Raw genomic sequence first — 56898 nt, 5'->3', positions numbered from 1 at the left:
GCCACATCGCGTCGGCGGACGGAGCATCGCCTGAGAAGAGGCCGTCCGCGGCCTCTCGCCTCGTGCCACCCGACGAGTCCTCGGACTCCGTGGCCTTCGCTGGTATCTCGCTCACGCGAACCGTCCCCTCCAGCTCACCGCGTCCGGCACCGGTCGCCGGGGGCGGCTGCCCGCAGTATCCAGCACTACGGCGCCGCACAACACGGTGTTCACGATCACAGCACGGTCCCGATGCTTTTCGGTCCGCGCCGTGAGAACACTTCCAGTCTTCTAACCAGCGGACACGTCGTCGAACCCCCCTCTTCGGCAACCTCCCGGACCGGTCACCGGTCACTCGACGGAAACGGCGGGCGCGTACACCGTGAACGGGCGTGCGAGGACTCATCTCGGCACCGCGAGTTCGAACCATACGGTCTTCCCGGCGACCCCCGGCCGGGTGCCCCAGCGGCGCGACGCGGACGCCAGCAGCTGCAGTCCGCGTCCGCTCTCGTCCTCGGGCCGGGCGGCACGCTCGTGCGGCGGGTCGGGGAGCGGGTCGGAGACCTCGACCAGGAGGACGCCGGTGTGGTCCGCGGGACGGGTCAGGCGTACGCCGATGGGGCCTGCGGCGTGCCGCAGCGCATTGGTCACCAGCTCGCTGACCAGCAGCGCGGCGAGATCGCCGACGCTGTCGAGGCCCCACAGGCGCAGTTGGTCACGGACGGCGGAGCGGGCGCCGCGCACGGTCCCGGGGTCGGCGGAGAAGGTCCACGCGGCGTAGTCGCCGTCGGTGTCGATCACGCGGATCACGTCCCGGCCGAAGGATTCCACCCATGTCCTGTTTCATGGGGTCATTGGGCACATACCCGATATCCCGGACGGATTACCGCACTCGGCAGCGCACGGTGGCACGCCCGGTGCGGGACGGCGCTCGACAGGCGCCCGGAGGGCGCTCTTAGGGTGCCCACATTCCGTCACCCTTGCCTCCGTGCGCCGGAGTCGCGCCTCACGCGTGCTCCCCCCGGACCGAGGACGAGAACGTCCCGGACGGCCGGCACATCGTGGTCGAGCCAGTCGACGTCCCAGATCCGGTCGGGGGTGAGCCAGCGCAGCTCGTCGTGGTCCTCGAGCGGCCGGGGGGCGGGGGATCCGGGGCGCAGACGCGCGGTCCACACCCGCATCACGTACGGCGTCCGCAGCGGCCACTCCCCCGGTACGCGCTCCACGGCCTCGGCGTCGACGCCGAGTTCCTCGCGCATGGAGCAGATCAGCGACGACGCCCAGCGGCTCGCGGCGGGCGAGCATGTCAGCGGACCGTCCGCCGACGAGTACCGCCGCCGGGTCGGCGGCCCGGCCGACTTCCCCGGCCGTACAGTCATCAGCCCCCGCAGCGCCGCACGACTCCTCGCCGGCACAGACCCTCTCGTGCACCACGGGGAGGGCATGACCTGCGTCTGGCGCCCTGAAACGGCCGCCTGCCGGACCGCACGCCTCGCCCAGGGCATGCCCGAGCCGGCTGGCCCGGACGAGAGCGAGTGCCGTTCCAGCTGCACCAATCTGGCGTTCACCGACCGGGACATCGCCCACCGGAAGCAGGCCCTCCGCGGCTGGGAGGCGGCAGTGTCCGACCCGCTGGCGCCCCAGCCTGTGCGTGACAGGGCAGCCGCACAGGCCGAACGCATCACCTCGCTCATCCGCCGTCACGAGCAGAAGCGCACCGAAGGAGCTCCGGCATGACCACCCGCCGCCCCCGCGACCTCAACGCCGAACGCTCCGCGCTCCGAGCCGCAGCCGACCGCCTTCTGGAAGGCACTCCCCTGCACTCGGAGACCGGCCGTCTCACCGTCACCGAGCCGCTTCGTGAGTCCGGCCTGCGCCGAGACGTCGTCCACGGCCACCACAGGGACCTTGTCGAGGGGTTCCAGGCGCGGGTGAGGGCGCAACACCGCACCCCGGCTGCCGCCCAATCGCTGGCCGACGAGAGTGCGCATCTGAAACAGAGGTTGGCCGACACCACGTCAGCGCTGGCCAGGGAACGTGAGGTCACTACGGCCCTTCGTCTCTTGGTCGCCGAACTGGATCAAGAGCTGCACGCCATGCGCGAGGGATCTGGCCCCACACGCCTCACGGTTCCGCCGACCCGGCGACGCCCAGGCTGACGACCTCGGGCTCGCCGTATGGGCTTCGCCGTGCGGCCGTTCAGCCGTTCAGCCGGGCGGACGGACGCCCAGTACGACTGCCGTCCCCGCCGCGGTGCGGTCCTCGTGCATGACGATCCGCAGCCCTGGGGTGACATGCACCCACTGAACAGGGTTGAGCGGAACGAGCCGCACCGTGGCTCGGCCACCAGGCTCGAGGGCGGGCTGCTCTTCCACCCACATGCCTGCGATGTTCCATGCCGGCTGCCCTGTCGGCGTCCGGTTCCCGATGTCCCACATAGGCCTCAGAACGCCCGCGCCGTCGATGGGCGTCGTGCGCCGTGCCTCCGAGGCCGGGCGGAGTTCGAGGTCCGCGCGGACAACCCCGTTGCGGACCTCGGCGCAACGCCAGTGGCACCATGCCGCACTGCGGGGAAGCCACAGTTGCTCCGCCGCCTCGGCGAGCGCCTCCCAGAAGGCCAGCGGTAGTGCTGAGGCATCGCCCAGTTCCTCCAGCAGGCCAAGTGCCACCTCCCACTCATCGTGAGCGAGGTAGTCCCAGACATCGTTCACCGTGAGGTCGTTCTCGGTCGCGGCTGATTCCGGAGCCAGCAGGGATGCCTCGTGCAGCAGTTCGCGCACGTCCAGGGAATCGCCGTCAGACCCCCCGTCGGCTCTGCGTATCTGTCTCACTGCAGGCTGCCGGCGGCCTTCAGGTCGTCGAACAGGAACTGATCGACGGGGGGAACCGACTCCCGGTCCGCGTAGGAGAACCACGCCATCTCTTCGATCTCGCTGCTAGGAGTCAGCTCTCCCTGATACCCGGCCGTGTAGCAGGCCATCCGCACGATCGTGCCCCCCGGGAGTCCTGGGGAACCGGCTTCGTACGTGCCCGCGTGGACAGCCGAATCCGGGTCGAGCCGAACCGTGAGTTCCTCCTCGATCTCCCGTAGCAAGGTCTCAAGGTCGCTCTCCGCCCCCTCCCGCTTGCCGCCGGGGACGTAGAAGACGTCTTTCCCCTTCGGACGCGCGCACAGGATGCGGCCGTTCTCGATCAGCACCCAGGCCACCGTGTCGATCAGCACTGGCAATGTCCCGTTTCCGTTCGTCCGAGTTCCGGTCCGACGGGACACTACCCGGAGCCGCCCCAGCACCTCGTCAAGGCCCGACAGCAGACACCCGACAACCGACTTGCCTAATGCACGCCGGGCAGCTCCCAGCGCCCGGCCAGTTCGGCGGGTGCGCTGCGGCGGGCGGCGAGCAGCCGTCCCTCGTGCCACAGGGCCGCGCCGACCACCACGATCCGTCTCGTCATGCGCCGGAGCCTACGGGAGGGGGCGGGACGGGCCGGGTCAGTCCGCGGCCGTTCCGTTCTGGCCGATCCGCTCGACCCAGTAGAGCTGCTTGTGTCCGCGCCCGTCGAGGCTGTCCGCGATCTTCTCGGCCTCGGCACGGGTCGCGTACCGGCCCACCCGGTAGCGGTTGCCGTTGTCGTCCTGGCGCACGACGAGCCAGGGAAGAGTCACCGTGCCGTCGTTCATCGCTCCCCTCCGCTTCCCGTCCGCGGCCGGTGCCGCGCCCCGCCCGATAACGAAACCCCAGTCCGCATATGCCCGAGCCTACGCCTTACCTTCACTGAGCGAATACGGCTTTTCACAAAGAGGCACGCAACCAGCCAGAACCCAGGGGGCGCGCGGTGGCGGATGCGCCGTGCGGGGAGGCTGACACGTCCGGTCAGCGGCATACCGCCGGATACGCCGCGCTCCGGGGACGACCTGGGAGAACGGCCAAATCGCTACGGCGTCGGGGGCTCGGGCGCGATGAGCGGCGCGCCGGAGCGGGGGCGGGGCGGGGCGTGGAACGGCGCGCGAAGGCGCGCGAGGATCATCCGGAGAGGGTCTCGGCGGGGGGCACGGGGGTTCCCCGGGGCGGGATGCGGACCCCGCCCCGGTCCGCCTACTTCACCGGCAGGTGATACGCGGCCCGGTACCGGTCCGCCGGGATGACCACGTCCGCCGTCTCCACGGGCTGTCCCGAGGCGAAGTAGGTGCGCTGGATGACCAGGACGACGTGTCCGGGAACGCCGCCCAGCAGCACCAGCTCCTCGGCGAGTCCGGGGCGGGCGCCCACCTCCTCCGTCACGTTGTCCACGACCACGTCGATGGCGCGCATGCGCTCGACGACCCCCATGCCGCCCAGCGGCCCCTCCTCGGGGAGCATCACGGGGGTGCGGCCGGTGAGGGTGAGCGGCTCCCAGGAGGTGGAGAGCATCATCGGCTCGCCGGCCTCCCGGAAGAGATACCGGGTACGCATCACGCGGCCGCCGGGCTCGATGCCGAGCCGCTCGGCGATGGCACCGCCCGCCTCGGCCTGCTCACTGCTCGACTCCCAGGTGCCCCGGACACCGGCGTCGGCCTGCTCCTGACGGAACGGTGTGGCCCCGCGCTCCGGACGGAACCCGGAACGGGCGACCCGCCGGGGCACCGGCCGCTCACGCACATACGTCCCCGAACCGGAACGGCCCTCGACCAGCCCCTCGGCCATGAGCACCTTGCGCGCCTCCAGCGCGACCGTGTCCGAGACGCCGTACTCCTCGCGGATTCTCGCCTGCGAGGGGAGCCGCGTATGCGGCGGCAACCGGCCGTCGACGATCTTCTTGCGGAGATCACCCGCGACGCGCAGGTACGCCGGCTGCTCACCGAATGTCACGGGCCGCTCCCATCAGGTTGTACAGACAGCAACAGCGTGGCAACCGTAGGTTGTGCCAGGCAAGCAAAGGCCAAAGATTCACTCGATGTGATGACAATGGCGCGGTGAGGGCTTTACCCAGGCACTTTCTCCCCGCTATGGCGATCCTCACACCTTGAGCTCACCGCTTCCGGTGTCGCGCTCGGGCTGCTCCTCGTATGCCGGCGGTGTGGTGGCCAGCCCCAGAGCTTCGCGTGCGGTCACGGACTCGAGGGGGTCGATCAGCTCCCATCCCTCCGCCTCGTGCTGGTAGTAGGCGCCCACGTCGGCGGCGTCGGCCGCCTTCCCCCACTCCACGCGGGCCCTGTCCAGCCGGCCGACCAGGTCCGCCAGCTCCCGCTCCGCGCCGGCCGGCCACGTGTGCGCCCGCAACAGCCTCACCTGTTCGGTGAGGGCCTGCTCGACCCGTCCCGCCCATTCCCTGTCGTCCGTCAGATCCTCGTCGGGGTACTCCATGCCGGGTGCGTCGCCCAGAACGGGGTTGAGCTCTCCCACGGCCTCCAGATAGGCCAGCTGATGCGCGTCGAGCGTGGTCGCGTCCCGGCGCAGCGACCCGGTGAGGGTGCCGCGGGCGTCCTCCCCGAAGAAGATGCAGGTGATCTCACGGTCGCCCACGTTCCAGCTCTGCCGGGACGGGAGCAGGTAGTAGACGTCCACCTCGGCGGGCAGCGCCCAGGTGTCCATCACGTAGGTGTCCTGGAGGTCGTAGCACCGCTCCTCGGCGGTGTCGGTGAGGCCGTCCTCGCCCGGATAGCGGCCGTCGGGGAGCATGACGACGGCGAAGACCTCGCCGTTGTGCGGCCGCGCGCAGGGCATCCGGTCCACGTCGACGGTCCAGCCCTCCAGCCCGCCGGGCGAGTCGAAGCAGTCGCCCTTGTCCAGCGTGAGGACGCCGCCGGCACGCGTCGCTTCCTTGACGTCCTCCCAGAAGCCGGCCACGGCACCGGTGGCGAGGGCCACCGCCCACAGCGCCAGCCCGAGCGACGACAGCACGGTTCCGGCGATCGCCATCCCCCGCCCCCGCTCTCCGCGCCGCTTGATCTGCCACAGCGCGACCAGCCCCAGCACCAGTCCGACGGCCGGCACCAGGCACAGCACGCCGAACACGAGCGCGGTCACCGCGAGACCGTTGACCGCGGCCGGGGGCCGGGGGCCGTACGGCCCGTAGAGCCCGTACGGCGCGCACCCGGGCTGTCCGCCGTAGGTGAACTGCGGCGGCGCGTAAGGCCCTTGGCCCGGGGCGGCGGGGTGCTGCCCCGGCGGGACCGGGGGTTCCTGCGAAGGGCCGTGGGGCGGCGGAGGTATGGACACCGCCGCATCGTACGGGCGGGTCAGGACATCCCAGGACCCCGGCATCGCCGTACCCATCGCCGCCGACCACCGCGAATCGGGTCCGACGCACCTCACACGCACAGCGTGCCGTTAGCATGTGCGGACCTATGACGACGACCAGATCATCCGATCTTCACCCTTAAGACCAGGCAGTGGACACCAGACCGAGTCGAATACCGGCGCGCATACGCCGGCCGCGAGCCATGCTGTGGGCGGCGGCGGGCGTGGCGACCCTCGGCTTCCTCATCGCGCTGGAAGGGGCCGCACGCCGCTACGGCGTGCCGGGACCGGTCACCCACCAGGCACGCGAGCTGTTCCTCGCCCCCGACTCGGGGCCGCTGCTGTACGCCGGTCTGGCGCTGTCGATGGTGGTGCTCACCTGGCGGCAGCGGCTCGTCGCGGCGGGCGCCGCGGTCGGCGTCGACGTCGTCTTCCTGCTGGTGCGGTGGGCGGCCGGCGCGGAACAGAACTTCGGCAACGGCGCGTTGTGGGTGGTCCTCGGTATCGCGGTCGTCGCCGTCACCCGCCGTACCGGGGCGGAGCGCCTGCTGCTGCTCAAGGGCACCGGCCTCGGTCTGCTCCTGGTGGCCGGTCACAAGACGGGCGACACCTGGCTGCTCATCACATCGAAGACCCGTCCGACCGTGCTCGACCCCTATGTGGCGACCGCCGACCACGCGCTGGGCGACCCGTCGTGGCTGGCCGGCCGGATCGTCGAGGCGACGGAACCGGTCGGGCCGCTCGTCCTGCACCTGGTCTACGGCCAGCTCCCGCTGGCGGCGGCGCTCGTCGGCCTCTACCAGCTGCGCCACGTGGCGGTCGAACGCCGCTTCCCGGCCCACCACCTGGTACGCACCTTCCTGGTGATCGGCCTGCTCGGACCGGCCTGCTACCTGCTCTTCCCGGTCGTGGGCCCGGTCTACGCCTACGGCGCCGACGGCGGAGCCTGGGCGGCGGCCGCGGTGTGGCCGGACACCCTGCCGACCATCGGCGTCCCGCTCCCGATCCCGTTCGACGGGATCACCCCGCGCAACTGCATGCCCAGCCTCCACACGGCGTGGGCCACCACGCTCTTCATCCACTCCCGCAAGGGCTCACGGGCGATGCGCTGCGCGGGCACGTTCTGGCTGGTCGCCACCCTCTCGGCGACGCTCGGCTTCGGCTACCACTACGGCGTCGACCTCCTCGCCGGAGTGGTGTTCGCCCTCACGGTCGAGGCGGGGACGCGCGCGTTCGCCCGCGGCTGGGACCGCCCGGCGGGCCTGCTGGTCGCCTACGGTACGACGGTCTTCACCGCGCTGCTCCTGTCGTACCGCTGGCTGCCGACGGACATGGCCGCCCGCCCCTGGCTCTTCGGCCCGCTGCTCCTCCTGTCGACGGCCTCGGTAATCCACACCTACCTGCGCACCACGGCCCGGTGGGAACCGACCGCCGTACCACCGCCACGACGAAAGCCACAGCCGGAACCCGCCTGACCCCCCTGCCCCCTGGCCGCAGCAGCCGAAGACGCTTCGATGCCCCTTCAGGGGTTACGCGACTCCCGGCGTCGGCGTCGATCCGACATCCACCTGGATCTCACGGATCGTCGCCCCCAGGATGCCCCGCGACAGCAGCCCTTCACAGAGCGGTCCGGAGGAGTCGGCACCCAGCGGCGGCAGAAGGCGCAGGGCCGCCCGCTCACGGTCACTCAACTGCCCCAGCTGCCACCGGATCTCCTCCGCGACAGCGTCCGGCTGCTGCTGCTCCCTCTTCGCCAGCGAGACCGCCTTCGTCGCGTACGCGGCCGCGCCCAGCGCGTGAGCACCCATGTGCGCGACCGCCGCGGCCTGAGCGACCGACCTCGCCGCTGCGGCTCCCGCGGGCGTGGTGGCGGCCTTCGCCGCCTTCACCGCCACCATGCGCTTGCCGATCTCGTCGGCGGCGCTGCTTTCCCCATGGCTGTACCGTCGCGTGCGCTCCACCGCGTCCCGGATCTCCCGCACCGCGCCGGCATCGGCATCGAACAGCGGAAGCACCCGCTCCGCACAACCCGCCGCCCAACGCGCAAGCACCCGCCGGTCCGCATCACTGAGCGTCTGAATCGATGCCATGCCCACACCCTGTCACACCAGAACCACCACGCGACCGGCGTTTCCAGAGCGGTAAGACCGGGGGAAGGCGGTACCGCATTCGAGAAGCGCTACATCCGCACTACTGCGCACTCGGCCGGCGCCCTGCTCGCACAAATCCCAGCACGGGCACCCCCACCCATCTCAGCACGATCCCGGCACGGGAAAGACCAAGGGCCCGGCCCCGAAGAGCCGGACCCTCTCTGACCTGCATGTTTGCCAGATCAGCGACGTGGTGACATGTCAGCCGCTACACATTGAAGCGGAACTCCACCACGTCGCCGTCCTGCATCACGTAGTCCTTGCCCTCCATGCGGGCCTTGCCCTTGGCGCGGGCCTCCGCCACCGAGCCCGTTTCGACCAGGTCGGTGAAGGAGATGACCTCCGCCTTGATGAAGCCCTTCTGGAAGTCCGTGTGGATGACGCCGGCGGCCTCGGGGGCGGTGGCGCCCTTCTTGATGGTCCAGGCGCGGGATTCCTTGGGGCCGGCCGTGAGGTAGGTCTGCAGGCCGAGGGTACGGAAGCCGACGTGGGCGAGGGTGGCGAGGCCGGGCTCCTCGGCGCCGACCGACTCCAGGAGTTCCATCGCGTCCTCCTCGTCCAGCTCGGCGAGGTCCGCCTCCAGCTTGGCGTTGAGGAAGATCGCCTCGGCGGGGGCGACCAGGGCACGCTGCTCGTTCTTGAAGTCCTCGTCGGTCAGCTCGTCCTCGTCGACGTTGAAGACGTAGAGGAACGGCTTCGTCGTCAGGAGGTGCAGGTCGTGGAGGGGCTCCGCGCGTTCGGTGTTCTGGACGATGCCCTGGGAGAAGAGGGTGTCGCCCTTCTCGAGGATCTCCTTGGCCTCCTCGACCGCCTTGACCTTCGGCGCGGTGTCCTTCTTGATCCGCGACTCCTTCTGCAGGCGCGGGAGGACCTTCTCGATGGTCTGGAGGTCGGCGAGGATCAGCTCGGTGTTGATCGTCTCGATGTCGTCCTTGGGCGAGACCTTGCCGTCGACGTGGACGACGTTCTCGTCCTGGAAGGCGCGGATGACCTGGCAGATCGCGTCGGACTCGCGGATGTTCGCGAGGAACTTGTTGCCGAGGCCCTCGCCCTCCGACGCGCCGCGCACGATGCCGGCGATGTCGACGAAGTCGACGGTGGCCGGGAGGATCCGCTGGGAGCCGAAGATCTCCGCCAGCTTGGTCAGGCGGGGGTCGGGGACGCCGACCACGCCGACGTTCGGCTCGATCGTGGCGAACGGGTAGTTGGCCGCCAGCACGTCGTTCTTGGTCAGGGCGTTGAACAGGGTCGACTTGCCGACATTCGGCAGACCGACGATTCCGATCGTGAGCGACACGTTGCGACTTCCCGTACATGAGGATGGGGGACGAGGACCGATCCACCAGTCTACGGCGTGCCCGCTCGCGCCCCCGCGATGTGCCGGACGTCCGGCCCGGTACCGATCACCGGCGTGTCTGACGGGCCGTTCGGCACATAAAACGACCTAGGTTGGTCCAGTGGAGCAACACAGGACGCGACCCACGCAGCACGGACGGTACGGACCTCGCGGTGAGGGGCCGCCGCTGCCTCCTCAGGCGAGGCGGGCGGAGGACGGCGGGGCCGCGCACCCGGTGCGCCCGTCACGCCCGGCACGCCCCGCGCGGGTGCCTCGGCGCCGGCCCGCTCCCCCGCGCGCGGCCGCCCGGCGGCTGCCCAATCCGCGGCTCACCGGGCTGGGGTCGGGCCTGTTCTGCGGGCTGGTGATGCTCGTCCTCGGTCTGCTGACCGGGACGCTGTTCGGCTCGTCCCCGACCGTGTACGGCGTGCTGTTCCTGCCGGTGTGCGCGCTGACCGCGCTGTGGGCGAGGGACGGGGACCTGCTGATCGCGCCCGTCGTCGTGCCGATCGCCTTCGCCGTGGGGCTGGTCCCGGTCGCCGACCTCGGCAGCGGGACCCTCGAGGGGCTGATGGGGATGGTGACGGGCCTCGCCACCCAGGCCGGGTGGCTCTACGGCGGGACGCTGGCCGCGGGGGTGATCGTGCTGGTCCGCAGGGTGCGCCGGGTGCGTATGGTCAACCGGCGCACCGCGCGGAGCCGTCCCCGTCCCTGACGGCGCTCAGGCGCCGCTGGCCGCGCGCATCGCCGCGCCGACGATGCCGGCGTTGTTCTGCAACTGGGCCGGGACGATCTCGGCCTTGATGCCGTGGATCTGGTCCAGGAACTTGTGGGACTTGCGGCTGACACCGCCGCCGATGATGAACAGCTCGGGCGAGAACAGCATCTCCACATGGGCCAGGTACTTCCGCACCCGGTGCGCCCACTCCTCCCACGACAGGTCGTGGTCCTCCTTGGCCTTGCTGGATGCCCGCTTCTCGGCCTCGTGGCCGTGCAGCTCCAGATGGCCGAGTTCGCTGTTGGGGACGAGGACGCCGTCCACGAAGAGGGCGCTGCCGATACCGGTGCCGAAGGTCAGCAGGATCACCGTGCCCCGGTGGTGGCGTCCGGCGCCGAAGTACATCTCGGCGACGCCCGCCGCGTCCGCGTCGTTCACCACCGTCACCGGCAGGCCGCCCAGCCGGTCGCCGAGCAGCACGCGCGCGTCGGTGTCGACCCAGCTCTTGTCGACGTTGGCCGCCGTACGGATCGTGGAGCCGTCGGTGACGACGCCCGGGAAGGTGACCCCGACCGGTCCGGTCCAGCCGAAGTGGTCGACGACCTCCTTCACGCCGTCGGCCACCGCGTCCGGCGTCGAGGGGTGCGGGGTGAGCACCTTGCAGCGCTCCTGCGCCAGGTCCCCCTTGTCCAGGTCGACCGGGGCACCCTTGATCCCGGAACCGCCGATGTCCACACCGAAGATCTGCATGGCCCTACGTTACGACGTACGACGGACGGTCACGCGAGGCAGCCCGCGTGACCGTCACCGCCGCTCCACCGTCACTTCGCGGAATCCGTACCGGAGCCGCCGCGCTCGGCGACCAGGGTCGCCGCCTCCTCGCGCAGGTCGCGGCGGAGCTCCTTGGGCAGCGAGAACGTGATGGTCTCCTCGGCCGCCTTGACGATCTCGACATCCTCGAAACCGCGCCCCGACAGCCATTCGAGCACCTGCTCGACCAGGATGTCCGGCACGGAGGCGCCCGAGGTGACGCCGACCGTGCCGACGCCCTCGAGCCAGCTCTCCTCGATCTCGTCGGCGAAGTCGACCAGGTACGCCGCGCGGGAGCCGGCCAGCTTGGCGACCTCGACCAGCCGCTTGGAGTTGGAGGAGTTGCGGGAGCCGACCACGATCACCAGCTCCGCCTCGGCGCCCATCTGCTTGACCGCGAGCTGGCGGTTCTGCGTGGCGTAGCAGATGTCGTCGCTGGGCGGGGAGATCAGCTGGGGGAACTTCTCCTTGAGGGCGTCGACGGTCTCCATGGTCTCGTCGACGGAGAGGGTGGTCTGGGAGAGCCAGACCACCTTCGACGGGTCGCGGACCTCGACCTTGGCCACGTCGCCGGGGCCGTCGACGAGCTGGATGTGGTCGGGGGCCTCGCCGGAGGTGCCGATGACCTCCTCGTGGCCCTCGTGGCCGATCAGGAGGATGTCGTAGTCGTCGTCGGCGAAGCGGACGGCTTCCTTGTGGACCTTGGTGACGAGCGGGCAGGTGGCGTCGATGGTGGCGAGCTTCCCGCGCGCGGCCTCCTCGTGGACGACGGGGGCGACGCCGTGCGCGGAGAACATCACGATGTTGCCCGGGGGCACCTCCTCCGTCCGTTCGACGAAGATCGCGCCCTTCCTCTCCAGGGTCTGCACGACGTACTTGTTGTGCACGATCTCGTGCCGGACGTAGACGGGGGCCCCGTACTGCTCCAGGGCCTTCTCGACGGCGATCACGGCGCGGTCCACACCCGCGCAGTAGCCACGGGGGGCGGCGAGCAGGACACGGCGGCCAGGCGAAGCGGTCATGCGTCCCATCGTAAGGCCGCCACCGGAGGCCCGGTCACGGTGCGTTGTCAGTGGGGCGCACTACTCTCACGGACATGGCTCTCAACACGTCCGCGGAAGCGCCGCTGCCCGTCGGTGAGGTGTCACGGCTGATCGGCGGCTGGATCGACCGGCTCGGCGCGGTATGGGTCGAGGGGCAGATCACCCAGCTGTCCCGGCGGCCGGGCGCCGGGGTGGTGTTCCTGACGCTGCGCGACCCGTCGTACGACATCTCCGTGGGCGTGACCTGCTACCGGCAGGTGTTCGACGCCGTCGCGGACGTGGTGAGCGAGGGCGCGCGGGTGGTGGTGCACTGCAAGCCGGAGTGGTACGCGCCGCGCGGGCAGCTGTCGCTGAGGGCCGCCGAGATCAAGCCGGTGGGGGTCGGGGAGCTGCTGGCGCGGCTCGAGCAGCTGAAGAAGTCGCTCGCGCGGGAGGGTCTGTTCGCGCCGGAGCGCAAGAAGCCGCTGCCGTTCCTGCCGCAGCTGATCGGGCTGGTGTGCGGACGGGCGTCGGCGGCGGAGCGGGATGTGCTGGAGAACGCGCGGCACCGGTGGCCGGCCGTGCGCTTCGAGGTGCGCAATGTGCCCGTGCAGGGGGTGCACGCGGTACCGCAGGTCGTGCAGGCCGTGAAGGAGCTCGACGCGATCGACGACGTGGACGTGATCATCGTCGCGCGCGGCGGGGGCAGCGTGGAGGATCTGCTGCCGTTCTCCGACGAGCAGCTGGTGCGGGCGGTGGCGGCGTGCCGTACGCCGGTCGTCTCGGCGATCGGGCACGAGCCGGACAATCCGCTCCTCGACCATGTCGCCGACCTGCGCGCCTCCACGCCGACCGACGCCGCCAAGAAGGTGGTGCCGGACGTGGGCGAGGAGTACGAGCGGGTACGGATGCTGCGCGACCGTGCCCGGCGCTGTGTCCAGGGGCTGCTGGACCGGGAGGAGCGGGGGCTGGCGCACGCGCTGGCCCGGCCCTCGATACAGGACCCGCACCGAATGCTGGACACCCGCGCGGAGGAGGTGACGGCGCTGCTGGAGCGGGGCCGGCGCACCCTGCGGCACCAGCTGGACCGGGCCGACTCCGAGCTGACGCACACCCATGCGCGGGTGGTGGCCCTCTCCCCCGCCGCGACGCTGAAGCGGGGGTACGCGGTGCTGCAGCGGGCGGACGGGCACGCGGTGCGCGGGCCGGCCGAGGTGGAGGCCGGTGAGGCGTTGCGGGCGCGGGTGTCCGAGGGCGAGTTCACTGTCCGAGTCGATGTTTAGGGTGGGCGGATGACCAGCAAGACGGAGCAGACGGCGGCGGCCGGGGCGCTCGGGTACGAGCAGGCGCGGGACGAGCTGATCGAGGTCGTACGGCGGCTGGAGGCGGGCGGGACGACGCTGGAGGAGTCCCTCGCGCTCTGGGAGCGGGGCGAGGAGCTGGCCAGGGTGTGCCGTCGCTGGCTGGACGGGGCGCGGGCGCGGCTGGACGCGGCGCTCGCGGAGGAGGAAGAGGAAGGAGACGGCGAGGCACTGTGAAGCGGATCACCAGGGTCCAGATTTAGTTGAGAGTTGAACTTCATAGGCGTACGGTCGGACCTGCCAACCGGTCCGTGGCTCCTACACGGACAGACGGGCCGACGTATCCCCAAGAAGGTTCTGCATGTCTCTCGCCCTTGACCCCGCCGCCCAGGACCTGCTGTTCCGTGAGGCGCGCACCGCCAACACGTTCACCGACGAACCGGTGACCGAGGAGCAGGTGCGGGCGATCTACGACCTGGTCAAGTACGGCCCCACCGCCATGAACCAGTCGCCGCTGCGCGTCACGCTGGTCCGCTCCGCCGAGGCCCGTGAGCGCCTCGTCCCGCACATGGCCGAGGGCAACCGGACCAAGACGGCCACCGCCCCGCTGGTCGCGATCCTCTCCGCGGACAACGAGTTCCACGAGGAACTGCCGCACCTCTTCCCGCACTTCCCGCAGGCCAAGGACGCCGTCTTCGGCGAGCGCCCGGTCCGGGAGAGCTCCGCGGCGATGAACGCCGGCCTCCAGGCCGCCTACTTCATCGTCGGGGTGCGCGCCGCCGGTCTGGCCGCCGGCCCGATGTCCGGCTTCGACCACGAGGGCGTCCGCAAGGAGTTCCTCGACGACGACCACACCCCGCTGATGATCGTCAACATCGGCCGCCCCGGTCCGGACGCGTGGTACCCGCGCTCTCCGCGACTGGAGTACGAGCAGGTCGTGACGTCCGTCTGAGCCCGAACGGACACGCAGGAAACGGGGCCCCGCCGGATCGGCGGGGCCCCGTTTCGTTCACTCCGTGCGGAGCGCCTCCGCCATCGCCGTCAGCTCGCCGGGCGATGCCGTGCCGGTGACCACGGTGGTCGCGCCGTCGGTGCCCTCCAGCACCAACGCGTCGTAGTGGTCGCCCTCGTAGCGCGTCCAGGTCTGCCCGTCGATCCGCTGCGTGGAGTCGGTCTTCTCGGCGCCCTGTGTCTTGTCCTCGATGAACGCCGACCGCTTGCCGGTGGACTGCTCGACCGCCACGTACTCCCCCTCCGGGGTGCTGTAGCCGAGGTGCCAGGCCTCGGACTCGGCGCCCTTGTAGCGGACGGAGGTGGGTTTCCACGCCTCGGGCAGGCCCTCGGGCGCGGCCACGGGGTAGGAGGCGGCCCGGCGGGCCGTGAGCAGGTCGACCCGGTAGTCGACCCGCTTGATGTCGGGTTCGCCGTCCTCGTGCGGGATGAACAGCCAGATCACTCCCGCGGCGAGCACGATCAGGACCATGGAAAAGATCATGTCCCGGGCGGTCTTCTGCATGCTGTTCGTTCCTGCCACGCCTCCTATCGTCGCAGGCCGCCGGGGCGCTCATCCGTGGGGGGCCCTGCTCATATTGTCGGACTGGCGATAGAGTCGTGCCCCGACCCTCATCCGGCCGTCGTCGTACAGAAAGGTGCGCTCCGATGACCGAACACCATCACCTGCCGTCCGAGCTCGATGTCCCCTCCGAGGCCCCCGACCGCAACCTCGCCCTGGAACTGGTACGGGTGACCGAGGCCGCGGCCATGGCCGCCGGGCGCTGGGTGGGACGCGGGGACAAGAACGGCGCGGACGGCGCCGCGGTGCGCGCCATGCGCACCCTCGTCTCCACCGTCTCGATGAACGGCGTCGTCGTCATCGGCGAGGGTGAGAAGGACGAGGCCCCGATGCTCTTCAACGGGGAGCGCGTGGGGGACGGGACCGGGCCCGAGTGCGACATCGCGGTCGACCCGATCGACGGTACGACGCTGACGGCCAAGGGCATGACGAACGCGATCGCGGTGCTGGCGGCCGCGGAGCGCGGGTCGATGTTCGACCCGTCGGCCGTCTTCTACATGGACAAGCTGGTCACCGGGCCGGAGGCGGCCGACTTCGTCGACATCAACGCGCCGGTGAATGTGAACATCCGGCGGGTCGCGAAGGCGAAGCGGGTCACCCCGGAGGATGTCACCGTGGTGATCCTGGACCGGCCCCGGCACGAGGGGATCATCAAGGAGATCCGGGAGACCGGGGCGCGGATCAAGCTGATCTCCGACGGCGATGTGGCGGGCTCGATCCTCGCGCTGCGCGAGGGGACGGGCATCGATCTGCTGCTCGGTATCGGCGGGACGCCGGAGGGCATCATCTCGGCGTGCGCGGTGAAGTGCCTGGGCGGGACGATCCAGGGGAAGCTGTGGCCGAAGGACGAGGAGGAGCGGCAGCGCGCGCTGGATGCGGGGCATGATCTGGACCGGGTGCTGACCACCGACGACCTTGTCGCGGGGGAGAACGTGTTCTTCGTGGCTACGGGGATCACGGACGGGGAGCTGTTGCGGGGGGTCCGGTACCGGCCGGAGACGGCCACGACCGATTCCATCGTGATGCGGTCGAAGTCGGGGACGGTGCGGAGGATTGATTCCGAGCATCGGCTGTCCAAGCTGCGGGCTTATAGCGCGGTTGATTTCGATCGCGCGAAGTGAAGCGCCCTGGAGTTGGCTGAGCTGCCCGGTGTGACAGGTGTCCCCTGTGCGGAGGGGGCGCCTCGGGGGCGGGTGCGGGTGCGTTGTGGCTTGTCGCGCAGTTCCCCGCGCCCCTGAAGTTGGCTGAGCTGCCCGGCATGACCAGGCACCCCCGGTGTAGAGAGCGCCCGCGCGGCGGAGCCGCAGATGTCACAGTCCCGCGCCCCTGGGTTGGCTGAGCTGCCCGGCATGACCAGGCACCCCCGGGTGCAGGGAGCGCCCGCGCGGCGGAGCCGCAGATGTCACGGCACGCGTCCGCGTCGTGGGGGCGCGCTTGTCATGGCGAGGTGAGGGGGTCAGCCCGCTGCTGCTATGGGGCCCTGGCGGGGGGACTTCTTCAGTTCTATCTCGCGGCGCCTGCGGCGGGCCAGGACCACCCGGCGTTCCGCGGCGGTGAGGCCGCCCCAGACGCCGTAGGGCTCGGGCTGGAGCAGGGCGTGCTCGCGGCACTCGACCATCACGGGACAGCGGGCGCAGACGCGCTTCGCCGCCTCCTCGCGGGAGAGCCGGGCGGCCGTGGGTTCCTTCGAGGGTGCGAAGAACAGACCCGCCTCGTCGCGCCGGCACACCGCTTCGGTGTGCCAGGGGGCGTCCTGGTCCCTGTCCGGCGCTGCCGCTCGCCGGGCCGGAACGGCGGCTATCTGCAGGGACGAATGCGGCGGTTGCAGCACGGTCTACTCCTGACGACGGCTTCGCAAGCGAGACACGATGCAGCAAGGCTTACCCGATGTACGCGCGCCTATGCACTGAGCCATGGGCCGGGTCCGCGCGGGATCACCAGCCGATGCCGGCCGCCACCGGCAGATGGTCGCTGCCGGTGGCCGGCAGTACCCGGGAGCTCGTCGCCGTCACCCCGCGGACCAGGATGTGGTCGATCCGCGCCACCGGGAACCGGGCCGGCCAGGTGAAGCCGAAACCGTCCCCGGCCTCGGTCTGGACCGAGCGGAGGCCCGAGGTGACACCGTCGAGCGCGCGGTCGTCCGTCGTGCCGTTCAGGTCGCCGAGCAGCACCATCCGCTCGTTTCGTTCGGCGGCGACGGCCTCGGCGAGCGCCCGCGCGTTGCGGTCCCGGCTGTCCGTCCAGAAGCCCCCTCGGGGCATCAGCCGTACGGATCCCAGATGGGCCACGTACACGGCCAGCGGTCCCCGGTCCGTGGTCACCGTGGTGCGCAGGGCCCGGTTGGGGGCCCACGTGGTCCCGGCGGGTTTGGTGGCCCCCAGCGGTCCGGCGTCCAGGATGTTGATCGGCCGGGTCTCCGACAGCGGCAGCCTGCTCCACACCCCGACCGTGCCCTGCACCGTGTGGTACGGGTACGCCTCCGCCAGACCCTTCTCGTACGTGTCCACGGCCTCCGGGGTCAGCTCCACCAGGGCGAGGACGTCCGCCCCGGAGCCGGCCAGGTCGCGCGCGGTGCCCGCCGGATCGGGGTTGCCCGCGGCGACGTTGTGCTCCACCAGGGTGAGGTCCGTGTCCCCGGCCGGGTGGGACCTGTCGCCGAGCAGCCCGCCGAAGAGGCTCAGCCATGTCACGGCAGGCAGCAGCAGCGCGACCACCGCGGAGGCCGACCGCCGCCACAGCGCCCCGGCGAGCAGCAGGGGGACGAGCAGGCCGAACCACGGCAGGAAGGTCTCCACCAGGCTGCCGAGACCCGCACGGTCCGTGATCCACGCGTGCAGCGACAGGAGCAGACCCAGCAGCACCGCGCACACCGCGAGCACCGGGCCGCGCTTCCAGGGGCCGGGCGTGGCAAGGGCGCGCACCGCCCGGCGCAGGGCGGATGGTGCTTCGTCGGCGGAGGGCTGGACGGGCCGGGCTGCCGGGGGCGCCTGCTCGTTCACTCGTGCGGGTGAATGCATGCCGCCAGTCAAGGCGGCCCCGTGTTGCCGGCACGTATGCGGTTTTCGATACGCCGGCGATATACGACCGCTCGTAGCCTGGGAGCCATGCGTGTGCTGATCGTCGAGGACGAGCCCTACATGGCGGAAGCCATCCGCGACGGTCTGCGGCTGGAGGCCATCGCCGCCGACATCGCGGGCGACGGCGACACCGCGCTGGAGCTGCTGAGCGTCAACACGTACGACATCGCCGTCCTCGACCGTGACATCCCCGGGCCCTCCGGTGACGAGATCGCGATGGGCATCGTCGCCTCCGGCAGCGGGATGCCGATCCTGATGCTCACCGCGGCCGACCGTCTCGACGACAAGGCGTCCGGGTTCGGTCTCGGCGCCGACGACTACCTCACGAAACCCTTCGAACTGCGGGAGCTCGCGCTGAGGCTCAGGGCGCTCGACCGCAGGCGTGCGCACACCCGGCCCCCGGTGCGGGAGATCGCGGGGCTGCGCGTGGACCCGTTCCGCCGCGAGGTCTACCGGGACGGGCGCTATGTGGCGCTCACCCGTAAGCAGTTCGCGGTGCTCGAGGTCCTCGTCGCCGCGAACGGCGGTGTCGTCAGCGCCGAGACGCTCCTGGAGCGGGCCTGGGACGAGAACGCCGACCCGTTCACCAACGCCGTACGCATCACCGTCTCCGCGCTGCGCAAGCGGCTCGGCGAACCCTGGATCATCGCCACCGTGCCCGGCGTCGGCTACCGCATCGACACCAGGGACGCCGCGGATCAGGGAGAGGGCGGTGGATAGGCGCCCCGGGCTGAGCGTCCGGCTCAAGCTCACCCTCAGCTATGCCGGGTTCGTCATGCTCGCCGGGGCGCTGCTGCTCGCCGCCGTGGGTGTGTTCCTGGTGCGCCAGGGATGGCTGCAGACCAATGAGCAGGGCGCGTGGCAAGTCGGTCCGGGCATCAGCTTCATCCGCGGTTTTACGCCCGTGGCGGCCTGGCTCATGCTGTTCCTGCTGGTGTTCGGCCTCCTCGGGGGCTGGCTCCTCTCCGGGCGCATGCTCGCTCCGCTGGCCCGTATCACCGACGCCACCCGCACGGCCGCGACGGGGTCGCTCTCGCACCGCGTCCGGCTGCCGGGCCGCCAGGACGAGTTCCGCGAACTCGCCGACGCCTTCGACGCGATGCTCGCCCGGCTGGAGGCACACCTCGCCGAGCAGCAGAGATTCGCGGCCAACGCCTCACACGAACTGCGCACCCCGCTGGCCATCTCGAAGTCGCTCCTCGACGTGGCCCGCACCGACCCGTCACAGGACACCGGCGAGATCCTGGACCGCCTCCAGGCCGTCAACACCCGGGCCATCGACCTCACCGAGGCGCTGCTCCTGCTCAGCCGGGCCAACCGGCAGTCCTTCACCCGGGAACACGTGGATCTGTCCCTCCTCGCGGAGGAGGCCGCCGAAACACTCCTCCCCCTCGCCGAGAAGCACGGAGTCACCCTGGCGACCGACGGCGACATCACGCCCACGATCGGCTCCCCGGCGCTCCTGCTGCAGCTGACCACGAACCTCATGCACAACGCGATCGTCCACAACCTGCCGGAGCGGGGCAGCGTGTGGGTGAGCACCGGGATCCGCCCGACGAGCGTGGTGCTCACCGTCGAGAACACCGGCGAGCGGGTCGCCCCGGAGCGGGTCCCGACCCTCACCGAGCCGTTCCAGCGCGGCACCGAGCGCGTCCACACCGATCACGCGGGGGTCGGCCTCGGACTGGCCATCGTCAGGTCCATCACCCAGGCGCACGGCGGAACGCTCACCCTCGTCCCGCGCCCCGCCGGCGGACTCCGCATCACGGTCGAACTGCCGGCGGCGCCACGGCCGTAGGACAGCCCTCAGTGGCCCAGATGCCTGCGCATGCTCCTGTCGACCTTGCGCTGCACCCGGTCCAGGATGTCCGCCACCAGCCGGCCGCGCTTGGGCCGCGCCTCGATGCTGCCCAGCACCGCCCAGCCGTCGACGAAGACCACCGGGGCCTCGTCATCGGTCGCGTTGAGCGTGTCCACCTCGAAGGAGCCGAGCACGCCGCCGCCCATGCCGCGCAGCGACACGTTCTCCGGGACGCGGATGTCGACGCTGCCGAAGACGGCATACGACTTGATCATGACCTGCTGGTGGTCGAACAGCGCCTCGCTGAGATCGATGTCGACACTGCCGAAGATCGCGTACGCGTGGATCCGGCGGCCCGTGCGCCAGCGGCCCTTGCGGGCGGCGGCGCTGAACACCGCGACGACGTTGTCATCCGCGTCCATCGGTATCGCGCCCGTCGTGGGGCGGCTGGGCGCGGAGGCGGGGGCCGTGCGCCGCTGGTGGGCTATCGGCAGGTCCCGGACGAACACGTCCAGCTCGCCGACCGTCTTCGCGGCCAGCACACCCTCGACGCGCTCGGCGTGCTCGTCGGCGGTCAGCCGGCCCTCGGCGAGGGCCTCGCGCAGGAGGTCGGCGATACGGTCCCGGTCGGCGTCGGAGGCGCGCAGCTCGGCCGTCCGCGGTGCCGTGTCCGGCTGCTGGGCGTGCTTCTGAAGGTCCACGGCAGCAGCGTACCGAAACGCGATAGATCGCGACTACCCCCGTGCGGGGGACAACTCGGGGAACAACTGAGGACAACCTCACAAGTTCACCGCCGGCGGCAGGTCCTACGCTGGTGAGCGCCCGCCGATGGAGGCGGGCGGTCTTCCGTCGAGTGAGGAATGGGCGAGATGCCTGAGTTCGAGTACGCCGATCTGCTCCCCATGGGAGAGGACACCACCCCCTACCGGCTGGTGACCTCCGAAGGTGTCTCCACCTTCGAGGCCGACGGACGGACGTTCCTCAAGGTGGAGCCGGAAGCGCTGCGCAAGCTCGCCGAGGAGGCCGTCCACGACATCCAGCACTATCTGCGCCCCGCCCACCTGGCGCAGCTGCGCCGCATCATCGACGACCCCGAGGCGTCGTCCAACGACAAGTTCGTGGCGCTTGACCTGCTGAAGAACGCGAACATCGCGGCGGCGGGCGTGCTGCCGATGTGCCAGGACACCGGTACGGCGATCGTCATGGGCAAGCGCGGGCAGAACGTGCTGACGTCCGGGCGCGACGAGGAGGCCCTGAGCAAGGGCATCTACGACGCCTACAAGAACCTGAACCTGCGCTACTCCCAGATGGCTCCGCTCACCATGTGGGAGGAGAGGAACACCGGTTCCAACCTCCCGGCGCAGATCGAGCTGTACGCCACCGACGGCGGCGCCTACAAGTTCCTCTTCATGGCGAAGGGCGGCGGCTCGGCCAACAAGTCGTTCCTCTACCAGGAGACGAAGGCCGTCCTGAACGAGGCCTCCATGATGAAGTTCCTGGAGGAGAAGATCCGTTCGCTGGGTACGGCCGCCTGTCCCCCGTACCACCTGGCGATCGTCGTCGGCGGTACGTCGGCCGAGTACGCGCTGAAGACCGCGAAGTACGCCTCCGCGCACTACCTGGACGAGATCCCCTCCGAGGGATCGGCGCTCGGGCACGGCTTCCGGGACAAGGAGCTGGAGGAGAAGGTCTTCGAGCTGACCCAGCGGATCGGGATCGGGGCGCAGTTCGGCGGCAAGTACTTCTGCCACGACGTGCGGGTGGTGCGGCTGCCCCGGCACGGGGCGTCGTGTCCGGTCGCCATCGCCGTGTCCTGCTCGGCGGACCGACAGGCCGTCGCGAAGATCACCGCCGAGGGTGTGTTCCTGGAGCAGCTGGAGACGGATCCGGCGCGGTTCCTGCCGGAGACCACGGATGAGCAGCTGGACGACTCGGGCGACGCCGTCAAGATCGATCTCAATCAGCCGATGGCCGACATCCTCGCCGAGCTGACCAAGTACCCCGTCAAGACGCGGCTGTCGCTGAGCGGGCCGCTGGTCGTGGCGCGGGACATCGCGCACGCGAAGATCAAGGAGCGGCTGGACGCGGGGGAGTCCATGCCGCAGTACCTGAAGGATCATCCCGTGTACTACGCCGGGCCCGCCAAGACGCCCGAGGGGTACGCGTCGGGGTCGTTCGGGCCGACGACGGCCGGGCGGATGGACTCGTACGTCGAGCAGTTCCAGGCGGCGGGCGGGTCCAAGGTGATGCTGGCGAAGGGGAACCGGTCCCAGCAGGTCACTTCCGCGTGTGACGCGCACGGGGGGTTCTATCTGGGGTCCATCGGTGGGCCTGCGGCCCGGCTGGCTCAGGACTGCATCAAGAAGGTGGAGGTCGTCGAGTACGAGGAGCTGGGGATGGAGGCGGTGTGGCGGATCGAGGTGGAGGACTTCCCCGCGTTCATCGTCGTCGACGACAAGGGGAATGACTTCTTCCAGGATCCTTCGCCGCAGCAGCCGACGTTCACGTCGATTCCCGTGCGGGGGCCCGGGCTGGTTTGACATCCTCCCCGGCCTAAAGGCCGGGGATTCCCGCCTGCTCCCACCGGATGGGTGAGGGCTTCGGGTGGGTTCCTGCTTCGCTGCGCTGTGCCGGTACGAGTACCGGTCTTACCTGCGCTCCACAGGCTGACACCGCCAGTCCGGCGGCCTTGGCGACGTTGACCGCCGCGTTGATGTCCCGGTCCAGGACGGCCCCGCAGGCTCCGCAGGTCCACACACGGATGTGCAGGGGCTTGGGGCCGTCCTTGACGCCGCACTGCGAGCACACCTGAGACGTGGGCTCGAAGCGGCCGATCCGGGCGAAGGTGCGCCCGTACCGGGCGGCCTTGTACTCCAGCATTCCGACGAACGCCGACCAGCCGGCGTCGTGAACGGACTTGGCCAGGCGTGTACGCGCGAGTCCTTTAACCGACAGGTCTTCCACGGCGACCGCTTGGTTCTCGCGGATCAGCTTGGTGGAGAGTTGGTGGTGGAACTCGCGGCGCGCGTCGGCCACCCGTGCGTGAGCGCGGGCGGCCTTCAGCCGGGCCTTGTCCCGGTTGCGGGAGCCCTTGTCCTTGCGCGAGAGAGCGCGCTGCGCCTTCTTCAGGCGTTTCTCGGCCCGGCGCAGGAAGCGCGGGCTGTCGATCTTTGTGCCGTCCGAGAGGATCGCGAAGTGGGTCAGGCCCAGGTCAATGCCGACCACGTTGTCCGTGGCGGCCAACGTCTCGGGCCCGGTCTCGACCACAAACGAGGCGAAGTACCGGCCCGCACTGTCCTTGACCACCGTCACCGTGGACGGCGTCGACGGCAGCGTGCGCGACCACTTCACCTTCAGATCGCCGATCTTCGGCAGGCGCAGCTTCTGCCCCGGGGTGATCGACCAGCGGGCGTTCGCCGTGAACCGCACCGCTTGTCTGGTGTCCTTCCGCGACTTGCACCGGGGCGCACCCATGCGCGGGCGCTTGCCCTTCAGCCCGTCGAAGAAGTTCCGGTACGCCGTGTCCAGGTCGCGCAGGGACTGCTGGAGGACGACCGCCGACACCTCGCCGAGCCAGGCCCGTTCCGGGGTGTTCTTCGCCTCGGTGATGAGCTGCTTCGACAGGTCGCCGGTCTTCGGGAACGGCATGCCTTCGCTGCGTGCGGTCTCCCGAGCCCTGAGAGCGTCGTTGTAGACCACCCGCGCACACCCGAACGCCCTCGCCAACGCACTGCGCTGACCGGCGCTCGGGTACAAGCGGAAGCTGTACCGAAGCTGCACGCGGATCACGCTACACAGTTGGTTTATGAGTATCGATGAGAACGTTCGTACAGGTCGTCACTGTGTCTTCCGTATGCATGTCCACTTGGTTTTCGTGACGAAGTACCGACACAAGGTGTTCTCCGACCGACACTTGACGCGGTGCGAGGAGATCATGCGTGCCGTGTGCGAGGACTTCGAGGCCGAGCTGGTCGAGTTCAACGGCGAGAACAATCACGTCCACCTGCTCGTGAACTTCCCGCCGAAGGTCGCCGTGTCCAAGCTGGTCAACAGCCTCAAGGGCGTCTCCTCCCGGCGGCTGCGCCAGGAGTTCCCCGACCTCGTCCGCCACTACTGGCGGGCACAACGGCTCTGGTCCGGCTCGTACTTCGCCGGGTCGGTCGGCGGGGCGCCGCTCAGCATCGTGAAGCAGTACATCGAGCAGCAGAACCGGCCGCTCTGACCTGGGCTGAGGTGAACAGCGCGGATCCGTGCGCACAGCTGAGGTCAGAGCAGCTCTCAGATTCGCTTCACCACCGGGCTGAAGCCCGGTGGTGAAGCGAATAGTCCCGGTAGCGCGCGTTCGCTCCGCGGGGCGGCGGGGGCGAAACCCCTCTCCGCATAGCGGACTTCGTGTACTGCTTTCGGACAACCTCGTCGCCAGCCCGCCCGTTCCGTTGACTCGCTCAACCAACACTGTGAGTCTTCTCGGCGCTCCGACATGCACATGCCATGTCACTCCCCGAGGAGACCAGGTGAACCGAAGACTCGCCATCGCGGGCATCGCCCTCGCCGTCGTGCTCGGCGGCGGCCCACTCCCCGCCGCGGCCACCACCCCCACCGCGGACACCCTCGCCGCACCCGACGTCGACGTGAACAAGGTGAAGGCGCACCTCACCGAACTCAGCGCCATCGCCTCCAGGAACGGCGGCAACCGCCGCTCCACGAACCAGGGTTACGACGACTCCGTCGCCTATGTGAAGGGCAGGCTGCAGGCCGCCGGCTACACCGTCACCGAGCAGCCCTGCACCTCCGGCTGCACCAGCGGCGCCGGGCCCAATCTGATCGCCGAGTGGCCCAAGGGTGACGCCGGCAACGTGTACATGTTCGGCGCCCACCTCGACAGCGTCACGGCCGGCCCCGGTATGAACGACAACGGCTCCGGCTCCGCCGCCCTGCTCGAGAACGCCCTGACGCTCGCCCAGCAGAACCCGGCCATGCGGGGCCGGGTCCGCTTCGCCTGGTGGACCGACGAGGAGCAGGGGCTCAACGGGTCCGACTTCTATGTGCGTTCACTGTCCTCGACCGAGCGTTCGAAGATCAAGGCCTACTACAACTTCGACATGATCGCCTCCACCAACGGCGGTTACTTCATCAACCACATCACCTCCTCGGCCGCCGCGCCGATGAAGGCGTACTGGGACTCGCTGGGCCTCCAGCCCGAGGAGAACACCGAGGGCGCCGGCCGCAGCGACGACTACTCGTTCGAGCAGTACTCCATCCCCACCTCCGGTTACGCGATGGGCGCCAGCGCGCGGAAGACCTCCGCACAGGCCGCCAAGTGGGGCGGGACGGCGAGCCGGGCCTACGACCCCTGCTACCACTCCTCCTGCGACACACTCACCAACATCAACACCACCGGCCTGGACCGCGCGTCCGACGGCATCGCGTACACCCTGTGGCAGCGGGCCGTGGACACCGGCACCGGCAGCACCTGCGACACCGCCGGAGTGGTAGCCAACGGCGGTTTCGAGAGCGGGACTTCGCCGTGGACCGGGAGTACCGGAGCCATCGGCGCGCACTCGGGCCAGTCCGCCCACACCGGCACCCGGTTCGCCTGGCTGTCGGGGTACGGCTCGACCCGTACCGAGTCGATCAGCCAGTCGGTGACCGTGCCGGCCGGGTGCGCGCGGGCCGAGCTGCGCTACTGGCTGCACATCGACACCGACGAGACCGGTTCGACGCCGTACGACCGGTTCACGGTGAAGGCCGGCTCCACCACGCTCGCCACGCTGTCCAACGCCGACGCCGGCAGCGGCTACGCGCAGCGGTCGGTGGACCTGTCGGCGTACGCGGGCCAGACGGTCACCCTGACCTTCACCGGCACCGAGGACTCCTCTCTGCAGACGGGCTTCGTCGTGGACGACGTCACCCTGGAGAGCGACTGACCACCCCCCACGGGTGCTCCGCCCCGCCGTGATCCCTTTGCGGCGGGGCGGCGGCCTTCGTACGGGAATACGCTCGTCGGGGACCGCTGCTGTGCTCTTCGGAGGTACGACGATGACGACCACGGACGACGACCGGCACTACCGCGTCGAGCACGACTCCATGGGGGAGGTGAGGGTACCGGCCGACGCCAAGTGGCGCGCGCAGACGCAGCGCGCCGTGGAGAACTTCCCCGTCTCCGGGCAGCGCCTGGAGCGCGCCCACATCGAGGCCCTCGCCCGGATCAAGGGCGCCGCCGCGAAGGTGAACGCCCGGCTGGGCGTGCTGGACGAGGACATCGCGGAGGCGATCCAGGAGGCGGCCGGCGAGGTCGCCGAGGGGCGCTGGGACGAGCACTTCCCGGTGGACGTGTTCCAGACCGGTTCAGGGACCTCGTCCAACATGAACACCAACGAGGTCGTCGCCACGCTCGCCACCGAGCGGCTGGGACGGGACGTGCACCCTAACGACCACGTCAACGCCTCCCAGTCGTCCAACGACGTCTTCCCCTCGTCGATCCACATCGCCGCGACCGCCGCCGTCACCCGTGATCTGATCCCGGCGCTCGGCCATCTCGCCGCGGCCCTGGAGCGCAAGGCGGAGGAGTTCGCCGACGTGGTGAAGTCCGGACGTACGCATCTGATGGACGCCACACCGGTCACGCTGGGCCAGGAGTTCGGCGGGTACGCGGCCCAGGTGCGGTACGGGATCGAGCGGCTGAACGCCTCGCTGCCCCGTCTCGCCGAGCTGCCGCTGGGCGGCACCGCCGTCGGTACCGGCATCAATACCCCGCCCGGGTTCTCCGCCGCCGTGATCGAGGAGGTCGCCCGCGCGACCGGGCTGCCGCTGACCGAGGCACGCGACCACTTCGAGGCGCAGGGCGCCCGGGACGGCATCGTGGAGACCAGCGGGCAGCTGCGGACCATCGCCGTCGGGCTGACGAAGATCGCCAACGATCTGCGGTGGATGGCGTCCGGGCCGCGCACCGGTCTCGCGGAGATCAGCCTGCCCGACCTGCAGCCCGGCTCCTCGATCATGCCCGGCAAGGTCAACCCGGTGATCCCGGAGGCCGTGCTCATGGTGTGCGCGCAGGTCACCGGCAACGACGCGACGGTGGCCACGGCGGGCGCCTCCGGGAACTTCGAGCTCAACGTGATGCTGCCGGTCATCGCCAAGAACGTCCTGGAGTCGGTGCGGCTGCTCGCGAACGTGTCCCGGCTGCTCGCCGACCGCACGGTCGACGGCGTCGTCGCGGACCGCGAACGCGCCCGGGAGTACGCCGAGTCCTCGCCGTCCGTGGTCACCCCGCTCAACAAGTACATCGGCTACGAGGAGGCCGCCAAGGTCGCCAAGAAGTCACTGGCCGAGCGGAGGACCATCCGTCAGGTGGTCCTGGAGGGCGGCTACGTCGAACGCGGCGACCTCACCGTCGAGCAGCTCGACGCGGCGCTGAATGTCCTGCGGATGACAAGGCCGTGAAACGGCTCCCCGGTGCGTGTGAACCGTGACGGGGAAAGCGGCGTCGTATGGCCATGGCACCTAATATCTGGCCATGGCGGAGGGCGGAGCGACTGTGCGCGAGGACACCGACGGAACGACGGGCCACTGGGCGCCCGGGACACGGATCCTGTGGCGGTACCGGGAGAACGGCGGCCCGCGCTTCCACATCGCGCGCCCCGTCACGGTCGTACGCGACGACGACGGGCTGCTCGCGGTGTGGATGGCGCCCGGGACCGAGTGTGTGAAGCCGGTGCTCGCCGACGGGTCGCCCGTGCACCAGGAGCCGCTGGGCACCCGGTACACCAAGCCGCGCACGGTGCGGCGGGACCGCTGGTCCGGCACCGGTGTGCTGAAGCTGGTCCGGCCCGGCGAGCCCTGGTCGGTGTGGCTGTTCTGGAATCCGGGCTGGCGGTTCAAGAACTGGTACGTGAACCTGGAGGAGCCGATGGTCCGTTGGGCGGGCGGGGTGGACTCCGAGGATCACTTCCTGGACATCTCCGTGCACCCGGACCGCACCTGGCGCTGGCTCGACGAGGACGAGTTCGCGCAGGCCCGGCGGGACGGTCTGGTGGACTCCGCGCTGGCCAAAAGGGTGCGGGAGGCCGGGCGGGCCGCGGTGGCGGTGATCGGGGCCTGGGGGCCGCCGTTCTCGGACGGGTGGGAGAACTGGCGCCCCGATCCGTCGTGGGCGGTACCGTCACTGCCACAGGACTGGGACCGCACTCCCGCGCAAGTGTCCTCGTGAGACCCTTGCTGCACCCCCGGGCGGGAAACGTAGGATCGTCCTCCGCACGGCGCGGGGCAGCAACCACCGGAGAGCAGAACGGGCTTGACCGATCGTCACCGAGGGGCGGCAGGACGTGAGCGAGGGGTACGGAATCACCGGCGCCGGCGGGCATCAGCCGGCCGGCGCAGCAGGCACAACCTCTGACCACGCGGGAAATCCGTTCCGGGGGCAGGTATTCCGGGTATCGGAGTTTCGGCGGGACGAACCGCGCGCACGGCGTGCGCCGGACGGATGGACTCGACACGCGTGACGGAGCAGCCGACCTCCTTCGAGCGCCCGCAGCCGGGCGCCGACCCCGCGGATCCTCGCGGGGCGCTCCTGCGTGTACCGGGCACCGGAGCCGCTTTACCTCTGCAGAGCCGTTCCGGCGGTGAGCCTCCCGCCTCGCCGGACACCGTGACACCCGGCGGTGCCGGGCAGGACCCGGCGACGGAGGCCGGCTCCGAGCACTCCCAGCCGGGCGCCGGCCAGGGCGCCGGCCCCGACACCCACCGGCCGCGTCCGGCACCGGAGGGCATCCCGGTGCAGCCGGCCGCCGATCACGGGCGGCCGGACAGCCGGGAGCGCCGTACGGGACAGATCGCCGCGCCGGGCCGGCCCACGCCGATGCGGCGGGACGGGGACCGGCTGCGGTTCGTGGGCGCCGCGACCCGGCGGATCGCCCGCGGTATCGACCTGGACGAGATCGTGATGGGGCTGTGCCGGGCCACCGTGCCCACCTTCTCCGACGCGATCCTGGTCTATCTGCGCGATCCGCTGCCGGTCGGCGACGAGCGGCCCACGGGCCCGCTGGTGCTGCGGCTGCGCCGCACCGACCGGATCCCAACCGAGCGGGACACCGAGGGCGGGTTCGCCCCGATCGCCCCGCCGGAGCAGCCGTCCGAGCTGGACTCGGTCGGCGCGGAGCTGTGCACCGTACGGCCCGGCAGTGCGCTCGCCGAGGTGCTGCGCGGGGTGCGGCCGGTGTTCACGGACGCGCCCGCCGCGCGGGCCGCGCTGCCCGAACTACTCGGCGAGGAGGGCGCGTCGGCCGTACCGGACGGGCAGCGGGCGGTCCTCGCGCCGCTGCGCGGGCGGCGGCGGGTGATCGGCGCGGCGCTGTTCCTGCGCCGTCCGGAGCGCATCCCGTTCGAGGCCGACGATCTGCTGGTCGCCGCCCAGCTCGCCACGCACAGCGCCCTGGGCATCGACAAGGCGGTGCTGTACGGGCGCGAGGCGTACATCGCGGACGAGCTGCAGCGCACGATGCTGCCGGAGAACCTGCCGCACTGCACCGGCGTACGGCTGGCGTCCCGGTATCTGCCGGCCGCCGAGACCGCGCGGGTGGGCGGCGACTGGTACGACGCGATCCCGCTGCCCGGCAGCAGGGTCGCGCTGGTCGTCGGTGACGTCATGGGGCACTCCATGACCTCGGCGGCGATCATGGGCCAGCTGCGTACCACCGCGCAGACCCTCGCCGGGCTCGATCTGCCGCCGCAGGAGGTGCTGCACCACCTCGACGAACAGGCTCAGCGGCTCGGCGTGGACCGCATGGCGACCTGCCTCTACGCGGTGTACGACCCGGTAGCGCACCGCATCACCATCGCCAACGCCGGCCATCCGCCGCCGGTCCTGCTGGAGCTGGGCGGCCGCGCCGAGGTGCTGCGGGTGCCCGCGGGCGCGCCGATCGGTGTGGGCGGGGTGGACTTCGAGGCCGTGGAGCTGGACGCGCCCGCGGGGGCGACCCTGCTGCTGTACACCGACGGTCTGGTGGAGTCCCGGCTGCGGGACGTGTGGACCGGGATCGAGCAGTTGCGGGAGAAGCTCGCCGCGACCGCGCAGCTGACCGGCCCCGACCATCCGCCGCCGCTCGAGGCGCTGTGCGACGAGGTGCTGGACATGCTCGGTCCGGGCGACCGGGACGACGACATCGCGCTGCTCGCCGCCCGCTTCGACGGGATCGCGCCGAGCGATGTGGCGTACTGGTTCCTGGAGCCGGAGGACGCGGCCCCCGGCCGGGCCCGCCGCCTCGCCCGGCGGGCGCTGTCCCGCTGGGGCATGGAGGAGCTGAGCGACTCGGTGGAGCTGCTGGTCAGCGAGGTGGTGACGAACGCGGTGCGGTATGCGACGCGGCCGGTCACACTGCGGCTGCTGCGTACCGACGTGCTGCGCTGCGAGGTCGGTGACGACGTGCCGCAGCTGCCCCGGCTGCGGCAGGCGCGCGCCACGGACGAGGGCGGGCGCGGGCTGTATCTGGTGAACCGGCTGGCCCGGCGCTGGGGCGCGACCCGGCTGAGCACGGGCAAGGTGGTGTGGTTCGAGCTGAACCGCGGCTGAACGGGCGTACGAGAAGGGGCGCCCGGTGTGCTGGTCACACCGGGCGCCCCTTTTCGTCGTCTACCGTTCCGCGTCGGCGTTCTCCGGGTCGTCGCCGCCACCCGGGGCCTCGGTGGTCGGCGGTCCGGAGGTGGGCGGGGTCGGCGGCGCCTCCGACGTCGGCGGCGGGCTCGGTGCCTCGGACGTCGGCGGTGCGGAGGTCTCCGGCGGCGCCTCGGTGGTCGGTGCCTCGCTCGTCGGCTCGTTGCTCGGCGTCCGGGACGGCGACTGCGACACCGACGGGGACTTGCTCGGCTTCACCGCGGCACCCTGCTTGGTGTCCAGGTCGAACTTGGTGACCTCGTCCATGACACCGAAGGTGTACGCGGCCCAGATCTCCGCCGGGGGGCCACCGCCGTTGACGCGGTAGTCGACGCCGGCCGCCTCGTACATCGGGACCTGCTTGCCGCTCTTGGGGTCCTCGCCGAACAGGCCGACCGAGGTGACCAGTTCGGGGGTGAAGCCGGTGAACCAGGCCGACTTGTTGTTGTCGGACGTACCCGTCTTGCCGGCGACCACCTGGCCGTCGCGCAGCGGGTTCTCCTTCACGGACACCCGGGCCGTACCGTCGTCGACCACACCGGTCAGTACGGAGGTCACCGTGTCGGCGGCCTCGCGGCTGATCACCTGGTCGCCGATCGGGTCCGGGAACTCGACCTGGCGGTCCTTGTGTTCGACCGACTTCACGACCGCGGGGGTGACCTTCTTGCCATGGTTGTCGAGGGTGGCGTAGACGCCGGCCATCTCCAGCGGGCTCGCGCCCATGGTGCCGAGGGTCTGCGCGGGCAGCGGGGCCATGCCCTCGGTCTCCATGCCGAGTTCGCCCGCGACCTTCACCACCTCGGTCATGCCGACGTCGATGCCCATCTGCGCGAAGACCGAGTTGACGGACTTGTTCATCGACTCCTGGACGTCGATGTCGCCGTAGTCCCGGTCGTCCTCGTTGGGCGGTGAGAAGCCGACCTTCCTGGTGCCGTCCATCACGGGGCGCCCGCTGGTGCCGTCGTACAGCGTGTTCGCCGTGATCGGCACGCCGTCCTGGGTCTCGGCGTCCTGGTCCACGGCCGCGGCGAGGATCACCGGCTTGAAGGTGGAGGCGGGCTGGTAGTCGTCGCGGGTGGCGTTGTTGCGGTAGTGCTTGACGTAGTCCACGCCGCCGTACATCGCCACGACCGCGCCCGTCTTCGGGTTCACGGAGACGGCGCCGGCCTGGACGTCGGCGTCGACGTCGCGCTTCTTCGGGTCGAGTTTGCTGGTGAGCTTCTCCTTGACCGCCTGCTCCAGCGCCTTCTGCTTCTTCTTGTCGATGTTCAGCGTGATGGTGTAGCCGCCGAGGTCGACCATGGCCTTGGCCTGTTCCAGGTCCTCGGCGGTGCCCTGGTCGACGAGCCGCTGCTTGAGCGCGGCGTTGGCGGCCTCGACCAGGTAACCGGTCTGGCCCTCGAGACCGGGGGCGGCCTTCGGCTCCTTGGGAACCGGGAACTTCAGGCCCTGGCGGTCGGCCCCGTCCAGCCAGTCCTGCTCGACCATGTTGTCCAGGACGTAGTTCCAGCGCTCCTGGACGAGCCGCTTGCCGGTGTCGCTGGCGATCGCCCAGTCGTACTGGTTCGGCGCCTGGAGCAGTGCGGCGAGGTACGCGCCCTGCTGGACGTTCAGGTCCTCGGCGTCGACACGGTAGTAGGCCTGCGCGGCGGCCTGGATTCCGTAGGCGCCGCGGCCGTAGTAGCTGGTGTTGATGTAGCCGGCGAGGATGTAGTCCTTGGACTTCTCCCGGTCCAGCTTCAGGGAGATGACCAGTTCCTTGAGCTTGCGGGTGACGGTCTGTTCCTGCGTCAGGTAGTAGTTCTTGACGTACTGCTGGGTGATCGTCGAACCGCCCTGCGCGCCCTTGCCCGAGACCGTGTTGAGCAGACCGCGCGCGGTGCCCCTGAGGTCGACGCCGGAGTCCTTGTAGAAGGACTTGTTCTCGGCGGCGACGAAGGTGCGCTGGACTTCCTTGGGCACCTTGGCGAGGTCGACGATCTCGCGGTTGTAGCCCCGGCGGGCCATGATCGAACCGTCGCTGTACTTGTAGACGTTGCCCTGGAGTTCGGCGTCGGCGTTCCCCTCGGGGATGTCGATCACCATGTACAGCACGATGAAGGCGCCCATGCCGAGCAGGCAGAGGCCGAGGAACGTGCCGAGGATCTTCTTCCAGGTGAAGAGGCGGCGTATGCCGCTGCGGCCGGTCCCGTCCGAGGAGCGGCCCTGGGGTGCCGCTCGGCGCCCACCGCGCTGTCGTGCGCGTCTTTCTTCCGCTCGTCCCATGCGTCCGTTCCGCTCCGCTTCGTTCGTGTGTGCTCAGCCGCCACACCAGTTCGCCGCCGAGGCCAGCTTGGAAAGCTAACACCGCCGGCTGTGACAAAGGGCGGCCGATCCGGCCTTTACGGGCGTGACAATCAGCACCCGCACCACTGGAACCGACGTTCGAAGGGGGTCCAAGGTTGCCACGATCGGGTAATGTGTTATCACTTAGCTAGGAAGACGCTAGCCGTTCGGTGGCGTCCGGAGAAACGGGGGATCACTCATGTCCACACACGACACGCAGGTCACGGCCGACGTACCGGAGATGCCGGCCCCGCGCGTGCGGGAGGTCACGGCGCACAGCATCGGCGGCGGGCTCGCCCTGCTGCTCGGGCTCGTCGGACTGCTCATCGGCGCGGCACTGATCGCCACCACGGGCGCGGTCGACGGGGCCGGCGCCAAGGCCGCGCTGATCATCGGCGGCATCCTGGTCGCCATAGCCGCGTTCCTCGCGATGTGCGGGCTGAACATGGTGGCGCCGGGTGAGGCGCGGGTGGTGCAGCTCTTCGGCCGCTACCGGGGCACGATCCGGCAGGACGGGCTGCGCTGGGTGAACCCGTTCACCTCGCGCACCAAGATCTCGACGCGAGTACGCAACCACGAGACCGCCGTCCTGAAGGTGAACGACGCCTACGGCAATCCGATCGAGCTGGCCGCGGTCGTGGTGTGGCGGGTGGAGGACACCGCGCAGGCCACCTTCGAGGTGGACGACTACATCGAGTTCGTCTCCACCCAGACCGAGGCGGCCGTGCGGCACATCGCCATCGAGTACCCGTACGACGCCCATGACGAGGACGGCCTCTCGCTGCGCGGCAACGCGGAGGAGATCACCGAGAAGCTCGCGGTGGAGCTGCACGCGCGGGTGGAGGCGGCCGGTGTGCAGATCATCGAGTCCCGGTTCACGCACCTCGCCTACGCCCCCGAGATCGCGTCGGCGATGCTCCAGCGGCAGCAGGCGGGCGCGGTCGTCGCGGCGCGGCAGCAGATCGTGGAGGGCGCGGTGGGCATGGTCGAATCGGCGCTGGCCCGGATCCAGGAGCAGGACATCGTGGAGCTCGACCCGGAGCGGAAGGCGGCGATGGTGTCCAACCTGATGGTGGTGCTGTGCGGCGACCGGTCGGCGCAGCCGGTCCTCAACACCGGGACGCTCTACCAGTGACGGCGTCCTCCCCCCAGGGTCGGCCGCAGCGCAAGCAGGTACTGCTGCGGCTCGACCCGTCGGTGTACGAGGCCCTGGCCCGCTGGGCCAACGACGAACTCCGCTCGGCGAACGCCCAGATCGAGTTCCTCCTACGCCGGGCCCTGTCGGAGGCGGGCCGCCTCCCCGGCAACACGCCCCCGATCCCCCGCCGCGGTCGGCCCCCGCGCGCGGCTGAGGGCCCGGGGGCTCCCAGCGCCCCTGGAAACCCGAGGGGCCCGGGCGGCCCTGAAGCCCACGGCGGCTCCGGGGGCCCCGGAGGATCTGGCGACTCCGAGGGCCCCGGCGGCCCCACTCCTCGACCCCCCTCCCCCTGACGTCACGGGCCTCCGGCCCGGCAACCCACCCCAGGCGCGCGGGGCTGTATCGATATGCGGCTCCGCCGCGCGTGCGCGACCAGCCCCACCGCGCCGCAGCCGGTCCACACGCCGAGAACTGCCCCTCCGCCACCCGGACTCTGGGGCTGTCGGGGTCCCACCCCCGGAGGCCCCCTGACCCCCTACGCCCCGGCACGCAAACCCCCAAGGGGCGCGGGGCTGTATCGATATGCGGCTCCGCCGCGTGTGCGCGACCAGCCCCACCGCGCCGCAGCCGGTCCACCCGCACGAACCACTCCCTCCCCCGCCGGGGGCACCTCGGTAGCAGAACCGTGACAATCGCCCCCCACCAGCGGCATCGCACACCCGTACACCACCCGCACACCCGACGTATACACACTGCGTATACACCGTGTGTAGAGTGCAGCTCATGTCCATCGGTCACACCCTCCTGGGACTCCTGGAGTCCGGCCCACGCCACGGCTACGACCTGAAGCGTGCCTTCGACGAGAAGTTCGGCCACGACCGGCCCCTGCACTACGGCCAGGTCTATTCGACGATGTCCCGCCTCCTCAAGAACGGCCTCGTCGAAGTCGACGGCATCGAGGCCGGCGGCGGCCCCGAGCGCAAGCGGTACGCGATCACCGAGGCCGGCATCACCGATGTCGAGCGCTGGCTCGCCACACCGGAGAAGCCGGAGCCGTACCTCCAGTCGACGCTCTACACCAAGGTCGTCCTCGCCCTGCTCACCAGCCGGGACGCCGCCGACATCCTCGACACGCAGCGCTCGGAGCATCTGCGCAGCATGCGGATCCTCACCGACCGCAAGCGCAAGGGCGATCTCGCCGACCAGCTCATCTGCGACCACGCCCTGTTCCACCTCGAGGCCGATCTGCGCTGGCTGGAACTGACCGCCGCGCGCCTCGACAAGCTCCGTGAGGCGGTAATCCGATGACCACACCCGTTCCGGCCGGTTCCCTGCTGGCGGCACAGGACCTGCGCAAGGCCTACGGCCCCACCACCGCCCTGGACGGCGCCGCCTTCTCCATCCACCCGGGCGAGGTCGTCGCCGTGATGGGCCCCTCCGGGTCCGGCAAGTCGACGCTGCTGCACTGTCTCGCCGGCATCGTCACCCCCGACTCCGGTTCGATCACGTACAACGGGCGTGAGCTGACCACCATGAGCGACGGCGAGCGCAGTGCGCTGCGCCGCTCGGAGTTCGGCTTCGTCTTCCAGTTCGGGCAGCTCGTTCCGGAGCTCACCTGTGTGGAGAACGTCGCCCTCCCCCTGCGGCTGAGCGGCACCTCCCGCAAGGAGGCCGAGCGGGCCGCGCTGACCTGGATGGAGCGCCTCGAGGTCGACGACGTCCGCACCAAGCGGCCCGGCGAGGTCTCCGGCGGTCAGGGACAGCGCGTCGCCGTGGCGCGGGCGCTGGTCACCGGACCCCGTGTGCTGTTCGCCGACGAGCCGACCGGCGCACTGGACTCGCTCAACGGCGAGCGGGTGATGGAGCTGCTCACCGACGCCGCCCGGTCCTCGAACGCCGCCGTCGTCCTGGTCACGCACGAGGCGCGGGTGGCCGCGTACTCCGACCGCGAGGTCGTCGTGCGCGACGGCAAGTCCCGGGACATGGAGCGCGTCGTATGAGCGGTCGTACGAGCGGGACGCAGTGGGTGCGGGATCTCGCGATGGGCACCCGGTTCGCCTTCTCGGGCGGACGCGAGGGCTGGATCAGGGCGCTGCTCACCGCCGTCGGCGTCGGCCTGGGCGTGGCGCTGCTGCTGCTCACCACCGCCCTGCCGGGCGCGCTGGCGGAACGCGACCGGCGCGCGGATGCCCGCCTCGACTACACGTACAGCCCGGAGACCCCCGAGAAGGCCGACGACACCCTGGTCATCTCCGACCTCGACACCGACTACCGGGACCAGGAGGTGCGCGGCCGGCTGGTGCAGCCAGAGGGCGACAAGGCCCCGCTGCCGCCGGGCCTGCGGAAGTATCCGGCGCCGGGCGAGATGGTGGTCTCCCCCGCGCTGAAGGCACTCCTCGACTCGGACGACGGACGGCTGCTGCGGGAGCGGCTGCCGTACGACGTGGTGGGCACGATCGGCGAGCAGGGCCTCATCGGCTCCAAGGAACTCGCCTACTACGCGGGCGTCGACGACCTCGCGCAGCACATCGACAACGCCCTGACCGCCCGTATCGACGCCTTCGGCAACCCCAACCCCATGCCGCAGGAGGCGGACCCGGTCCTCGTACTGCTGGTGCTGGTCGTCTTCGTCGTGCTGCTGATGCCGGTCGCCGTGTTCATCGCCGCGGCCGTACGGTTCGGCGGCGAGCGGCGGGACCGCCGGCTGGCGGCGCTGCGGCTGGTCGGCTCCGACAGCCGGATGACCCGGCGGATCGCCGCCGGTGAGGCACTGGCCGGGGCGCTGCTGGGGCTGGTGTTCGGCACCGGCTTCTTCCTGGCCGGGCGGGAGGCGGCGGCCTCGGTCGACGTCTTCGGGATCAGTGTCTTCCCGAGCTATCTCAACCCCTCCCCGCTGCTGGCGCTCCTTGTCGCGGTGGCGGTTCCGGCGGCCGCGGTGCTGGTGACGCTGTTCGCCCTGCGCGGCGTGGTCATCGAGCCCCTGGGCGTGGTCCGTACGGCACGGCCCGCACGGCGTCGCCTCTGGTGGCGGCTGCTGCTGCCGCTGGCGGGGGTCGGCCTGCTGCTGCCGATGATGGGCCAGGGCCGGGACGGCGGGGACTTCAACCAGTATCTGGTCGTCGGCGGCGTCATGTGCCTCCTCGTCGGCATCACCGCCCTGCTGCCGTGGATCGTGGAGGCGGTGGTCGCCCGGCTCGGCGCCGGCAGCCTCTCCTGGCAACTGGCGGTACGACGCCTGCAGTTGAGCAGTGGCGCGGCGGCCCGGATGGTCAACGGCATCGCGGTGGCGGTGGCCGGCGCGATCGCGCTGCAGATGCTGTTCGCCGGCGTCGACGGCGACTACACCGAGTCCACCGGCTACGACACCACACGCGCCCAGATGCAGATGCAGGTGCCCGAGGGCACGGACATGGCGTCCACCACCGCGAGGTTCGAGAAGACCGAGGGCGTACGCGAGGTGTACGCGCTGTCCGAGGGCTACCTCGCCGACGAACCCTGGAAGGACGAGCCGGAACGCGGCGCCCAGCTGACCATCGGGGGCTGCTCGGCCCTGCGCGAGGTGGCGAAGCTGCCCAAGTGCGAGGACGGGGACGTGTTCACCGTCAGCGGCGGGGAGTACGACACCGACACCCCGGCACTGAGCGAGCCGGGCCGGAAGCTGTATCTGGAGACCACCGCCCCGGGGGGCGACAGGGGCGAGGATGTCGTCTGGACCCTGCCGAAGGTCCTGACCCCGGCCGACTCCGTCGACGACCCGACGGGAGCCAAGCGCGGCGGTTTCCTGATGACCCCGGCATCGGTACCGCCGGCCGTCGAGCGGGAGGTCCGCGGGCAGTTGTATCTGGCGCTCGACGAGTCGGTGCCGGACGCGCGCGAGCACGTACGCAACACGGCCGCGGAGATCGACCCGATGTCCCGGCCGATGACGTGGTCCGCCACGGAACGCTCCGAGCGTTTCGACTCCATCCGTACGGGCCTGTTCGCGGGCGCGGTGGCGGTGCTGGCGCTGATCGGGGCGAGCCTGCTCGTCTCCCAGCTCGAGCAACTGCGCGATCGCCGCAAGCTGTTGTCGGCCCTGGTCGCCTTCGGCACCCGCCGGCGCACGCTGAGCCTGTCGGTCCTGTGGCAGACGGCGATCCCGATCGGCCTGGGCCTGCTGCTGGCCGCGACGGTGGGCATGTCCCTGGGCACGGTCCTGCTCCGCATGACCTCGACCCCGGTCACGGTGGACTGGACGAGCGTGCTCCAGATGACGGGCATCGGAGCGGGGGTGGTCCTGGCGGTCACGCTGCTGAGCCTCCCGCCCCTGTTGCGGATGATGCGCCCGGACGGCCTGCGAACGGAGTAGGGCTGGATTCAGCCCCTCGGGGGGCGACTCGGCCCCTCGGGGGGCGACTCGGCCCCTCGGGGGGGCTACTCAGCCCCTCCGGCGCTTGAGGAGCGGGGTCCGGGGCGGAGCCCCAGGGACGGGAAGGGAAGGGGCGGCGGGGGCGAAACAGTCCCCGTCACCCCACCACCCGCACAGGCAACCCCCGCATCGACTCCCGCAACGCCACAGCCAACTCCGCGTACTCCTCCCCCCGCGCCGCCCCCGTCCGCATCGCCAACGCGACCCGCCGACTCGGCGCCGGCTCCGCGAACGACGCGGTCAACAACCCCACCGACCGGGCCGTCTCCACCCGCACCGCCGTCCGCGGCAGCAACGTCACCCCCAGCCCACCGGCGACCAACTGCACCAACGTCGACAATCCCGCCGCGGTCGTCGTCGCCGGCACCCCCGCCCGCCCCGCCTCCCGGCAGATGTCAAGCGCCTGATCCCGCAGGCAATGCCCCTCGTCGAGCAACAACAGATTCAGCTCCCGCAACACCGCCCGAGGCACCCCCACCCGCCCCCCGAGCTCATGCTCGAGCGGAGTGACCAGCACGAAGTCCTCATCGAACAGCGGCAGTTCGGTAACCCCGGGCACCCTCAGCGGCACTGCGAGCAGCAGCAGATCCAGCCGCCCCCCGGCGAGCCCGTCCAGCAGATTCGCGGTCTGCTCCTCATGCACCTGAAGATCCAGACGCGGATACCGGTCATGAACGAGCCGCAGCACCGTGGGCAGCAGATACGGCGCCACGGTCGGGATCACCCCGAGCCGCAACACCCCCGTGAACGGCGCCCGCAACGCGTCCGCCTCCTCCATCAGCGCCCCGACCTCCGCGAGGACGGCCTTGGCGCGGGCGGCGAGCCGTTCACCGGCCGGTGAGAGCAGCACCTTGCGCGTCGTACGCTCCACGAGGGTGACCCCGAGCGTCTTCTCCAGCGCCGACACCGCCCCCGACAGCGCCGGCTGGCTCATCCCTATCGCCCCGGCGGCGTCCCGGAAGTGCAGATGCTCGGCCACCGCGGCGAACGCGCGGAGCTGCGCCAGACTCGGCTGCCTACGCCTGTTACCCACCGTCACTGATAGCTACCTCCGATCAACACGACCGAGTGTAGCTATTTCACTAATCAATGCACGGTGTGCCAACATCATTTCCAGTCCAACCCATGGGAAATCCCCGCGATCCTGGGGTTTTCCTCGCTGCAAGGAGAGCCTGTGCTCACTGTCGGTGACAAGTTCCCCGAGTTCGAACTGACGGCCTGTGTCTCGCTGGAGAAGGGCAAGGAGTTCGAGTCGATCGACCACAAGACCTACGAGGGCAAGTGGAAGATCGTGTTCGCGTGGCCCAAGGACTTCACCTTCGTGTGCCCGACCGAGATCGCCGCCTTCGGCAAGCTGAACGACGAGTTCGCCGACCGTGACGCCCAGGTCCTCGGCTTCTCCGGCGACTCCGAGTTCGTCCACCACGCCTGGCGCAAGGACCACGACGACCTGCGCGACCTGCCGTTCCCGATGATGGCGGACTCCAGGCACGAGCTGATGCGCGACCTCGGCATCGAGGGCGAGGACGGCTTCGCCAAGCGTGCGGTGTTCATCGTGGACCAGAACAACGAGATCCAGTTCTCCATGGTGACCGCCGGTTCCGTCGGCCGTAACCCCAAGGAGGTCCTGCGGGTCCTGGACGCCCTGCAGACCGACGAGCTCTGCCCGTGCAACTGGAGCAAGGGTGACGAGACCCTTGACCCGGTCGCGCTGCTGTCGGGGGAGTGAACCGAGATGTCCCTCGACTCCCTGAAGTCCCGTATACCGGACTACGCCAAGGACCTGAAGCTCAACCTGGGCTCGGTCATCGGCAACTCCGACCTGCCGGCCCAGCTGCTGTGGGGCACGGTGCTGTCGACCGCGATCGCCTCGCGCTCGCCCATCGTGCTGCGTGAGCTGGAGCCTGACGCCAAGGCGAATCTGTCGCCGGAGGCGTACACGGCGGCGAAGGCCGCGGCCGCGGTGATGGCGATGAACAACGTGTTCTACCGGACGCGTCATCTGCTGTCGGACCACGAGTACGGCACGCTCCGCGCGGGACTGCGGATGAACGTCATCGGCAACCCGGGTGTCGACAAGGTCGACTTCGAGTTCTGGTCGTTCGCCGTCTCCGCGATCAACGGCTGCGGGATGTGCCTCGACTCGCACGAGCAGGTGCTGCGCAAGGCCGACGTGTCGCGCGAGGTCGTGCAGGAGGCGTTCAAGATCGCCGCGGTGATCCAGGCGGTCGCGGCGACGCTGGACGCGGAAGCGGCCCTGACGGACTAGCTCCGTCCCGCTTCCCCCGGGCCCGCCCACCACTCGGTGAGCGGGCCCCCTCGCACGCCGCCGTACTCCGCCGCCGATCCGCGGGCAGGCACCCCCGCCGATCCGCGGGCAGGCGTGCCGCCGATCCGCGGGCAGGCGTGCCGCAGGGCGGCACGGGTGGGCGCGACGGCACCCCGTCAGCGCCGGGCCGCGCGACTCCCCCCGTCCCGCACCCACACCGTCGACCGGTGCGGCACGGGGGTGGGTCCACTCGCCGGCGTTCACCGGGTACCGCTGCGCCCACCCGTGCCGCCCCAGCGGCACGACTGCCCGCAGCTGCGGCGGACTGCGGGGGTGGGTCCACTCACCGGCGCTCGCCGGGTGCCGCCGCGCCCACCCGTGCCGCCCCAGCGGCACGACTGCCCGCGGCTACGCGGGGTCGAGTGGTGGGGGTTCGTCCGCCGGGGGCTTGGGGGGCGGTGTTGCCGACAAGGCCGTGGCCCCGTGGGGACGTGGGGTGTGCGACAGCGCGCTTTCGTGGGCGTACCGCCGCAGGTAGCCGACGACCGTGTTGGTGACCGCGACCAGCGGCACCGCGACCACCGCACCGCCGATCCCCGCCACCATCCCGCCCGACGCCACCGCCAGCACCACCGCCAGCGGATGCACCCGCACCGCCCGTCCCAGGATGAACGGCTGCAGGATGTGCCCCTCGATCTGCTGCACCGCGAGCACCACCACCAGCACCATCACGCCCGTGAACACGCCCTGCGTGACCAGCCCGACGACCACCGCCAACGCCCCCGACACGACCGCGCCCACGAGCGGGATGAACGAGAACAGGAAGATGAACACGGCCAGCGGCACCGCCATCGGCACATCGAGGAAGTAGATCCCGAGCCCGATGAAGATCGCGTCGATCAGAGCCACTATCACCGTGCCGCGCACATACGCCGTGAGCGTCCGCCACGCCGCCGGACCCGCGCCGGCGACCCCCGGACGCGCCGCCGCGGGCACGAGCTTCAGCGACCACTCCCAGATCCGCTTGCCGTCGTAGAGCAGGAACAGCGTCGAGAAGACGGCGAGCAGGATGCCGGTGAGCCCCTCGACCACGACGGTCACGCCCTCCAGGCCCGCCGAGGTGATCTGCTCGGTGTTGGCGCCGACCGCCTCCCGCAGGTTCTTGGCGATCTCGTTGATCTGTTTGTCGGTGACGTGGAAGGGGCTGTTCAGCAGCCAGTTGCGCAGTTCGTCGATGCCGTCCTGGATCTGGTCGGAGAGATGGTCGATGTTCTCCATGACCTGCCAGGTCACGAACCAGCCGATGAGGCCGATCACGACGAACCCGAACAGCGCCGTCAGCGCGGTGGCCGCACCACGCGGCACGCCGATCCGCTTCAGCCGGGTCACCGTCGGCTGCAGCAGCGCGGTGATCAGCAGAGCGGCGACGAACGCCAGCACGACCAGCTGTACGGCGCTGATGACCCGCATGAGCACCCAGACCGTGCCCGCCAGCACCAGCAGCCGCCAGCCGGCCTCGGCGGCGACCCGTACGCCCCAGGGCACGGCCTGCGCCGGGTCCGGGCGGACCGGGATCACCGGGGCGACCGCGTACTCGCGCGGGGCCGGCTCCTGGCCGGACGGCGGCGCGTCCTCCGGTACGGGTACGGGTACGGGTTCGGGAGCCGGGCCCGGACGGCGCTCCCCCTCCACCTCCGCGCGGCGCTCCTCCAACCGCTTGCTGACCTCGGTCAGTCCGGCTCCGACCCGGCCGAGCCATCCTGGCACTCGCGACATGATCCGTCCTCTTCCCCCGTTTCTCCCCACCACTCACCCCTGGAGTCGTCGGTCAGACCGTACATGGCGAAAGCCCCGCACCGTAGGACGGTGCGGGGCTGCGCCAGGGTTGAGCGGGGCGGTGAGGCGGCCGGCTCGGGGCCTTCTAGTAGTAGTGGTTCGCCTGCCAGAAGTTCCACGCGTCGCACGGGCTGCCGTAGCGGTCGTTCATGTAGCCGAGGCCCCACTTGATCTGGGTGGCCGGGTTCGTCGCCCAGTCGGCTCCGGCCGAGGCCATCTTGGAACCGGGGAGCGCCTGCATCAGGCCGAAGGCGTCGGAGGTGGGGTTGTCGGCCTGGTAGTTCCAGCTGGACTCGTGGTCCACGATGGTGCTGAAGCACTGGAACTGGTCCGCCGGCACGATCTGCCGGGCCATCGCCTGCACTTCGGCGATGGTGTAGGACGACTGGACAGCGAAGCTGGACGCGTCACGGGTGGCGGAGCGGCTGGCGGCGGCCTTGGCCTCGGCGCGATCCTTGGCCGCCTGCTCGGCCTTGTCGGCCGCTTCCTTCTTCTTCGCGACCGCGGTCTCGGCGGCGGCCTTGCGGGCGGCCTCCTCCGCGTCCTTCTTCGCGCTGGCGTCCGCCGCGATGGCCATCGTCTCGGCCTGCTGCGTCAGGGACGCGGTCTGCACCTGGGCCTGCTGGCCCGCGGGGATGTCCGCGAGCAGCGTGGTGCCGCTTGCCGTCGCCTCGGCGTCGTTGTTCTGCGCGACGCTGCCCGAGGCAACACCGACGACGCTTCCGACAGCGGTGACCGCCGTGGCCGAGGCCACTGCGAATCCCCGGACCGACATCCGGCTCACACGGTTTCCTTCCAGCATCGCCCGCTTCGGTGACCCTCGCGGACGCAATCGTGCCCCTTGCCACTGGCCTCCCCAACTACTGGTCACGGGAGGCACGGGCCCGGTGGGCAACTCCCTCGAGAGGAGCGCCACGTGATGCTCGGGCGGCATACGACGACGCTATGGAGTTAAGTCTGTGGCGCTGTACCGCTGGGGGCACAGCTGTGTCGTATGCGGGGCCTGACAGGAGTGAGACTCTGCCGTAACACGGAGGCGCAAGGCAATTCTCCGTTGCGTGTGAAAGCTCACATCTCGTTCGACCCCAGGGAATCCCGGAAATCCCCCCACACGCCGACGCCGCCCGGCTAGGCTCTACGCCTTTCCGGACGGCGCCAACTACCGCGTAACTGACCCTTATTGGATTCCGAGGGTCAGATCTGTCCGTCTTCGAGCATTTCGGTCACCAGCGCGGCGATCTGGGACCTCTCGGACCGCGTCAGGGTGACATGCGCGAACAGCGGATGCCCCTTCAGCTTTTCGACGACGGCGACCACACCGTCGTACCGACCGACCCTCAGATTGTCCCGCTGGGCGACATCATGGGTCAGAACGACCCGCGAATTGGCCCCGATCCGGGACAGAACGGTCAGCAGGACGTTCCGCTCCAGTGACTGGGCCTCGTCCACGATGACGAACGCGTCGTGCAGCGAGCGGCCCCGGATGTGGGTGAGCGGCAGGACCTCCAGCATGCCGCGCGCGGTGACCTCCTCGATGACCTCCCGGCTGGTGACCGCCGACAGGGTGTCGAACACGGCCTGCGCCCAGGGGCTCATCTTCTCCGCCTCGGAGCCGGGCAGATAGCCGAGCTCCTGGCCGCCCACCGCGTACAGCGGACGGAAGACCATCACCTTCTGGTGCTGACGGCGCTCCAGGACCGCCTCCAGGCCGGCACACAGGGCCAGCGCCGACTTGCCGGTGCCGGCCCGGCCGCCCATGGACACGATCCCGACGTCCGGGTCGAGCAGCAGGTCGAGCGCGATGCGCTGCTCGGCGCTGCGGCCCTTGATACCGAAGGCCTCCCGGTCGCCGCGCACCAGCCGGACGTTGCCGTCGGCCGTGACCCGGCCGAGCGCCTTGCCGCGCTCCGACTGGAGGGTCAACCCGGTGTGCACGGGCAGGCCGGCGGCTTCGGGCACATACACGTGCCCCTCCTCGAAGAGGATGTCCACCTGCTCGCCGGGCAGGGTCAGTTCGGACATCCCGGTCCAGCCGGAGGAGTCCGTGATGGCGAGCTCCGCGCGGTACTCCTCGGCGAGGAGACCCACGGAGGACGCCTTGATCCTGAGCGGGAGGTCCTTCGACACCACGGTGACGTCGAACCCCTCGGCCTGCAGATTGCGGGCGACGGCGAGGATGCGGGAGTCGTTGTCCCCCAGGCGGTAGCCGCTGGGCAGCACGCTGGGGTCCGAGTGGTTGAGCTCGACCCGCAGGGTCCCGCCGACGTCCCCGGTCGGAATGGGGGCGTCGAGACGGCCGTACCGCACCCGGTAGTCGTCCAGCAGGCGCAGTGCCTGGCGGGCGAAGTAGCCGAGTTCGGGGTGGTTCCGCTTGGCCTCCAGCTCGGTCACCACGACGACGGGGAGCACGACTTCGTGCTCGTCGAAGCGGGTGAGGGCGTTGGGGTCGGCCAGCAGGACGCTGGTGTCGAGAACGTAGGTGCGCCGGTCTGGCTTGTGGCGCTTTGCGCTGGTCACCACGGAAGGACGTACCCCCTCGGATGAGGTCGGGGAGCGACGAGGCGGGACTGGACCGGTCGACGGCCCGCATGCACAGCGGGCCGGGAACCGGCCCTCCGCCGCTTCTTCCGTGCCGTGACCGCACGGTCGGGCTGGTGCAAAGGGCCTCCCGGGCGGACGGCTCTGCGCCGCCCGCTGAGATCCGACACCCGTGGTTCGGGTGTCGACCTGTCTGGCTTATGCCCTCGAACAGGCGCCGCCATGCCACGGCATATGACGGCGCGCCGGTGAACTCCGCGTGACGTGCGACGGGTGCGCGGCGGGAAAGCGGGTGCTCAGCCGCCGTAGCGCCGGTGGCGGGCGGCGTAGTCGCGCAGTGCGCGCAGGAAGTCGACCTTGCGGAAGGCCGGCCAGAACACGTCGCAGAAGTAGTACTCCGAGTGCGCGGTCTGCCAGAGCATGAATCCGGACAGCCGCTGTTCGCCGCTGGTGCGGATGACGAGGTCCGGGTCGGGCTGCGCGCGGGTGTAGAGGTGACGCCCGATCATGTCGATGTCGACGGCCTCGGCGAGCTCGTCCATCGAGGTGCCCCGCTCCTGGGCGTCCAGCAGCATGGACCGTACGGCGTCGGCGATCTCCTGGCGGCCGCCGTAGCCGATGGCGACGTTGACCACTATCCCTTTGACGTCCGCGGTCGCCTGTTCGGCCTCTTTGAGGGTGGTCTGCATCCCCGAGGGCAGCAGATCGCGCGTGCCGACGTGGTGGACCCGCCAGCGTCCGTCGGCGGCGAGGGTGCGGACCACGTCCTCGATGATGCCGAGGAGGGGGACGAGTTCGTCCTTGGGCCGGTCGAAGTTGTCCGTCGACAGCAGCCAGAGGGTGACGACCTCGACGTCGGCCTCGCTGCACCAGCCGAGGAACTCGCCGATCTTGTCCGCGCCGGCCCGGTGGCCGTGGACGGTACTGGAACCCGAGGCCTTCGCCCAGCGGCGGTTGCCGTCCATGATGACGCCGATGTGCCCCGGCACCTGAGCGGTGTCCAGGTGGCCTTCCACCCGGCGTGCGTACAGCCTGACCAGCAGGCCACGCAGCTTGTCGCGCAGGTTCACGTGATCGTCAGCCCCTCCGTACGGATCGGACAGGCTCGGCGCTCCCCGCCGCCTCACGCGGCAAGCGGCCCGGTCTCGGCCGCGGGCGGCCCCTGTCCGTTGGCGGTCCCCGGAGGCGAAGCCTACCCCCGCGGGGGCAGGGGTCCTCAACGTCCGGGGTGGGGGTGGTCGTCGGGCGTACGGGGGCTGAGGGGGTTTGCGGGGAGGTGCGGGGGCCGCGCCGGGGTCGGGTGAGGAGCCGTGCCGGCGCCCGCTCACCGGACGCGGCGGTGTGCGATGCCGGCCGGGGGCGGGTCTGCTCGCCGGCCTTTGCCGGGTGCCGCCGCGCCCACCCTCCCCCATCGCCCCAGCGGCACGATTGCCCGCGGCTGTGCCGGTTGCAGCGGTGCGGCTGTGCCGGTTGCTGCGGGGCGGCTGTGCCGGTTGCTGCGGGGCGGCTGGGCGGGGCCCCGTTTCGGGGCAAGAAAAAACGGGCCGGTCCGTGGGGGGGGGATACGGACCGGCCCGAGGGGGGGTTTCCACCATAACCCTTCGTAAGTGATGCTGCGTACATTGGCGCGCCACAACTACTCTCCGGAGTCGCCCGGCGACGCGCAGAGGAGTCCGGAAGGCATCACTCCGGGGTTCGAGGTGGCCGAAAACCGGCTGAATCGCGTGAAAATCGTGCGGTGAGGGGACTCTGAGCCGGATGTGACACGTGCCGCCGACCGGATGACCGCACTTTCGGCCTTCCCTCCGACGGGCGCCCGGGGCATGGTCACCGGGTTGACCCGGGGAGGGCATGAGGAGAGGTGAATCGGGGCACCGCGCAGCCCCCTCCACCGCGCGGTACCGCCATCCCGCGCAGCTTTGCTGACGCGAACCACCTTGGTCCGAACCTATGCGATGGCCCGTTCCGGAGACCAGCCGCATCCGATAACGATGCGGAAACTCACACCCGTCCGGAGCGGGCGCCCGTGCCCTTGCGGGCGTGGAGGAGATGCCGGGTGCTGTGGGCCACGAAGGGCCCCTCGGATGCCATCCGTTCGTGCAGGGCGCGCAGCCGCGGCAGATACGCGTCGACGGTGAACCCGGGGACCATCCAGATCACCTTGCGCAGGAAGTGGACGACGGCGGCGATGTCGTGGAACTCGATGCGCAGCCGTTCGGCCCGCAGGTCGACGATCTCCAGTCCGGCGGCCTCGGCCGCGTGCCGTTCACGGTCCGGGTGCCGCGCGTCGCGCCGCTCGTCCGGCTGGGGGCCGAGGAAGTACTCGACGAGTTCGTGGACGCTGCCGGGCCCGACGTGCTGGGCGAAGTACACGCCGCCGTCGGCGAGCACCCGCGCGATCTCCTGCCACCGGGCCTCGACGGGATGCCGGCTGACGACGAGGTCGAAGGCGCCGTCCGCGAAGGGCAGGGGCGCGTCCTCGGGTGAGGCGACGACGGGGACACCGCGCGGCCGGAGTACGGCCGTGGCCTTGGCGACGTTGGGCGGCCAGCCCTCGGTGGCGACGGCGAGCCCGGGCCCCCGGGGGGCGTGGGCGAGGGCGAAGTCCAGCACCTCCCCTCCCCCGGTCTGGATGTCGAGTACGGCCTCGGCCGCGCCCAGCCGCGCGGCCACCGCCGTGGCGTACCCCCAGGAGGGCCGGGCCTCGCTCGCCCGCCCCTCGAACCAGGAGAAGTCCCACCCCTCGGTGGGCACGGAGGCGCCCTCCTCGACGAGGTCCTCGAAGGTCCGCACGCTCGCCTTGTCGGTCATGCACCGATCATGCCGGGAGCGCCCGCGCGATGTCTTCTCCGTTATGAGGGCACCAGTGGGCGCACGTCCTCCGCCACGAACCGCACGAAGCCCTCCGGGTCGGGTTCGTCACCGGTCGGCTGGAGGACGACCGAGTCCGCCCCGGCTTCGACAAGCCGCTGTACGGCCTCGGCGACGGCCTCCGCGTCCCCGGCGACCCCGATCTCCGGGTCCCCGCCCACGCCCTCGGCGACCAGTTCGGCGCGCAGCCGCTCGGCCGCGCCGGGCCCGGTGGCGGCGAGGAGGTAGACGACGGTGCGGTGGGATTCGGCGGTACGTCCCGCAGCGGCGCGCCCCTCCTCGACGAGCCGGCGCGCCTGGCGCACGCCCTCGGGTGAGGTGTTGGCGGTGAGGACGGTCCCGTCGGCGGCCTCACCGGTGAGCCGCACGGTCCTGGGCCCGGTGCCGCCGGCCAGCACCTCCACCGGTTCCTGCGGCGGCCAGTCGAGGGCGACGTCGTCGAGCCGGACGTACCGCCCCTCGGTGGTGACGCGTTCACCACGCAACAGGGCTCGCAGCGCGGCGAGATGCTCCCGCAGCAGGGTCAGCGGCGATTCGGCCCGCGCCCCGACCTGCCCCATCCAGTCCTGTACGCCGTGCCCCACGGCGAGGATCGGGCGCCCCGGGAACATCCGGTACAGCCCGGCGGCCTCCATGCCCGTGACCGCCACGTTCCGCAGCGGCACGGGCAGCAGTCCGACGCCCACCCGGACCCGCTCGGTCCACGCCAGCGCGGCGGCGGCCGTCGAGATCCCGCCTTCCCGGAAACAGTCCTCCCACAGCCAGAGTTCCTCTAGCCCGCTCTCATCGGCGAGCCGGGCGACGGAACGGAGCCGCTCGGGGGCGAGCTGGGGGCGGAAGACTGCGCCGAGTGTGGTCATGCGGGGTTCCTACCCACGCACGGCCACGGGCTCAAACGGGCCGGACGGGTCAGCGGTTGATGGCCTGGATCTCCTGGACCGTGACGTCCTGGGTCGCGCCGAACTGGCCGTCCGGGAGATCGCCGCCCGCGCCTCCGGAGCCGGTCCAGTGGATCTCCCACGTGACCGTCGCCTGGAGGGGGAACGTGCCCTCGCCCGAGGAGCGCAGATACTTCACGCCGCACGGCGGGGTCCGGTCCGCCTTGCCCTTCTCGTACTTCTCGCCGATCCGGCCGTCGTTGATCTCGCACACGCCGGACGCCGGATACGTCTCCGCGTCGGGGGTGCCCGCCTTGATCTCCAGGGAGACCGGTTCCGCCGTGGCCGTCGCGTCGATACCGAGCACCGGGACGGACGCGGTGACCGACACCGGCTTGAACTCCGCGCCGTCCAGCCACGCCCACGTCGGCAGGTTCACCTTGGTCTCCTCGGCGGGGGCCAGTGTCACCTCCGTACCCGGGACACGGATCTGGGCATAGGCGAGTTCGGCGAGGATCTCGGGGGTGATGGCATTCTCGACGTCGGCGGGCGGGGCGTCGCCCGTGTCCACCCAGAAGTAGTCCTTCGTGCAGGAGTCCCAGCCCGGCGGGAAGCTCCGGTCGACGTACGACCCCCACCAGTAGCCCTTGCCGGACTTGTCCTTGTTGAAGCCCTTCTTCTCGTCGGTGGCGTTGTACTTCTCCCGCTGCTTGGCGTCCCACTCGTATCCCGTGGACCCGGCTTCCCAGATCGGCTCCAGGTAGTTCTGCAGCTGCTCGGGGGTGTACATGGGGGCGTACCAGCAGGGGGGAGGGCTCCAGGAGGTGGAGGAGGCGAGGGCGCCGGCTTTGTCACCGGTGCCGTTCTTGGAGTAGTCGAATTTGACGCCGCCCACTTGGACGGAGAGGTTGCCCTTGTCGTCGGCGTTGGCGGTCTGTTCGGACTCGTTGGCGTTTCCGTTTGAGCCGCGCCCGGCAAACGCCGCGTGCGATGTGAAGAGGGAAACGCACGCAAGTGTCAGGACTGTGAAGATTCTCGCCGAGTTCCTTACGGCTGGCACGCCTTGTTCCCCCTGTTCGAGACGACGTCGGTGGTCTGCCAGATCCCGTCGGAGTTTTTGGTCAGACTCGCGTTGTACAGGACGTAGGCGTCCGACGTGGCGGGCGATCTGTCGACCTTGCCCGTCTTCTTGTTCTTGATGTACGACTTGCTCTCGTCGGAGCAGTAAGTGACGTATGCCTTACCAGTGTTGGCAAGCGACACCTTGTACTTGGAGTAGCGCGTCTCGCCGACCCAGGTCTCGCCATCGCCGATGTACTTCTGCACGTACGTGATGTAGCTGCTCAGGGCTTTGTCCTTGATGTAGAACCCCAGAGCCGTGGTTCCCGTGTCACTCTCGAAGATCGCTTCATCGACAGCGTTGACGGCGAGCGTACTGTCGGCAAGGACCGCGTCCTTCGCCGAGTCGCCTGTCTTCTCGTACTCGAAGACGTTCTTCGCGTCGGAAGGGAACGTGATCTTCGGGCGTCCCCCGGAGTCCGGGGCGCCGGCGCTCGGGGACGCCGACTTCTCACCCCCCGTGTCCGCTCCCGCGATCTTGTCGTTGTCCTTGTCCTTGGACGGGCTGTCGTCGTCGCTACCGCACGCGGACAGCGTCAGGGCCGCGGTGGCGGTCAGCGCGAGCGCTGCGAGCAGGGTGGGGCGGCGGTTCACAGTCGGCTCCCGGGAGGGCGAGGCTTCTCTTCAGCGAATCCAAAGCTATCGGCTGGGTGAGTACAGGCACCAGAGTGGCTGGGGTCAACTGAGCGGGCGGTCCGTGATGAGGGCGGTGAGGATCATCGGGGCGTCCCCGTCGGACTGGTTGAGGGAGAGAGCGGCCCAACGGCCGGACGGCGAGGGGCCCCAGACTTTCAGGTCCCCGAGACAGTCCTTGGCCACGAGGGTGCGGAAGGGTTCCGGGCGGGCAGCTCCCGTCGGGTGCATGACCAGGGTGCGGTGCGGTCCGAAGCGGGCGTCCAGCCGCGCCGCCAGTGTCGTCAGGTGCATCTCCGCCCTCTCCTCCGCCTCGTTCCATTCGCGGCCGTACACGCCCGTGAGGGCTTCGCTCTCCCAGAGGGGGAGGAGCAGGAACCCTTCACCGTGCGTCGACGCCCATTCGCCGGTCCCTGGTTCCCCCTGATCGGTTGTCGGGCCGGAGGCCGGGAGGGCGGCGGACAGCGCGGTCTCGACGGCGGACACCGCCCGGGGCAGGTCGAAGGGCTCGCCCTCGCGGGCGGTCACAGCGCCGGCCGGGTCATCGGCTGGGGCAGCGGCTCGAGTGCGCCCGAGTCCTTGAGGGCCTGGTACGCCTTGACGACGCTCGCCGTGTCTCCGGGGGCCGTGATGGTCAAGAGGGCTCCTCCGGTGAGGAGTTCCCTGCTCTCGGGCAGCGCCTCGGACGGCGTACGGGCCACACGTCCCGCGGACAGATAGCCCACCCAGCCGACCGACGGTGTCCCGATCCTGAAGCCCGCTTCCTTCTTCAGCGCGGACGTCACCGCCCGGTCGCCGACGTCGCCGTGGTCCGGAGCCCATGACTCCGCGACGGCCGCGAGGAGTTCGGCGTCCGGGAGGCCGGGCGCGTCGTCGGGGGACACGATCGTGGCCACCAGCGACTGGAGCAGGTACTGCGGGGTTCCGCCCGCGAGTGCGGCGAGCTCCACCTTCCAGCCGGGGGCGGCAATGTCGGCGAGGAGGCGCAGCGAGGTGCCGTCCGCCGCCGACCAGTCGTCGGCCGTCTGGGCCGTACGCAGGGCGGCGAGCAGGGACGGTCCGTCCGGCCGGATCGTCTCGCCGGACCCGGAGGCGGGCACGGTGTGCCAGGTCCCCGTCAGCTCCGGCAGCAGCCGGGCGAACCGGTCCAGTGTCGTGCTCCACCGTGCGGCCAGTTCCGCCGCCGACTCCTGCCGGGGGCCCCAGAAGCCCCGCACCACGCGTCGCATGTCCCGTTCTCCCTCTCTCCCGCTCTCCGCCGCCCGTGTCCGGCTTCACACTAGGTCGTACGCGCCCCGCCGCCCCGTCAGTCGAAGGCCTCGGGGCGGCGGTCGCCCGCGATCGGTTCGGGGGTGGTGTGGACGACCTCGATGTTCAGGCCGGCGTCCTCGAACGCGTCGCGGGCCGCGTCGGCGACCTCCTCGTTGGAGAAGTGCCACTCGACGTCCTTGCCGCGTGCCGCCTCGGTCTGCCTGCGGGCCTCGGCGAGCAGCCGTTCCTTGCCCGAGGGGGTGAGTTCGGTGCGGTCGGCGCTCAGGAAGCTGTCGTAGCCGTTCTTGGCCTCCAGATAGGTCTGGCGGGAGGAGTCCCAGCCGTCGAACTCGACATCCGGGACGTCCGGGTCGGTGTGCGGGACGACGTACTCGTGTCCGCGCTGGGTGCCGGTGATCTGTTCCTGGTAGCGCAGCCAGGACTCGTTGCGCCAGTTGGGGGCGGGGTTGCGGTCGCGGCTCGCCCAGAAGCCGTCGCCGGCGTCGGCGTCGCCGTAGGTGCGGCTGTCGAGGTCGTCGGCCCAGTCCGGCGGGTTGTAGTTGCGCGGGTCGCTGGTGTCGTTGCGCTCGGGGTCGGGATACTGCTTCTTCTTCTCCAGTGCCTGGCGGGCGCGTTCCGGTTCCTCGGCGCGTTTGCGTTCGAGGTAGGCCTGGCGTTCGGCGGCGCGGGCCGCTTCCGCCTGTTCGCGGGCCTCCTCGTCGCAGCCGCCCTCCGCCAGGACGACGTACGGGCTGCCGGCCGCCGCGAGGACGGTGGTGCCGGTGCCGGCTCCCCCGCGCGGGCCCGTGGAGTCGTAGGGGGTGCTGCGGGGCGGTGCGGAGATGGTGCAGCCGGTGCGGCGGGCGGCGTCCTCGGCCTCGTCCGCCGACTCGTCGGCGCGGCGGGCGGCGTCCTTCACCGCGTCGAGGTCACCGGCCTCGGCGGCACGCCGGGCGTCCTGGGCGGCCTCGGTGGCGTCGTCGACGATCCGGCTGAGCCGGCCGAGCGAGCCGACCTTCTCGGCGATCTTCACCTCGCCGTAGCCGGGGATGAAGAGGGAGCCGATGTTCCAGACGACGGTGGTGACGGCGCGGGTCTCGTTGCCGCTGTCCCACTGGTCCACGACGTCGTCGCCGATGAAGGAGTCGAACAGGACCGTGCCGCCGGTGCCGAGGGAGGAGCCGCCCCAGTCGAGGATCGCGCCGAGGTAGTCGCCGTCGTCCCACATGTCGCGGGCGTCGGCGGAGTCGTCCCACCATTGGGCGCCGAGGGAACTGCCGTAGTCCATCAGGCCGTTCCATGTGTCGACGGGGCTGGTGACGACGTCCCAGATGCCGGTGACGTCGCCCCAGACGCCGTCGACGAAGAGGCCGCCGCCCACTTGGCCGATCTGGTCGCCGGCGCAGCCGAAGAAGGCACCGAAGCCGGAGAAGCAGCCCTCGTCGTCGTCCTCCTGGTTCCCTTCGCCCTCCTCGTCTCCGGTGGTCGGGTCCTCGTACGGCGACTCGTCGATCTCGTCCTCGGCGGCCACCGGGTCCACGACTGAGGGGTTGCCCCCGGTCACCGGAGGTGTGTCGCGACGACTGGGGTCCGGGTCGGTGTCGCTGTCGCCGCCGCCCGCCGTCACCGGGCCGCCGTCGCTCCCGCCGGGTGCCGGGCAGGCCGTGCCGGTGACGCGGCAGACCTGGGCCTGGATGCCGCTGAGGATCTGCGGGCCCAAGCCGCTGACCAGCAGCGCGGCGATGATCGCGGCGACGACCGCGACCAGTCCCGCGTACTCGACTGCCGTCTGGCCGTCGTCCCGGCGCCAGCGGATCATCCGGGGCAGGGAGAAGGGGCGCCGCTCGGGCCGGTCGAGGTGCGCGAGGCGGTACCAGTCGCGGCTCTCCGGGCGGGTCAGGAGGCAGAGGATCAGGAGGGGGAGGAGGAGCTGGGTGAGGCCGCGGGCCGATCCGTCGGCGAGGTTGGACAGCGAGCCGAGGATCAGCCAAGCCTGTACGGCGATGAGCGCGAGCCATGTCCTGGTGCCGCCCCGCCAGGTGCGCCGGGCCAGCCACCAGCCGAGGACTCCGGGGGCGGCCGCGTACGCCACCTGGGCGAGCAGGGTGCCGTCGACCGCGTCGAGCGACGCCGCCGTGAGAAGCAGTCCCAGACCACCGAAGACCGTGACCGCGAACAGCACGTGCACGAGCAGCATGGCCCGGGACAGCGGCCGGGGCAGGCCCCCGCCGTATCCGGGTGCGCCCCGCGCCACCCCCGACTCCGTTCCTCCCCCGTGCCAGGCCATGGCCGCCCCTCCTCAAGTCCCGTGGTTCGCAACCGTGTTTGGTTCACGACACGGCCCGAGAGTAGGGAGAGGGTGCTGTCGGGGGATGGGCCCGTGGGCCCAAACCGGCGCCCAACGGCCGTCCGGATGACGGGCGTTGTCAGTCGGGCGCATTAGTGTCCTGATCACAGTCGCCCGGAGCGTGGCGGCCACAACCGACGTACCGCCACATCTTGGAGCAGCCATGGGATTCGAGGCCACCTACGCCGACTTCTCCGTCGAACCGAGCCGGCTGGCGAACGCCGACGTCCGGTTCCACGGGGCCCGGTTCGCCGGGTCGCACGTCGCGCTGAGCGCGGGCGGGAGTGTGGCGCTGGAGTTCGAGGTGGCGGACCCGGAGGACGTCCCCCAGGTGACGCTCACGGTCACGGCCCTCGTCTCCAAGCTGGGCTCCGACCTCGGGTACGCGCCGATGAGCGTGCTGGTGCAGGGGGAGACGGTGGCCGAGGACCTCACCGTGCCCGGTGGCGGCGACCTTCCCCAGGACAACGTCTTCGCGGTGCCCGGCCGTCTGCTGAAGCCCGGCACCAACACGCTGGAGATACGCTCCTCGGACAAGTCCGGCAGCATGCTCTGGCTGTACCGGATCACCCTGGACCCGGTGTGGGAGCGCGGCCGCTCCGAGCGGGCGCGGACCGCGGAGGCGGCCCGGGACTCGGTCTTCACCTACGACACGGAGCTCCGCCCGGCCCACGCCTCCTCCGCGCGCTGGCAGGCCGCGCCCCGGCTGCTCTTCCACATCGACCGGGACGAGCACTCCCTGCCGGCCCAGCTCGGCTGGCGGGGTGAGGACGGCGCCGAGTCCGCCATCAGCTTCCAGTCCGCCATGTCCGACTTCCACGGCGTGTACCGCGCCGCGGACGGTACGGCGTACGAGTACCGGGGCCGGCTCGCCGACCGCCGGCCGTACTCGGAGGACACCGAGAACCTCTCGGCGTCCGTCCTGCACCGCTTCCACACGGAGGAGGGCTGGGGTGGGAGCTGGCACACCTCCCACGAACTGCGGCTGCTGGTCGACGACGGCGGGGCGCCGGTCGAGCGGGTGTCCTGGCGCGACCAGCGGGGCAATTCCGGCGTGGTGGCGCTGCACGCCTCGTCCTCCGAGGTCGAGGTGACCGGTGTCGAGGCGAGCGACGAGTTCGACGACGGGGGTGAGGGCGCGGACAACCTTCTCGAGGACCGGCGCAGCAAGTGGCTGACGTTCGAGGAGACCGCCCATCTCGACTTCACCCTGGGCCGCCCCACCGCCGTCGCCTCGTACTCCCTGACGTCGGCGAACGACTTCGACGACCGCGACCCCCGCGACTGGACCCTCCTCGGCTCCCAGGACGGCCGCGCGTGGACGCCGCTGGACACGCGCAGCGGTGAGAGGTTCCCTGAGCGGTTCCAGACCCGGGAGTTCCACCTCCGCACGCAGGCGCAGGCGTACCGCCACTACCGTCTCGACATCACCCGCAACGCGGGCGGAACCGAGGTCCAGCTCGCCCGGATCCGCTTCGCCGAGGCACCCGCCGGGCAGGCGTTCACCGGCTACTACCAGCGCTGGAACGAGGGCCCGATCGGCTACCGCGGCACCCCGGTCGCCGCCACGTCGTCCGCCGTCCCCACGGCTCCCCGCGTCGCCTCGGAACTCCAGGCGGCCGTGGCGAGCCTGTCCGAGACCGCCCAGGCACTGGCGGCGCTGGCCGCACAGCTCCGCAAGCACTGACGTCCGCGATACGGTCGGGGGGTCGCGGGGAGGGGTGGTCGGGGATGGGTCGCTGGCGGGACGGACACGGGGAGCTGGCCATACGGCCGGACGGGAAGCCGCCGGTCATCATCCCCCTGGAGATCGCCACCTCCTACCGGGCGCGCACGAAGGGCCTGTTGGGCCGGGACTCCCTCTCCGGAGCCCTGCTCCTCTCCCCCGCCAACAGCGTCCACACCTTCCGCATGCGCATCCCGATCGACGTGGCCTACCTCGACCGCCACCTCCAGGTCATCGCCGTACGCACCATGCCTCCGGGCCGCCTGGGCCTGCCCCGGTGGCGTGCACGGCATGTGCTGGAGGCGGAGGCGGGGGCGATGGAGGGGTGGGGGCTGCGGGCGGGGGGCCGGGTGGAGGTATGTCTTTGACAACGGCTACTGAGGTTGAACTCGTGGTGTGATGTCGTTGCTCAGGTGGGTCTGATGGCCAGACCGGTCTCAGTGAGGCAGCCGTCTATGCGGTCGTTGCGGTACTGGATATGCCGTGGGCCGCGTCGGATGCGCTTGACGAGGTGTTCGGGGGTGCCGAAGGCGACGTGGGAGAGCCATCCGCGTCGCAGGAGTGACCAGCTGCCTTCGACGGGGTTAGGTCAGGTGCGTAGGGCGGCAGGTGGTAAATGGTCGGCCAGTCTCGGGTCTCCGCCCATTCCCGCTGGTCGGCGGCCTTGTGGACGCTCAGGTTGTCCCAGATGAGCACAATCGGGCCGCCGAGCTGCTGGTGGGCCACGATCAGCAGGTCGCGGTAGTCGCGCCAGGAGAAGCTTTTGCGGCCGTCGCGTCGGCCGTCATCCCTGCGCGGTCGATAGATGAGTCGCAACCTGTGACCGGGTTGTAGCAAGCAGTGCCGCGATGGGCGCCCTTCTGCGAGAACGGCCCCGCACCCGGACCACCGGGGTTCGACCACGCCGTGAGGACGACACCGCAAAC

At 70.7% G+C, this 56898-nt stretch carries 54 protein-coding genes and 3 pseudogenes (2 of these 57 running past the window's edge); 25 read left to right on the top strand and 32 right to left on the bottom strand.

The window, feature by feature from the left end; genetic code table 11:
- The 3 genes from ACGFR9_RS06415 to ACGFR9_RS06405 form a co-directional block, all read right to left on the bottom strand.
- Positions 1–115, bottom strand: the beginning of a protein-coding gene (locus ACGFR9_RS06415; protein WP_393203481.1) for a SpoIIE family protein phosphatase. Its footprint begins 2501 nt before the window's first position; the window shows 115 of its 2616 coding nt (coding positions 1–115); it begins with the start codon at positions 113–115; the stop codon falls past the left edge of the window.
- A gap of 266 nt (positions 116–381) precedes the next feature.
- On the bottom strand, positions 382–810 hold the full coding sequence (locus ACGFR9_RS06410; RefSeq protein ID WP_393203479.1) for an ATP-binding protein: 429 nt from the start codon (positions 808–810) through the stop codon (positions 382–384).
- A 143-nt stretch (positions 811–953) separates the two neighbouring features.
- Positions 954–1358, bottom strand: coding sequence for a DNA mismatch repair protein MutT (locus ACGFR9_RS06405; protein ID WP_393203477.1), 405 nt, complete (start codon positions 1356–1358; stop codon positions 954–956).
- A 46-nt stretch (positions 1359–1404) separates the two neighbouring features.
- On the opposite strand from ACGFR9_RS06405, the gene ACGFR9_RS06400 reads away from it, so the two are divergent.
- Complete coding sequence (locus tag ACGFR9_RS06400) at positions 1405–1716, top strand: hypothetical protein (RefSeq protein WP_393203475.1); 312 nt, start codon at positions 1405–1407, stop codon at positions 1714–1716.
- Complete coding sequence (locus tag ACGFR9_RS06395) at positions 1713–2138, top strand: hypothetical protein (RefSeq protein WP_393203473.1); 426 nt, start codon at positions 1713–1715, stop codon at positions 2136–2138. The genes ACGFR9_RS06400 and ACGFR9_RS06395 overlap by 4 nt, the downstream gene beginning before the upstream one ends.
- 48 nt (positions 2139–2186) lie before the next feature.
- Here ACGFR9_RS06395 and ACGFR9_RS06390 read toward each other — a convergent pair whose 3' ends face one another.
- From ACGFR9_RS06390 to ACGFR9_RS06365, 6 genes and pseudogenes are all read right to left on the bottom strand, one after another.
- A complete protein-coding gene (locus ACGFR9_RS06390; protein WP_393204013.1) occupies positions 2187–2765 on the bottom strand; it encodes a hypothetical protein in 579 nt (192 codons plus the stop codon).
- Positions 2766–2806: 41 nt separating this feature from the next.
- On the bottom strand, positions 2807–3208 hold the full coding sequence (locus tag ACGFR9_RS06385) for an NUDIX domain-containing protein (RefSeq protein WP_393203471.1): 402 nt from the start codon (positions 3206–3208) through the stop codon (positions 2807–2809).
- Between the two features lie 113 nt (positions 3209–3321).
- Positions 3322–3432, bottom strand: a pseudogene (locus ACGFR9_RS06380) (DNA mismatch repair protein MutT); the annotation flags it as partial.
- A 37-nt stretch (positions 3433–3469) separates the two neighbouring features.
- Positions 3470–3658, bottom strand: coding sequence for an SPOR domain-containing protein (locus ACGFR9_RS06375; RefSeq protein ID WP_030220279.1), 189 nt, complete (start codon positions 3656–3658; stop codon positions 3470–3472).
- A 415-nt stretch (positions 3659–4073) separates the two neighbouring features.
- Positions 4074–4826, bottom strand: coding sequence for a GntR family transcriptional regulator (locus ACGFR9_RS06370; protein ID WP_393203469.1), 753 nt, complete (start codon positions 4824–4826; stop codon positions 4074–4076).
- 147 nt (positions 4827–4973) lie between these two features.
- Positions 4974–6176 carry a DUF4190 domain-containing protein gene (locus ACGFR9_RS06365; protein WP_393203467.1) on the bottom strand — a complete coding sequence of 401 codons (1203 nt, stop codon included), beginning with the start codon at positions 6174–6176 and terminating at the stop codon, positions 4974–4976.
- A gap of 224 nt (positions 6177–6400) precedes the next feature.
- Here ACGFR9_RS06365 and ACGFR9_RS06360 point away from each other — a divergent pair, with 224 nt between their 5' ends.
- Positions 6401–7672, top strand: a complete 1272-nt coding sequence (locus ACGFR9_RS06360) for a phosphatase PAP2 family protein (protein WP_393204011.1) — start codon at positions 6401–6403, stop codon at positions 7670–7672.
- Positions 7673–7726: 54 nt separating this feature from the next.
- Here the strand turns inward: ACGFR9_RS06360 and ACGFR9_RS06355 are convergent, their stop codons facing one another.
- Together ACGFR9_RS06355 and ychF are read right to left on the bottom strand one after the other, a co-directional pair.
- Positions 7727–8287: a putative immunity protein gene (locus ACGFR9_RS06355; RefSeq protein ID WP_393203465.1), complete on the bottom strand. Its 561-nt coding sequence runs from the start codon at positions 8285–8287 to the stop codon at positions 7727–7729.
- A 268-nt stretch (positions 8288–8555) separates the two neighbouring features.
- Positions 8556–9644, bottom strand: coding sequence for a redox-regulated ATPase YchF (gene ychF, locus ACGFR9_RS06350; RefSeq protein ID WP_393203463.1), 1089 nt, complete (start codon positions 9642–9644; stop codon positions 8556–8558).
- Positions 9645–9804: 160 nt separating this feature from the next.
- Between ychF and ACGFR9_RS06345 the strand changes: the two genes are divergently transcribed.
- A complete protein-coding gene (locus ACGFR9_RS06345; protein WP_393203461.1) occupies positions 9805–10398 on the top strand; it encodes a DUF6542 domain-containing protein in 594 nt (197 codons plus the stop codon).
- Positions 10399–10404: 6 nt separating this feature from the next.
- On the opposite strand, the gene ppgK is transcribed toward ACGFR9_RS06345, so the two are convergent.
- A complete protein-coding gene (ppgK, locus tag ACGFR9_RS06340) occupies positions 10405–11151 on the bottom strand; it encodes a polyphosphate--glucose phosphotransferase (protein ID WP_393203459.1) in 747 nt (248 codons plus the stop codon).
- A 71-nt stretch (positions 11152–11222) separates the two neighbouring features.
- Positions 11223–12242: a 4-hydroxy-3-methylbut-2-enyl diphosphate reductase gene (locus tag ACGFR9_RS06335; protein WP_393203457.1), complete on the bottom strand. Its 1020-nt coding sequence runs from the start codon at positions 12240–12242 to the stop codon at positions 11223–11225.
- 65 nt (positions 12243–12307) lie between these two features.
- Here ACGFR9_RS06335 and xseA point away from each other — a divergent pair, with 65 nt between their 5' ends.
- From xseA to ACGFR9_RS06320, 3 genes are all read left to right on the top strand, one after another.
- Entirely contained in the window at positions 12308–13516 is a 1209-nt protein-coding gene (xseA, locus tag ACGFR9_RS06330; protein ID WP_393203455.1) for an exodeoxyribonuclease VII large subunit, read from the top strand.
- Positions 13517–13525: 9 nt separating this feature from the next.
- Positions 13526–13771 carry an exodeoxyribonuclease VII small subunit gene (locus tag ACGFR9_RS06325; protein ID WP_311646898.1) on the top strand — a complete coding sequence of 82 codons (246 nt, stop codon included), beginning with the start codon at positions 13526–13528 and terminating at the stop codon, positions 13769–13771.
- Between the two features lie 124 nt (positions 13772–13895).
- Positions 13896–14486 carry a malonic semialdehyde reductase gene (locus ACGFR9_RS06320; RefSeq protein ID WP_393203453.1) on the top strand — a complete coding sequence of 197 codons (591 nt, stop codon included), beginning with the start codon at positions 13896–13898 and terminating at the stop codon, positions 14484–14486.
- Positions 14487–14543: 57 nt separating this feature from the next.
- On the opposite strand, the gene ACGFR9_RS06315 is transcribed toward ACGFR9_RS06320, so the two are convergent.
- Positions 14544–15050: a DUF4245 domain-containing protein gene (locus ACGFR9_RS06315; protein ID WP_393203451.1), complete on the bottom strand. Its 507-nt coding sequence runs from the start codon at positions 15048–15050 to the stop codon at positions 14544–14546.
- A 143-nt stretch (positions 15051–15193) separates the two neighbouring features.
- Here ACGFR9_RS06315 and glpX point away from each other — a divergent pair, with 143 nt between their 5' ends.
- Complete coding sequence (gene glpX, locus ACGFR9_RS06310) at positions 15194–16228, top strand: class II fructose-bisphosphatase (RefSeq protein ID WP_030220320.1); 1035 nt, start codon at positions 15194–15196, stop codon at positions 16226–16228.
- Positions 16229–16563: 335 nt separating this feature from the next.
- Here the strand turns inward: glpX and ACGFR9_RS06305 are convergent, their stop codons facing one another.
- Positions 16564–16938: a WhiB family transcriptional regulator gene (locus ACGFR9_RS06305; protein WP_030220323.1), complete on the bottom strand. Its 375-nt coding sequence runs from the start codon at positions 16936–16938 to the stop codon at positions 16564–16566.
- A 103-nt stretch (positions 16939–17041) separates the two neighbouring features.
- Positions 17042–18124: an endonuclease/exonuclease/phosphatase family protein gene (locus tag ACGFR9_RS06300; protein WP_393203448.1), complete on the bottom strand. Its 1083-nt coding sequence runs from the start codon at positions 18122–18124 to the stop codon at positions 17042–17044.
- Between the two features lie 87 nt (positions 18125–18211).
- On the opposite strand from ACGFR9_RS06300, the gene ACGFR9_RS06295 reads away from it, so the two are divergent.
- A complete protein-coding gene (locus ACGFR9_RS06295; protein WP_393203446.1) occupies positions 18212–18904 on the top strand; it encodes a response regulator transcription factor in 693 nt (230 codons plus the stop codon).
- Positions 18897–19982, top strand: coding sequence for a sensor histidine kinase (locus ACGFR9_RS06290; protein ID WP_393203444.1), 1086 nt, complete (start codon positions 18897–18899; stop codon positions 19980–19982). The genes ACGFR9_RS06295 and ACGFR9_RS06290 overlap by 8 nt, the downstream gene beginning before the upstream one ends.
- 8 nt (positions 19983–19990) lie before the next feature.
- On the opposite strand, the gene ACGFR9_RS06285 is transcribed toward ACGFR9_RS06290, so the two are convergent.
- Positions 19991–20686 carry a DUF1707 domain-containing protein gene (locus ACGFR9_RS06285; protein WP_393203442.1) on the bottom strand — a complete coding sequence of 232 codons (696 nt, stop codon included), beginning with the start codon at positions 20684–20686 and terminating at the stop codon, positions 19991–19993.
- A 159-nt stretch (positions 20687–20845) separates the two neighbouring features.
- Between ACGFR9_RS06285 and ACGFR9_RS06280 the strand changes: the two genes are divergently transcribed.
- Positions 20846–22525, top strand: coding sequence for a fumarate hydratase (locus tag ACGFR9_RS06280; RefSeq protein ID WP_393203440.1), 1680 nt, complete (start codon positions 20846–20848; stop codon positions 22523–22525).
- Between the two features lie 13 nt (positions 22526–22538).
- Here ACGFR9_RS06280 and ACGFR9_RS06275 read toward each other — a convergent pair whose 3' ends face one another.
- A complete protein-coding gene (locus ACGFR9_RS06275) occupies positions 22539–23765 on the bottom strand; it encodes an RNA-guided endonuclease InsQ/TnpB family protein (protein ID WP_393203438.1) in 1227 nt (408 codons plus the stop codon).
- 25 nt (positions 23766–23790) lie between these two features.
- Here ACGFR9_RS06275 and tnpA point away from each other — a divergent pair, with 25 nt between their 5' ends.
- The 5 genes from tnpA to ACGFR9_RS06250 all read left to right on the top strand — a co-directional run bounded on the left by tnpA (position 23791) and on the right by ACGFR9_RS06250 (position 30552).
- Entirely contained in the window at positions 23791–24207 is a 417-nt protein-coding gene (gene tnpA / locus ACGFR9_RS06270) for an IS200/IS605 family transposase (protein WP_393203436.1), read from the top strand.
- A gap of 292 nt (positions 24208–24499) precedes the next feature.
- Positions 24500–25912, top strand: a complete 1413-nt coding sequence (locus tag ACGFR9_RS06265) for a M28 family peptidase (protein WP_393203434.1) — start codon at positions 24500–24502, stop codon at positions 25910–25912.
- 112 nt (positions 25913–26024) lie between these two features.
- A complete protein-coding gene (locus ACGFR9_RS06260; RefSeq protein ID WP_393203432.1) occupies positions 26025–27428 on the top strand; it encodes a class II fumarate hydratase in 1404 nt (467 codons plus the stop codon).
- Positions 27429–27501: 73 nt separating this feature from the next.
- A complete protein-coding gene (locus ACGFR9_RS06255; protein ID WP_393203430.1) occupies positions 27502–28194 on the top strand; it encodes a DUF402 domain-containing protein in 693 nt (230 codons plus the stop codon).
- A 273-nt stretch (positions 28195–28467) separates the two neighbouring features.
- Complete coding sequence (locus ACGFR9_RS06250) at positions 28468–30552, top strand: SpoIIE family protein phosphatase (RefSeq protein WP_393203428.1); 2085 nt, start codon at positions 28468–28470, stop codon at positions 30550–30552.
- 60 nt (positions 30553–30612) lie between these two features.
- On the opposite strand, the gene ACGFR9_RS06245 is transcribed toward ACGFR9_RS06250, so the two are convergent.
- Positions 30613–32898 carry a transglycosylase domain-containing protein gene (locus ACGFR9_RS06245; protein WP_393203426.1) on the bottom strand — a complete coding sequence of 762 codons (2286 nt, stop codon included), beginning with the start codon at positions 32896–32898 and terminating at the stop codon, positions 30613–30615.
- A 259-nt stretch (positions 32899–33157) separates the two neighbouring features.
- Here ACGFR9_RS06245 and ACGFR9_RS06240 point away from each other — a divergent pair, with 259 nt between their 5' ends.
- From ACGFR9_RS06240 to ACGFR9_RS06220, 5 genes and pseudogenes are all read left to right on the top strand, one after another.
- The gene (locus ACGFR9_RS06240) at positions 33158–34093 is read left to right on the top strand and encodes an SPFH domain-containing protein (RefSeq protein WP_393203424.1); all 936 of its coding nucleotides are present in this window, start codon (positions 33158–33160) and stop codon (positions 34091–34093) included.
- Positions 34039–34326: pseudogene (locus ACGFR9_RS06235) on the top strand (hypothetical protein); the annotation flags it as partial. The gene ACGFR9_RS06240 and the pseudogene ACGFR9_RS06235, both read left to right, overlap by 55 nt.
- Before the next feature lie 553 nt (positions 34327–34879).
- Entirely contained in the window at positions 34880–35404 is a 525-nt protein-coding gene (locus tag ACGFR9_RS06230; protein ID WP_030220349.1) for a PadR family transcriptional regulator, read from the top strand.
- A complete protein-coding gene (locus tag ACGFR9_RS06225; RefSeq protein ID WP_393203421.1) occupies positions 35401–36096 on the top strand; it encodes an ABC transporter ATP-binding protein in 696 nt (231 codons plus the stop codon). Before ACGFR9_RS06230 ends, ACGFR9_RS06225 begins: the two co-directional genes overlap by 4 nt.
- Positions 36093–38444 (top strand): ABC transporter permease, encoded by a 2352-nt coding sequence (locus ACGFR9_RS06220; protein WP_393203419.1) that lies wholly within the window; start codon positions 36093–36095, stop codon positions 38442–38444. The genes ACGFR9_RS06225 and ACGFR9_RS06220 overlap by 4 nt, the downstream gene beginning before the upstream one ends.
- 157 nt (positions 38445–38601) lie before the next feature.
- Here the strand turns inward: ACGFR9_RS06220 and ACGFR9_RS06215 are convergent, their stop codons facing one another.
- Complete coding sequence (locus ACGFR9_RS06215; RefSeq protein WP_393203417.1) at positions 38602–39543, bottom strand: LysR substrate-binding domain-containing protein; 942 nt, start codon at positions 39541–39543, stop codon at positions 38602–38604.
- A 135-nt stretch (positions 39544–39678) separates the two neighbouring features.
- Here ACGFR9_RS06215 and ACGFR9_RS06210 point away from each other — a divergent pair, with 135 nt between their 5' ends.
- Both ACGFR9_RS06210 and ACGFR9_RS06205 read left to right on the top strand, forming a co-directional pair.
- Positions 39679–40233 carry a peroxiredoxin gene (locus ACGFR9_RS06210; RefSeq protein ID WP_311648418.1) on the top strand — a complete coding sequence of 185 codons (555 nt, stop codon included), beginning with the start codon at positions 39679–39681 and terminating at the stop codon, positions 40231–40233.
- Positions 40234–40239: 6 nt separating this feature from the next.
- Positions 40240–40773 carry an alkyl hydroperoxide reductase gene (locus ACGFR9_RS06205; protein ID WP_393203415.1) on the top strand — a complete coding sequence of 178 codons (534 nt, stop codon included), beginning with the start codon at positions 40240–40242 and terminating at the stop codon, positions 40771–40773.
- A gap of 408 nt (positions 40774–41181) precedes the next feature.
- Here ACGFR9_RS06205 and ACGFR9_RS06200 read toward each other — a convergent pair whose 3' ends face one another.
- From ACGFR9_RS06200 to ACGFR9_RS06150, 11 genes are all read right to left on the bottom strand, one after another.
- Positions 41182–42549, bottom strand: coding sequence for an AI-2E family transporter (locus tag ACGFR9_RS06200; RefSeq protein WP_393203413.1), 1368 nt, complete (start codon positions 42547–42549; stop codon positions 41182–41184).
- Between the two features lie 145 nt (positions 42550–42694).
- Positions 42695–43393: a transglycosylase SLT domain-containing protein gene (locus ACGFR9_RS06195; RefSeq protein WP_393203411.1), complete on the bottom strand. Its 699-nt coding sequence runs from the start codon at positions 43391–43393 to the stop codon at positions 42695–42697.
- A 410-nt stretch (positions 43394–43803) separates the two neighbouring features.
- Positions 43804–45129: a PhoH family protein gene (locus tag ACGFR9_RS06190; protein WP_393203409.1), complete on the bottom strand. Its 1326-nt coding sequence runs from the start codon at positions 45127–45129 to the stop codon at positions 43804–43806.
- 314 nt (positions 45130–45443) lie between these two features.
- Positions 45444–46217, bottom strand: coding sequence for an isoprenyl transferase (locus ACGFR9_RS06185; RefSeq protein ID WP_030220377.1), 774 nt, complete (start codon positions 46215–46217; stop codon positions 45444–45446).
- Positions 46218–47148: 931 nt separating this feature from the next.
- On the bottom strand, positions 47149–47958 hold the full coding sequence (locus tag ACGFR9_RS06180) for a methyltransferase domain-containing protein (protein ID WP_393203407.1): 810 nt from the start codon (positions 47956–47958) through the stop codon (positions 47149–47151).
- Between the two features lie 41 nt (positions 47959–47999).
- Complete coding sequence (locus tag ACGFR9_RS06175; protein ID WP_393203405.1) at positions 48000–48878, bottom strand: LLM class flavin-dependent oxidoreductase; 879 nt, start codon at positions 48876–48878, stop codon at positions 48000–48002.
- A 49-nt stretch (positions 48879–48927) separates the two neighbouring features.
- Positions 48928–49956, bottom strand: coding sequence for a hypothetical protein (locus tag ACGFR9_RS06170; RefSeq protein WP_393203403.1), 1029 nt, complete (start codon positions 49954–49956; stop codon positions 48928–48930).
- Positions 49944–50609, bottom strand: coding sequence for a hypothetical protein (locus tag ACGFR9_RS06165; RefSeq protein ID WP_393203401.1), 666 nt, complete (start codon positions 50607–50609; stop codon positions 49944–49946). The genes ACGFR9_RS06170 and ACGFR9_RS06165 overlap by 13 nt, the downstream gene beginning before the upstream one ends.
- An 84-nt stretch (positions 50610–50693) precedes the next feature.
- Positions 50694–51176, bottom strand: a complete 483-nt coding sequence (locus ACGFR9_RS06160) for a hypothetical protein (protein WP_393203399.1) — start codon at positions 51174–51176, stop codon at positions 50694–50696.
- On the bottom strand, positions 51173–51877 hold the full coding sequence (locus ACGFR9_RS06155) for a hypothetical protein (RefSeq protein WP_393203397.1): 705 nt from the start codon (positions 51875–51877) through the stop codon (positions 51173–51175). Before ACGFR9_RS06155 ends, ACGFR9_RS06160 begins: the two co-directional genes overlap by 4 nt.
- Positions 51878–51954: 77 nt before the next feature.
- A complete protein-coding gene (locus ACGFR9_RS06150) occupies positions 51955–54186 on the bottom strand; it encodes a Tox-REase-5 domain-containing protein (protein ID WP_393203395.1) in 2232 nt (743 codons plus the stop codon).
- 223 nt (positions 54187–54409) lie between these two features.
- On the opposite strand from ACGFR9_RS06150, the gene ACGFR9_RS06145 reads away from it, so the two are divergent.
- Together ACGFR9_RS06145 and ACGFR9_RS06140 are read left to right on the top strand one after the other, a co-directional pair.
- A complete protein-coding gene (locus tag ACGFR9_RS06145) occupies positions 54410–55933 on the top strand; it encodes a discoidin domain-containing protein (RefSeq protein WP_393203393.1) in 1524 nt (507 codons plus the stop codon).
- A 44-nt stretch (positions 55934–55977) separates the two neighbouring features.
- The gene (locus ACGFR9_RS06140; protein WP_393203391.1) at positions 55978–56340 is read left to right on the top strand and encodes a DUF192 domain-containing protein; all 363 of its coding nucleotides are present in this window, start codon (positions 55978–55980) and stop codon (positions 56338–56340) included.
- A 41-nt stretch (positions 56341–56381) separates the two neighbouring features.
- Here ACGFR9_RS06140 and ACGFR9_RS06135 read toward each other — a convergent pair.
- Positions 56382–56898: pseudogene (locus ACGFR9_RS06135) on the bottom strand (transposase) (it continues 14 nt past the right edge of the window).

This window comes from Streptomyces sp. NPDC048584 (assembly GCF_043199595.1).
Taxonomy (GTDB): Bacteria; Actinomycetota; Actinomycetes; order Streptomycetales; family Streptomycetaceae; genus Streptomyces; species Streptomyces edwardsiae.
Note: the sequence above shows the minus strand (reverse complement) of the source record. Positions and strands in the feature narration are given on the sequence as shown.

Excerpts from the sequence above, each read along its gene's own strand:
- ACGFR9_RS06360 (WP_393204011.1), top strand. The coding sequence starts at position 6,401 with ATGCTGTGGGCGGCGGCGGGCGTGGCGACCCTCGGCTTCCTCATCGCG.
- ACGFR9_RS06155 (WP_393203397.1), bottom strand. The coding sequence starts at position 51,877 with ATGCGACGCGTGGTGCGGGGCTTCTGGGGCCCCCGGCAGGAGTCGGCG.
- ACGFR9_RS06150 (WP_393203395.1), bottom strand. The coding sequence starts at position 54,186 with ATGGCCTGGCACGGGGGAGGAACGGAGTCGGGGGTGGCGCGGGGCGCA.
- ACGFR9_RS06220 (WP_393203419.1), top strand. The coding sequence starts at position 36,093 with ATGAGCGGTCGTACGAGCGGGACGCAGTGGGTGCGGGATCTCGCGATG.
- ppgK (WP_393203459.1), bottom strand. The coding sequence starts at position 11,151 with ATGCAGATCTTCGGTGTGGACATCGGCGGTTCCGGGATCAAGGGTGCC.
- ACGFR9_RS06250 (WP_393203428.1), top strand. The coding sequence starts at position 28,468 with ATGGACTCGACACGCGTGACGGAGCAGCCGACCTCCTTCGAGCGCCCG.
- ACGFR9_RS06325 (WP_311646898.1), top strand. The coding sequence starts at position 13,526 with ATGACCAGCAAGACGGAGCAGACGGCGGCGGCCGGGGCGCTCGGGTAC.
- ACGFR9_RS06225 (WP_393203421.1), top strand. The coding sequence starts at position 35,401 with ATGACCACACCCGTTCCGGCCGGTTCCCTGCTGGCGGCACAGGACCTG.
- ACGFR9_RS06230 (WP_030220349.1), top strand. The coding sequence starts at position 34,880 with ATGTCCATCGGTCACACCCTCCTGGGACTCCTGGAGTCCGGCCCACGC.
- ACGFR9_RS06280 (WP_393203440.1), top strand. The coding sequence starts at position 20,846 with ATGGGCGAGATGCCTGAGTTCGAGTACGCCGATCTGCTCCCCATGGGA.
- ACGFR9_RS06395 (WP_393203473.1), top strand. The coding sequence starts at position 1,713 with ATGACCACCCGCCGCCCCCGCGACCTCAACGCCGAACGCTCCGCGCTC.
- glpX (WP_030220320.1), top strand. The coding sequence starts at position 15,194 with ATGACCGAACACCATCACCTGCCGTCCGAGCTCGATGTCCCCTCCGAG.
- ACGFR9_RS06405 (WP_393203477.1), bottom strand. The coding sequence starts at position 1,358 with ATGACTGTACGGCCGGGGAAGTCGGCCGGGCCGCCGACCCGGCGGCGG.
- ACGFR9_RS06140 (WP_393203391.1), top strand. The coding sequence starts at position 55,978 with ATGGGTCGCTGGCGGGACGGACACGGGGAGCTGGCCATACGGCCGGAC.
- ACGFR9_RS06315 (WP_393203451.1), bottom strand. The coding sequence starts at position 15,050 with ATGCAGAAGACCGCCCGGGACATGATCTTTTCCATGGTCCTGATCGTG.
- ACGFR9_RS06180 (WP_393203407.1), bottom strand. The coding sequence starts at position 47,958 with ATGACCGACAAGGCGAGCGTGCGGACCTTCGAGGACCTCGTCGAGGAG.
- ACGFR9_RS06375 (WP_030220279.1), bottom strand. The coding sequence starts at position 3,658 with ATGAACGACGGCACGGTGACTCTTCCCTGGCTCGTCGTGCGCCAGGAC.
- ACGFR9_RS06255 (WP_393203430.1), top strand. The coding sequence starts at position 27,502 with ATGGCGGAGGGCGGAGCGACTGTGCGCGAGGACACCGACGGAACGACG.
- xseA (WP_393203455.1), top strand. The coding sequence starts at position 12,308 with ATGGCTCTCAACACGTCCGCGGAAGCGCCGCTGCCCGTCGGTGAGGTG.
- ACGFR9_RS06300 (WP_393203448.1), bottom strand. The coding sequence starts at position 18,124 with ATGCATTCACCCGCACGAGTGAACGAGCAGGCGCCCCCGGCAGCCCGG.
- ACGFR9_RS06295 (WP_393203446.1), top strand. The coding sequence starts at position 18,212 with ATGCGTGTGCTGATCGTCGAGGACGAGCCCTACATGGCGGAAGCCATC.
- ACGFR9_RS06260 (WP_393203432.1), top strand. The coding sequence starts at position 26,025 with ATGACGACCACGGACGACGACCGGCACTACCGCGTCGAGCACGACTCC.
- ACGFR9_RS06145 (WP_393203393.1), top strand. The coding sequence starts at position 54,410 with ATGGGATTCGAGGCCACCTACGCCGACTTCTCCGTCGAACCGAGCCGG.
- ACGFR9_RS06240 (WP_393203424.1), top strand. The coding sequence starts at position 33,158 with ATGTCCACACACGACACGCAGGTCACGGCCGACGTACCGGAGATGCCG.
- ACGFR9_RS06245 (WP_393203426.1), bottom strand. The coding sequence starts at position 32,898 with ATGGGACGAGCGGAAGAAAGACGCGCACGACAGCGCGGTGGGCGCCGA.
- ACGFR9_RS06200 (WP_393203413.1), bottom strand. The coding sequence starts at position 42,549 with ATGTCGCGAGTGCCAGGATGGCTCGGCCGGGTCGGAGCCGGACTGACC.
- tnpA (WP_393203436.1), top strand. The coding sequence starts at position 23,791 with ATGAGTATCGATGAGAACGTTCGTACAGGTCGTCACTGTGTCTTCCGT.
- ACGFR9_RS06320 (WP_393203453.1), top strand. The coding sequence starts at position 13,896 with ATGTCTCTCGCCCTTGACCCCGCCGCCCAGGACCTGCTGTTCCGTGAG.
- ACGFR9_RS06335 (WP_393203457.1), bottom strand. The coding sequence starts at position 12,242 with ATGGGACGCATGACCGCTTCGCCTGGCCGCCGTGTCCTGCTCGCCGCC.
- ACGFR9_RS06205 (WP_393203415.1), top strand. The coding sequence starts at position 40,240 with ATGTCCCTCGACTCCCTGAAGTCCCGTATACCGGACTACGCCAAGGAC.
- ACGFR9_RS06175 (WP_393203405.1), bottom strand. The coding sequence starts at position 48,878 with ATGACCACACTCGGCGCAGTCTTCCGCCCCCAGCTCGCCCCCGAGCGG.
- ACGFR9_RS06355 (WP_393203465.1), bottom strand. The coding sequence starts at position 8,287 with ATGGCATCGATTCAGACGCTCAGTGATGCGGACCGGCGGGTGCTTGCG.